Origin of the sequence: Alkalicoccus saliphilus, from assembly GCF_003044065.1 — a bacterium.
In the GTDB taxonomy this organism is placed as follows: Bacteria; Bacillota; Bacilli; order Bacillales; family Salisediminibacteriaceae; genus Alkalicoccus; species Alkalicoccus saliphilus.
In genome coordinates this window covers 1-57,671 of sequence record NZ_PZJJ01000008.1, presented here as the reverse complement: position 1 = coordinate 57,671, position 57,671 = coordinate 1, and the positions used below count along the sequence as shown (strand labels likewise).

The following is a 57,671-nucleotide window of genomic DNA, read 5'->3' as shown; positions in this document are numbered from 1 at the left end:
AGCTTCGGAAGAAACAAACAGCAGGGGAGCCTCATGAAGCTGTTTCCGTGGGCGCTGATGGTAGGGCTCATTTATTCTGTATCCGCCTTTGTCTATGCTGTGCTGTTCGGCCCTGAATTTGTAGCGATTCTCGCCTCTCTGACCGGACTGGCAGCAGCGGCGGTAACGGCAAAGAAAAATATTCTTCTTCCAAAAACTATTTGGAAAGAAGCACTTGCAGAAGGTTTTCAGGATGAAGAGAAAAAGTCGGAAATGTCCCTGGTTGCTGCCTGGAGTCCCTATTTTATTGTAATAGCTCTGCTTCTTCTGACAAGAATTGTGGAGCCGGTGCAGGAATTTACGCAGGCTGCCCTGGATTTATCCTGGAACAATATACTGGGGGTGGAAGGAATTACTTCCGGCTGGCAGGTTTTATATTCCCCGGGAGCCGTCCTTCTGCTTGCAGCGCTCCTTTCTGTCTTTACCCAGCGTAAAAAATTAAAAGACTTCGGAACAGCAGTAAAGAATGCGCAGGGAACAGTCGTTGGGGCAGCTCTTGCTTTGTTTCCGACATTGGCTCTTGTGAACGTGTTTATTAACTCCGGGATGAATACGGCCGACCTTGTTTCTATGCCGGAATATATTGCCCTCGTACTCTCAGCAGGTTTAGGCAGTGTGTGGCACATTGCTGCACCGTTTCTTGGTCTGCTCGGCTCCTTCGTAACGGGAAGTGCGATGGTCTCTGCACTGACATTTTCACCTATTCAGGTGAATGTGGCTCTTGGAACCGGACTCGATCCCAACATCGTTCTTGCTCAGCAGGTGGCAGGTTCAGCTGCAGGTAATATGATATGTGTGCATAATGTCGTTGCAGCAGCAGCAGTAGTTGGTATGGTAGGCAGGGAAGGGGACATTATCCGAAAAACAGTGCTGCCCGCTCTGGCCTATGCTCTTCTGATTGGACTGGTGGGAGCAGGAATGGCACTCATGTTTTAAACTTCGTGAAACTCTGCGCTTTTCATTTTGCCGTAGTGTTACTACCCGCTGATGCTGAAGAAAAAAGCGCTTTTATTTATAAGCTATGTTAAAGCATTCGCTGTTAATGGCTGGAGAAAAACTTCGCTAACGGGCTGCTTTCCGGGCGGGCCGGGCTCAGCTAATTTCTTCCTGAACGGATCTTCGCCTCGCCCTGGATCGTCCAGGACGAGGCGGTGGGATTTCAGCGCAGTCAGACCACGGCGCAGGTCAAACAGCGGAAGACCCCCGCGGCAGGGCAAGAGAAGGAGTCTATACACTGACTGGAATGAAATATTCTAAATCGATCATTTAATCAACAAGCTGGAAAAACAAACAGTCTATAAGCTGTTTGTTTTTTAAAGAACTCCCTCCTCCGCAAACAGAGATTTTAATGCCAGTTCAGCCTGGGTGACGACTGATTTTTTCCACGATGTGGAGGCGGGGTTGAAAAGGCGTATAAAATCATTGTTTATCTGTTCATCTGCCTCTTTGCTGCCTCCTTTAAAATGAAAATAATTTTCGTTGAGCATCGCTTTAGTACAGAACAGGCATCCTTCAAAAGATTCTTTAATGGTTCCGAATTCAAACAAACTGGAAACAATATTTTTATCCGGGAACTTCTGTTGAGCGAGACGCTGCAGGTAGTCGACAGAATCTCCAAGCATATCCGCGGAAGTGTTTTTCATGACGTTCTGCCAGGAAAGGGAAGACTGCAGTTCTTCCGCTGCCCTTGTTTCACCATTCATAAATATTAACGTCAATTCATTCTCCGGACCTCCTCCCGTATGGAGATCAATGTGAATAACCTTTTTGTATCCAGCCGCTCTGGAAATGAAATAGTCCGTCCACTTTTCAGCCGGCTCATCCAGCCGTTGTCCGCCATAATACAGAGCATCGCTGTATTTGTACTGGCCCGGCGGAGTGTTTTTCAGCATTTGGAGATCCTCATAGGAGAAAATATGTTTCAGGCCGGCTTCCAGTTCATTATTATGGATATTAATATCATTCAATGGGGCGGAAGGCCGGAACAGCGGCAGGTGATTTTCAAAAATTGAGTGGGTTACAGGAGTATTTTTTGACGAATGATCCAGGTAATTCCGGTTTAAATCAATGTTACTTTCTGTTACTCTTCGTTTATGACGCATCCCCCATGGATTAAGGCCGTGTACAAGAGATAAACCGGTAGTTCTTTTATCCAGATAAGGAAGAAAAGTTTCCACAAACATTTCGAAAACAGCACTGCCGGCAAACCCTTCAATTCCGTGCTCTCCGGATGAAATGATTATAAGCGTTTCGAATTTTTCTGAGGCATCTGCTTCGATTATATCCGTTGTATTATCATCGGCTTCGGGACCTGTATACCAGTAGTCCAGCAGAGCCTCCGGATAGTATGTGCGTATTCTGCTGTCCAGCTTTCGGAAACTGCTGCGGGAATATTCATAATCATTGTTGAAAAAAGGCGATTCGATCATGCTGTCTGCTCCTTTCGTTTACGGGATAAAGGCATCATTCCACTGCCGGAGGGATTCTAAACAGGCAGACTGGTTCAAAATAGGTAAATTCTCTGCTTGCAGAACCTATAAATCCAGTGTACAATTCTATATATTGATTAATTGAAATGAAATCAACTAAATATGGTATGCAAGGAAGAACAGGTGCCGCCCGGCGGCTTAAAAGGGAATCCGGTGAAAATCCGGAACTGTCCCCGCAACTGTAAGTGCAGACGACATGAAAAATACCACTGTATAAAAGTGCTTAACGGCGTTTATACGGGAAGGGATTCATGAAGGCTGAAGCACGAGTCAGGAGACCTGCCGTTTTTCCGTAAAGTTTCTTTTCTCCGGGGAGTGGGAGTAAGGGGCGGCGCAGGTTGTTATTGTTTTTATATACTGCTGTGCTGAACTCTTATTCCAAAGCTCTTCCGGAAATACGGAAGAGCTTTTTTGTTTGGAGATATGCAGTATGGGGCTGTGCAAAAGAGGTATTTATAATTTAATCCCGGAAGGATGAGCAGTATGCAGACAATACAATCTGATCTTTACGAACAGTTGGCACGATTGGAAAAAGAATGGGGAGCAGATCTCGATACAGTGAAAAAAGGTCTGGACAATAACCAGGAAGATCTGCAGAAGCCGCTTAATGACGCGCTGGACCGCATCGGTGCTGGAGCTCCGGTTTATACGTATGCAGCAGCGGCTGTGTATTTGGAACAGCTGTACAGAAAAGCTGAAGAAAACAGAGGAACTCCTTCCTACACCCAGTTTTATCATCTTATTGACCGCCTGACTGAAAAAAATATTTACAGCAGAAGCCTTCTCGATACATATACGCGGGAAGAGATAGACAAACTGGAGAAGGAACTGCAGCCGGATCGTGATTATTATTTTACGTTTATCGGACTGTTCCTGCTTGCCGACAGATACTTGGCGAAAGATCACGAAAAGAACGTTTATGAGCTGCCTCAGGAGCGCTGGATGATTATTGCAATGACACTTATGCAGGAAGAACCGGTAGAAAAGCGGCTGGAATACGTAAAGGAAGCCTACTGGGCTCTTTCCAATCTTTATATGACTACAGCCACTCCGACACTCTCGAATGCGGGAAAAAGCCACGGCCAGCTTTCCTCATGCTTTATTGATACAGTGGATGATTCGCTGGATGGCATCTACTTAAACAACTGGGAGGCTGCAAGGTTAAGTAAGGATGGAGGAGGACTAGGCATTTATTTTGGCAAAGTGCGGGCCCTCGGGTCAGATATAAAAGGATTCAAAAATACGTCCTCCGGTGTTATTCCGTGGATACGACTGCTTAACGACACCGCAGTAAGTGTTGATCAGCTTGGCCAGCGGCAGGGGGCCGCTGCTGTATACCTGGATATTTTTCATAAAGATATAATGAACGGCTTCCTGGAATTGAAAACAAACAATGGGGACGAAAGAAGAAAAGCCCACGATATATTTACGGGGGTAAGCATCCCGGATTATTTTATGACGAAGCTGGAGGAAAAAGATGAGGCCGGAAGAAGTACCGGGGAATGGTCTGTTTTCTGCCCTCATCAAGTAAAGCAGTTTATGGGCTGGCGGGATGAGAACGGAAATCTTCTCGGTCTTGAAGATTATTATGATGAAACGGATCATCACTTTTTCCGGGAAAAGTATGAAGAAGCGTGCCGTCATCCACTCCTTCCGCGAGAAACTTACCGGGCGATGGAAATAATGAAACGAATTATGGTAGCCCAGCTTGAAACAGGTACCCCGTACATGTTCTACAGAGATGAAGTGAACCGGCAGAATGCCAATAAAAAAATCAAAGGGCGGACGGCTGTATTCTGCAGTAATTTATGTACGGAAATTACCCAGAATATGAGTCCTTCCACTATTCAGGAAGAATACGTTGATGAGCACGGGAACATGGTCATGGTGAGAAAGCCGGGAGATTTTGTTGTGTGCAACCTTTCTTCCCTCCATCTGGCAAACGTTGTGAAGGATGATGTTCTCGAGCGTGTAACGGCGATCCAGATGAGAATGCTTGATAACGTTATTGATATAAATACACTGCCTGTGAAGCAGGCTGAAATAACGAATAAATCGTACCGTGCTGTAGGACTCGGTACATTCGGATGGCATCATGTTCTGGCAGAAAAACAGATTCACTGGGAATCGGAGGAGGCAGTGGCTTTTGCTGACAGCCTATATGAAAAAATAGCTTATGAAGCGGTGAAAGCATCTGCCGCTCTGGCAGAGGAAAAAGGAGCATACCCGCAGTTTTCGGGGTCAGAATGGGAAAACGGTCTTTATTTCGAAAGAAAAAATTACAATGATGAAAAGTGGACTGCCCTGAAAGAAAAAGTAGAAAAGACCGGCATACGAAACGGCTGGCTGATGGCTGTGGCTCCAAATTCTTCTACGGCAAAGATCGCCGGTTCTACGGACGGAATTGATCCGGTGTACGCAGTAGAATATGCAGAAGAAAAAAAGAACTTCCGATTTAAAGTAACTCCTCCTGATCTCACTCATCATAATTATCCCTACTACAAAAAGGTGCGCCACGAACTTGATCAGCAGTGGAGCATCCGCCAGAATGCTGCGAGGCAGCGGCACGTGGACCAGGGAATAAGCTTTAATTTTTATGTGCGCCACAATATTAGTGCAAAGGAGCTGCTCGACCTTCATATGGAGGCATGGAGACAAGGGCTGAAAACAACCTATTACGTGCGCAGTACATCCCAGCAGGAGATAGCAGAATGTGAAAGCTGCCATGCATAATAAACTGCCATTCCCAGCTGGAAACGGCAATTAATTTACAGGAGGCATATATAAATGAATCTGACAAAAATGAAACTGCTGGAACCGGACTACGAAAACAAGTCGAGCGGCATTATTAATGGGAAAACTTCCGGGATTCTTAATTGGAACGACATTGCCTACCCGGAAATGTACGATATGTACCAGGCTCTTCTGTCTAATTTCTGGAAAGCGCAGGAAATTAACATGCAGGATGACATTAAACAGTGGCCTCAGCTGACAGCAGAGGAAAAGGACGTTTTTCTTCGGATAAATACTCAGCTTGCCTCTCTGGACAGCCTGCAGACACCTGTTATGACAAGAGTGATGGATTATGTAACCGACTCAAGCATGCAGGCTGTCTTTGCAGTGATCGCCCAGCAGGAAGCCGTCCATAATGAGTCGTACTCCTATGTTCTGAGTTCTCTCGTTTCTTCTGACGAACAAATGGAGCGTTTTAATCAGGCAAAAAACGATCCAGTCGTGCGAAAGCGTAATGACCTCGTTCTTAAAGCCTACGAAGATTTCCGGGAAGAGCCATCCGCCCGGAACCTCTTCCGGCTCTGTGTCAATTCCATTAATCTGGAAGGGGTATATTTTTATGCCGGGTTCGCTTTCTTTTATCATCTGGCCCGTCAGCAGAAAATGGTAAAAACGAGCACAATGATCAGTTATATTCAGCGGGACGAAATGCAGCATGCTTACTTTGTTTCACGGTTTCTTCGTCTCCTAATGGAGGAAAACGAAGAGCTGCAGTCAGATGAAAACATTTCCTACATTTATGAAACGATCGGCGAAGCGGTCAGGCTGGAGCAGGAATGGGCAGCCTATATTTTGAAAGATATACCGGAGATCGACCTTAAGGAGTTTGAAGGATATGTGGAATATCTGGCTAATAAACGGCTCCGTCAGCTGCATCTGGATAATCTGTATTCTGACCGTGAAAATCCAATGCCCTGGATTCACGTTTTCAGCGATGAAATGATGAATGAAACAAAATCGGACTTCTTTGAACAGAAATCCCGTGCTTATACAAAAGTTACCGAAAAAAATGGATTTGATGAACTTTGATCGCTGTCATTTATCTTTCGCGAACAGGAAATACTGAAAAACTGGCCCGCTGGATTGCTGAAGAAATAAAGCGGACCGGACTGTCAGTGGAACTTTTCAGACTGGAGGAATTTGATCAGGAAAACATAGATAAACTGGAAGGTCTGGCTGCAGGAACTTTTACGTGGGGGAGCGGCGATGTTCCGGAAAGTTTTCTCTCCTTCCTGAACAGGATAAGTGAAAAAGAAAGAGATCTTGTCACCGGAGTATTCGGTACCGGAGACAGTTTTTATCCTCACTTCTGCGGGGCGGTAACGCAAATGCAGAAAGTTTTTTTTAGAAGCACTGATCTGGCTGCCTCCTTGAAAGTAGAACTTGCACCCCAACAGCAGGATCGAGAGCGCTGCCGGAAATTCGCTGAAGTTTTCAAGCAGAGGATAATAAGAAAGTCTTCCAGACAATAGTTTAAAAATAAACCGGCAGTAATTGCCGGTTTATTATTAAACTATTTTTAAAGCGCTTTCAATTCATGCTGGACTTTTCCTGCGTGAATTGTCAGAATATAACCAGTACGTTATTTGAAGGAGGCAGAAACATGACAAAAACATTCCGCGCGTTTATAACGGATGGAGACAAAAGCGGGAGAATTACCGAAAGGACAATAGATGAACTTCCAAAGGGAGAAGTAACAGTAAAAGTTCACTATTCCGGAGTGAATTATAAAGACGGACTTGCTCTTGATGCTTCCACGAAAGTCGCTAAAGATTATCCGATAGTCCCGGGGATCGACCTTTCCGGTGAAGTAGCAGCATCAGATACAGAGGAATTTAAGCCGGGTGACAAAGTTATTGTAACCAGTTTTGAGCTCGGGGTTGGTCATGACGGCGGATACAGTGAATACGCCAGAGTTCCTGCAGCGTGGGTAGTGCCGCTTCCGGAAGGTTTGACACTCCGGGAAGCGATGATTATCGGTACGGCTGGATTTACAGCTGCTTTGTCTGTACATAGGCTTGAGGAGCGGGGGACCACTCCGGAAGATGGGCCGGTGCTCGTCACTGGAGCGACCGGTGGAGTCGGAAGTATGGCAGTCGCCATGCTTGCTAAAAGAGGCTATCACGTTACAGCCAGTACCGGTAAACAGTCAGAGCATTACTACCTGAAAAAACTTGGTGCAGCAGAAATTATCAGCAGGGAGGAAGTAACCCCGGATAAACTTCGTCCTCTGCAGAAACAGCGCTGGGCTGCAGCTGTCGATCCTACCGGCGGAAAACCACTGGCTTCTATCCTCAGTTCATTAAAGCAGGGAGGAGCCGTTGCAGCCAGTGGACTGACAGCAGGCGTGGAAATCCCCGCTACGGTAATGCCGTTCATTCTGCGCGGGGTTGATCTGCTCGGTATAGATTCCGGCTTCTGCCGGATGACTCTCCGACAGGAAGTATGGAAAAGAGCTGCGGGGGATTTAAAGCCGGAAAGTCTGGAAGATATGACTGAAGAGATTTCTTTTGAGGAACTCGCACAGTCATTAAAAGACATTCTCAACAATAAAGTAAAAGGAAGAAAATTGTTGAAAATACAGGAATAATATAGGAGAAAAACGCACATTAAGCTGGTGTTACAAAAAGATTACAAGGCATATTTTAAGTGAAAAATCAACGCCTCAACAAAAAAAGTTGAGGTTTTTTTTCGTAAAAAAACCGCGCTTATGGCGCGGTTTTTGTCGAAAATAGGTCGAAAATCCAAAAAAAAAGTCGTAGACTCTGTTGACAATAAATATTACGTGTGGCAGACTGCGTAATGGATTGAGGGGAAGGCGGAACGCAATTTCCGCTGCCCCTTTTAAAAATGTATTCAAGGAGTGTTCAAATATGAAAAAATTAGTAACAGGAATTACAGCAGCAACTGTCGGAGCGTCTATGCTTTTTGCTGGGAGCGTGTCAGCCCATACGGTAGAAAGCGGCGACACTATGTACAATATTGCACAGGAAAACAACATGTCTCTTGATGAACTGGCAGACCTTAACCCGGAAATTAGTGACCTTAACGTTATCAGCATCGGTCAGAACATTAACACAGGTGACGGCGACGGATCTTCTGAAGAAGTAGCATCTACGCAGGATTCAGAATCTACAAGCTCTTCTTCCGAATCTTCCTCTTCTTCTGATGCGAACCTTACAAGCTCAGAGCGTGATCAGCTGGAGCGTCTTGTAACAGCTGAAGCACAAGGAGAGCCGTATGAAGGTAAAGTAGCCGTAGCAGAAGTTGTTCTTAACCGTGTCGAGTCCGGAAGCTTTCCTAACTCTGTCAGCGGAGTAATCAACGAGCCTGGACAGTTTACACCAGTAAGCAATGGTTCCATTAACACATCAGCTACTTCCCAGGCTGCGCAGGCTGTCGATGAAGCTGTAGGTGGAAGCCAGTACGCTTCTGATGCTGTATTTTTCTACAACCCGGCAACAGCTACTAACAGATGGCTCGATTCCCAGCCGACTGTAACTGTAATCGGCCAGCACCACTTCAAAAACTAATTTCAGCTTAAATTAATTTATCTATATGTGCGGAAGCAGCCGCACTATGAACAGAATAATGTGAAAAGAGAGGAGCCTTGGGGGGCTTCTCTCTTTTTTTGAAATTGTCTTTTCTATTAGTAACAATAGCCGTTATTTATTAGTATTAAACAGGGAATTCGTAAATAATTAAAATTTTATTGGAGAAAAGCCCGATTAGGTATCCTTATTAATCGTTTAAAATACGTCGAATTTATCTGCTGTCATCCGGAGTATTTACAGGCTTTACAAAAAAACGAGCCCCAGTCCAATAATAGTGCCGCTCAGAAAAAGCACCCATATGCAAAAACCCATAATGTCTCTCGCATTCAGCCCGGCAATCGCGAGGGCAGGAAGCGCCCAGAAAGGCTGAATCATATTTGTCCAGGCATCTCCCCAGGCTACAGCCATTGCAGTTCTTGCAGCACTGACTCCAAGCTCCTGTCCGGCAGAGAGCATAATAGGGGCCTGTACAGCCCACTGTCCGCCCCCGGAAGGTACGAAGAAATTGACGATACCGGCACTTAAAAAAGCAAACAGAGGATAAGTCATTTCAGTCGACATCGACACAAACCATTGTGAAAGCAGCACAGCGAGTCCGGATGCAGTCATCATGCCCATAATACCGGCGTAAAAAGGAAACTGAATAATAATACCTCCTGCGTTTTTAACAGCTCCTGAAACGCTGGCCAGGTAGTTTTTCGGAGTCGCATGAAAAATAATACCTAAAAATAAAAAGAGAAAATTAACGATATTCAAATTCAGGTTAAAACCTGCAGTTATTAAGTAGTAAATAATAAAGCCGAGACCCATGAAACCTATAATCATGGAAAGCAGAACACTGTTTTCCATTTTTTCCGCGGGAGTCTGCTCTGATTTAGGTTTTGAAGGCGGGGATTCTTCTTTATCTTCAAGCAGAGCCGGATCTACACGTACTGCTTTTTCGGGATTCATCATCAGGCGGTTCAGGATGGGAACGGTTAAAAATAAAGCTGCTGTTATCATTAAATTAAACGAGGAAAAAATAGTTTCACTTGTTGGAATGATACCTATCAGGTCTTCTGAGAAATGACCATCAGTAGCAACTGTCAAAGGAATAGAAGCAGCGAGTCCGCCGTGCCAAACGATAAAGCCGCTGTAGGCGCTGGCAATCAGCAGCCTGTAATCAACGCTTGGAATTCTTCTTGCAAGCGCTTTGGCAAACAAAGCTCCTATAACGAGACCGAACCCCCAGTTAATCCAGCTTGCGAGAAGAGCTGTGAGTGTGACTATAATGATCGCCTGCCCCGGAGATCGTGCTGTTTTAGCAAGGTTGTCCAGCGCGGATTTAAAAATTTTGCTGCTTGCCAGGACATAACCAGTAACAAGTACAAGTACCATCTGCATAGCGAATTCAAGCAGGTCCCAGAAACCTTCTCCCCAGTAAACAACCATCTCTACAGGCGAACTGGGAGTAAGAAGGAGTCCGAAGGCGAAAACAACAAGAGTTAATATGACTACAAAAAGAAATGGATCCGGCAGGTAACGCTGCATAAGTCTCGTAGATAAATCGGTCAGAAATTTCATTAATCCCACATCCCTGCTATGTATTGTAAGCGATTTCAAAAATGTTCGAAGAAGCTGTCCCGAAGGATACAGGACAGCCACTCAGATCCAGCCAGTGTAAATGTACTTTTTCGATACGTCCTCCGATACAAAATTAACGAGTCCGTCAATAACTGGCTTTACCTGACCTGATTCTGCGAAGTGTAAAGAGCTTCAATAACCTTCATATTATTATGAGTACTTTCCGGAGTGTAAACAGGTTTTGTCCCATCGAGCAGACATTGAGAAAAATGGGTGATCTGTCTTGTGAACTGGTTACCTTCAAATGTCCGGTGTTCCTTAACAGCCCCTTTTTCGTCTTTTAGGATAACTTCTCCCATTCCTCCATTGGGATTTTGATCAGGGCGGAAGGCGAATGGAACTTCAATACGTCCTTTTGTGCCTGCAATTTCATAGCGGTTCAAGGCCGCTTCATCGAAGCTGCAGTCGATAATACAGTCTACTTCTTCAAAGCTGAGAATTGCTGTTGTAGAAATATCTACATCGATATTTTTAATCTTTCGTGCATCGGAAAAGGCGGATGCCGGTTCCTGATCAAGTAGATAACGGCAGGCATGAACACAGTAACAGCCAACGTCAAACAGGCTTCCGCCACCCAGAGCGCTGCTCAACCTGATATTTTTGCTGCCAAGATCCAGTGGAAAAGAGAAGGAACTGCGTATGCGTTTTACTTTTCCTACAGCATTATCTTTCAAAAGCTCCTTTACATAATCATGCTGTGGATGAAACTGATACATAAATCCTTCCATCCATGTCACTCCGGAGTCTTTTCCTGCTTCTCTGATTTCTCTTATCTCGTCGGATGTTACCGCAGCCGGCTTTTCCACAAGTACGTGCTTTCCATGATTCATCGATTTAATTACCCATTCTTTATGAAGAGCGTTTGGAAGTGGAATGTAAACTGCCTCCACATTGGGATCTTTGAGCAGATCTTCATAAGAATCGTAGGCTTTTTCTGCACCCCATTCCGAAGCGGTTTCTTCAGCTCGTCCACTACTGCTTGCCACGGCGTACAATACCGCATTTCCTGCTTCTTTAATGGCAGGAACCATCTGCTTTCGGGCAATAGCTGCGGAACTAAGAATACCCCATTTGATTTGCTGCATTTTGCATTCCCCGCTTTCTAGAATAATAATTAACTTCTTTATCTCCTTTCTATAGAGGTCTCCTTGATTCCTTCTATTAATACAGCTGTGTAAAGTTCGTTGTCTATTGTTAGAGGAAATTTCGCTTCCGCTCTGCGCTTTTGTAACAGTCAGCTGAAGCTTTCCACTCTGAAAATACTCTAATCAAAAAGGGAAATAATGAATTGAATACCAATAATTAAAGAAACAGGTCTTTTCACTCATTTTATTTAACCTCTATTTAATATAATATAAGACATAATAAGTAATCAGAAAATTTTGTATATCTGCAGAGAAGGGTAAAACTGCTGAAAGGCAGTGGCACAAAATGACGGGCCTAAGGAAGCTTTTTCTAAGGCGGCCGCATTGCCTGTCAGGTAATACTGATAGGGAGGTTTCCTCATGAAGAAAAACACTGTACAGGAAGTGACGTGGGAGGAACTGCTGTTAGAAGCGAGAAATGCCGGGTTGAATTGTGATGAAGTCAGGGACTTTTTAAAAAAGGAGAAGCCGACTGGAGGAAAAAAGAAAGAAGTAGAGGCAGTATAGAATATAGAAACAAGGCCGGGAATTGTCCCGGCCTTGTTTCTTAGGCTGCTTATAAAGTTTTTTTTATACAGACGTAGACATTTCCCTGCTTTCGCCTCCGCAGGACGCTTTCCGGGCGGGCCGGCTTCAGCTAATTTCTTCCTCACAACGCTCGGAAGAAATGGATCTTCTGCTCGCCCTATCTCGCCTCGGAGTCGCCTGCTGCAGCTCCAGCAGGAAAATAAAAAGAAGGTTTCTCTTCTAAAAAACGTGTTGATTCCGTCCTTTCTTCCATTCAGGAGAGGCTTTTTCCTCCGAAACGTCCGGCGGGGACGCCGGTGGGAGAAAGCGAAGTCGGAAGATCCTTTTCAACGCCGGCAGGCATTGAAAATAGCTGACGACGAGCCCCACGGCAAGCTTCCGCCGGGGAGTGGAGGAGAAAGCTATACGTTTAGAAGAATAATTATTCTTAAATCAAGACTTAATCAACACACTGAAACAAGGCCGGGAATTGTCCCGGCCTTGTTTCTATGTTATTGATTAACAAGAATGCATCTATAGAAGAGATACGTTTATGCTGCCTTCGGCGGTGGAGGGGAAACTGGTACGGGTTTATTAAAACGTTTTTTATGATAGTGACGAGCAGTTCATTACGCAATATGTACTACAGAGGAGTTTTTGGCTTTACTACTGAATTCAAAAAACAGTCTGAGGAATTAAAAAAAGAACTGGCACCGAAAAGAATACAGAAAAGCCGGGCGACAGTTCTCAAAATCGTTATAAGGTTAAAATAAGTTCAAATAAAATAAATTATTTCACAAGCATTTTAACTGAAAAATCTTTGTACGCCTGCTTCAGCTCATCATAATAACTGCGTGCAACTTCCTGGTCGGGAAGCATGACTTCTTCTAAAGACTGACCATTACTTGGGTCAAGAATATTCTGCATTTCACCTTTGGCGTCGAGTACAATAACGGAATATTGTTTTTCCATCAGCAGGAAAACACTCCTTTCTTTGGTTTAAACTATCAAATATTTCATTTATATTACAATTATATTACCTTTTGACAGAAAATTAAACGTTAAATTATATTACACGTTTAATTTTCTTTAATTTCGGCTATGTTTAACGTCTGTTACTGATTCCTTCTCAACGAATTGGAGTTAATAAACGGCTGTTAACATATCAAAAGCAGCTGTGATTTTTTGAAATACCCCACTGGATGCCCAGCCTACTGAAAAGTTTGAGTAGAGGCTGGAAGTTAAAGACAGGGACCCAGTTAAAAACTTTTATTTTGCCGGCAGAACTTTTTCATATAAAACAAAGGAATATATTCGGTAAAAGCCGGTTATAAGAAATAATAAGGCGATTACTCCAAACTGTATAGTATCAAGAACAGGATATAAAAACACCATCAGCAGGAATGATAAAATAACGCTCAAGGTACCGGAGAGCCCATTTATAGGATAATTGTCGAGAAGAAAGGATTTTTTCCCTTTCAGATCTTTTTCATAGCACTCATCATGATAAGGGTAAACTTTAAAAATACTTTTCGTTGTTACAAGCTCACGACGTGAAGTCACCGGCTTCTTGCACGAATTACAGAGTACAGGTTTATTCATTTTCATTGTCCTTTCTACTTAATCGTTATTTCCCGATTCGTAAACGCTCAAAACTTGAAAGGAGGAATATGATGATCTTTGGCGGCGATCCTTCAGAAGTACCTTTCGTAATGTTCGATATTCAGCATTTAATTATTATAGGGATTTTTTTCGGTGGACTCGTATTCATTTATTTCAGCAGAAAACATAATGTGTCGAGAAAGGTAGAGATAGGTGCAGGCTTATCTCTTGTCATGTTTGAAGTGGCACATCACTTCTGGCTTCTGTACCACGGCCGTTGGGAGATCGATTACGCTCTGCCGCTTCATCTGAGCAGCATAAGTGTCATATTAATTATTATACTCCTGTTTACCAGAAGCAGATGGTTGTTTGAAATAGCCTTTCTCGTCGGTATTGGAGGAGCTGTACAGGCTGTAATGACCCCGGTACTCGTATATGGCTGGCCTCATTTTCGTTTTATACATTTTTTTTATACACATGTTGGAGTAATATGGGTAGTGTTTTATTTTTTATGGCATAAAAAATTTCCTTTGAGAGCCTGGAGCATCGTAAAAGCAATGGTCTTTCTGAACGTACTGCTTCCATTGATCTGGTTGGTAAATCTGCGTACAGGAGGCAACTACTGGTTCATTATGGAAAAACCGTCCGGAGCAAGCCTGCTTGATGTTCTTGGTCCGCACCCATGGTATATTTTGGGGATGGAGGCAGCCGCGCTCGTTTTATTCACCCTGTTATGGGCTGTTTTCGGCAGAAAAAGAACCTGACTTTTCTCCGAGGACGTAACGTGATAAAGTAGGGTGGCTGAGAAAAAAGGAGTTTTATGCATGCTTATAAAAAATAAAAAACTTTATTTAATACTTGCAGGGATGTGGGGAGCACTTTCGCTTCTGCTCATTATTTTTGTTCACATGCTTAATATTTATCCGGGCACGTCCTCGGTTTCTGAGGAGAACGGAGAATGGACTGTCGAGCAGGGAATGATTAATTCGGAAGTTATAACATTTATGTCCGATGCACAAGATGCCGAGGTTACAGTCCGGCTTGCAGAGCAGCGCTTCGATCAACTCGAGCAGACTGCCGGCTTTACTTCACTCCTTCTTATATTTACAACGGGACTTTCTCTGTATGTATCGAGAATGGATATTCAAACATCTGTACATAAAATTGCCGTATCAGGGACATTTCTTTTGAGCGCTGCTGTACTGACCGCTTCTATTCTGCGGTATACAGAAGCCCGCCAGGCGGCAGAAGTGTCGTTTAACGCACTGAAAAACTTTATGTAGCCTGATTCATGTCAGAATTCCGGTAAAGTAAATCAGCAGAAGGAAGATAACGAAGTATTTTATTTTTGCCTGTTTCAGATGATGAACTTTTTATGTGCACGTGCAAGGTAGATGGCTAGAAACAATGTCCCGTTAAAACAAATGAACCAGCAGGCTGAAAAGGGTTTTCCACACATTTGGTGGAAAACCCTTTTTTCATTCGGACGGCTGCCTTCCACTGCTTTCGACAGGACTTTCACCTTCCGCAGTTTCTTCATCCATTAAGTAACGGTATTCATATTCCGGTTCGTCTTCAAAAGTAACGAGCAGAAGGAATACGGGGTCTTCCGCGGAGGTGTTCTTTTCAATTTCCCATTCCCGCTCCGGATATTCTTCCTGAAGATGTTCATCAAGGATGGCCATTCTTTCCGGAATTTCTGTATAAATAATCTGATAGGGACGTACAAGCCAGAATACAATACAGACGAGTGCGACAGCGAGAAATAATGTAAAGGCAATTCCCTTCGCCACCAGAATGCGTTTAGGAATAAAAACTGCCGTGAAAAACAATAAAGCTGCTAAACCAGCAGTCCCTAAAGCCATCGCCGTTTCCACATTGTTGGAGTATTCAGCGATGTAGGATTGATAAAAATATACGGAGACAGCTGCAATAGTAAAAAATACGAATATACTTATTAACTTTGTTTTCATTGCTGTGTCAAGCCCCTTTTATTTATTTTCCGCTATTAAGCGTACCATATGAAAAGCTCTAATTAAATAAAGCTTTTGCAAAAAGGGCTCCTCTTAAAAAAGATTACAGGCAGCTGAAGTCCGATTCTAATGTTTCTATAACAGTTATTACAGCTTTGAAGAATAAGTTGGCGAAAACTCCGGCTGTAAGCTGCCGAAAGCGAGAAAAATACCGATGCACTTTAGAAATCCTGTTATATTTTCAGCGGACTATAAAAAAAGCCGTGGACAGTTCTTGAATCCCTGTTCCACGGATGCTCAGTTAAAATAAATCAAGTACTCCGTACAGCAGTACAGCTGTTAAAGTAAGCACAGTGCCAATGGCTGTTTCGTATGGAAACAGCTTTAACCGTTCTTTAATCGCCATGCCGACGCTTGCAGCGGAAGCATGAAAAAAGCTTCCGTGGGGGAGGTGATCGATCATAGTGGCCCCGGCATGAATCATTGCCGCACCTGCAAGGGCTGAAACTCCGAGCTCAAGGAGCATACCGCTGAATACTTCCCCTGCTACGACAGACCCCGCTGTCGTGGAAGCAGTGGCTCCTCCCATCAGAATACCGGAAAGAGGGGCAATTAAAAAGGCCGGCATTCCGGCTGTATCAACCCCGCCGGTAACAAGAGCCGGAAGAGCTGAGTTGGAAATGATTCCTGCGATCGTTCCCGTCCCTAAAAGAAGGACAGCTACTGCAGAAACTTTACCGAGGCCGAGAGTGACATATTCGTTCAAATGAGAAGCTTTTCTCATGGCAAGTGCTCCTGCTACGGCGCCGGTCGGAAGAGCAATCAGCGGGTCGATATCGATACCCGCGGCAGGGTTCAAAAGCAGCAGAAAAATGGCGAGAGCCGGAGCGATAACTGACGTTCCTATATGAGGAAGCTGAACGGATTCGGCGGGTGTTTCTTTGTTATCAACGAAAGCCCCACGGTCTCCAAGCTTTTTAGCAATCAAATAAGTTGTGACCACTCCTGCAGAAGCAGAAGGAAGGCCCGCTGCCATTACAGTAGTGAGAGGGAGGTCAAAAGCATCTGCCAGTGCAATCGTATTTGGGTTGGGGGAGATGAGATTCCCAGCTTTGCCGCCGCCCACCATGGCGAGTAGAACGGCTGCTTTCGACAGATGAGCCTTATAGGCAATGGCCAGAGCTATAGAAGCGACTGTCATAACCGCTACGACGATAAAAACCCCGACAGCAGTAAGGATCATTGTCGCCAGCACGAGAGCGAGCAGCGCTCTTTTCTCGCCGAGAGCTTTAACAACAGCCGAAGCAATCGAGGAAGCTGCTCCTGATTCGATCATCACTCCAGCAAGTACTCCTGCTGCAAGCACTCTCAAAACAGCAGGAATCATGCCTTCCGCCCCTTCCATCATGAAGGAAATAGTCATGGGGAGGTCGGCTCCTCCAATAATACCTCCAAGAACGGCCCCGAGAAGAAGGGCATAGACCGGAGGAAGTTTAATCAATATAAGAACGATAGCCGAGAGGAGTCCGGCTACCGCTCCGAATGCAGTAATCGTCATAGTAGAACAATTCTCCTTTAAAGCTTAATAAGGAGTTAATCCTACCATGGAACCGGCTGTATGAAAATAAGGGAAAAAGAAGGCAGAATTATTTTAACCTGTAAATACTTTTCTCTTCTGCGGAGTAATACATGCCATTAAAAAAAGCTGTTTCTGCTTTAAAAGCAGGAAACAGCTTTTTTATTCACCCGTACCGGGCTAGTCGAGACTGATCCGTTTACCATGCTGTTGATGTTCGTCTTCCTTTGACTTTGGCACTTCAAGAGTAAGGAGACCGTTCTTAAACTTTCCTTTAATGTCGTTGTCGTCGATTTCTCCTACGTAAAAGCTTCGCTGGAAAGACCCGTATGTTCTTTCTTTACGTACAAAATGTTCGTTTTCGTCCTTCGTTTCGCTGGAGTGCTCCTGTTCCCCTTTGATCGTCAAGTAACCGTCTTCATATTCAACAATCACCTGGTCTTTATCAAAACCGGGAAGGTCGGCCTTAATCTCGTAATGGTTGTTTTTTTCTTTTACATCGACTTTGGGAAACGTGTTTTTAAAACTGAAGTCAAATAAGTCATCGAGCTGGCTTCCTTCAAACAGGGTAGGAAAACTCATTTTGTCAGTGCTGCGCTTTTTCGGAAATAGATTTGCCATCAGTCATAACCTCCTTTTTAGATTTAGTACTTATATAAATACCACATATTTGAAAAAGTAAACAGAGGGATCAACAGCAATCTAAAAGGAAACTTTAATTTTCTCTGGTATAATATGCGGAGAAACAAAGTGGCAGGGGGGATGCATCTGGAAACTTTCGGTTTAATTATAGGTGGAATCGGACTTTTTCTCCTCGGGATGAATTTAATGACAGAAGGTTTGAAAGCGATGGCCGGAGAAAAGCTCAAAGATATACTGCGCCGTTTTACCGGGGGAGTATACAGTGCCATACTTTCCGGAGCAGTAATAACTGGAGTCATTCAGTCTTCCAGTGCTGCAACTTTTATGACGATTGGCTTTGTTAGTGCCGGTCTGCTTTCTTTCAGTCAGTCACTCGGAGTAATTATTGGTGCAAATATCGGCAGTACGAGTACGGGATGGATTGTTTCCGTCATTGGCTTTCAAATAAATATGAGCATGCTGGCTCTCCCATTGATCGGTGGAGGGGTACTATTGAGGCTTATTTCGAAAAATAAGTGGGGGCCGCAGGGGTCGGCTGTCACGGGATTTGGCCTTTTGTTTCTCGGAATTGACGTACTGCAGAACGGAATGTCAGGTTTTACGGCCTTCTTTGATTTGTCCCGTCTTCAGGGAGAGTCCTGGTGGTGGCTCCCGCTGCTTATAGGCATTGGTTTTTTGATGACAGTCGTCATGCAGTCTTCCAGTGCCGCGGTAGTAACGACACTGACCGCTCTTCACACCGGCGCGGTTGATTTTAACCAGGCGGCTCTTCTCGTTATAGGGCAGAATGTAGGTACAACAGTAAAAGCTTTTCTCGCATCGATAGGCGGGACAACAGCTGCACGCCGGACGGCAGCAGGACACATTCTGTTTAATTTAATAACCGGGCTCCTGGCAGTAGTGCTTCTGCCGGTTTTAGTTTCCTTTGTAATGCTTGTGAGTGAAGTATTTTCTCTTACAGATGAAGCAGTACAGCTGGCTGTTTTTCACACTGTCTTTAATTTGCTTGGTGTAGTATTTATTTTAATGATTTATCCTTACTTTAAAATAATGGTGAAACGGCTCATCCCGGAACGTAAAACAGAAACGTATCTCGGCTATCTTGATGAAAGTGTGGCGGAGCTTGGCCCTGTAGCTGTAGAAGCTCTCCGGCGGACACTTCGGCGGATGATGAGGGACTGCGCGGCCGTTACGTCCTCAGCGTTAAATACTTCTCCTGTAACGTTTGAAGGAAACCGGGTGTTGAACCAGGTGGAAACAGAGCTTGTGGAAATGCAGAAATTCCTGACTAAAGTGAGTCTTAATGAACCCTCTGCTTCCAGTGAGGCGTATGAAGCCCGGGTATCTCTCGTTCATGCTATGGACCATACGGATCGCTGGGTAAAAGCACTGCGTGAGGGAGAAACCTATCAAAAGGCACTCAAAGAAGGTCAGACAGAAAAATTTGTTTACGAACTTCAGAAAATCTGCAGCCGCTGGATTAAAGCTTCCGAAACTGCATATACAGAAGAAGAAAAAGAAGAATATGGAAGGAAGGATCCGTTTGGCGGGGATCACCAATTAGTCAGTTATACAGAAGCGCAGGCTTCAAAAATAGCAGGAATGCGAAAAGAAACCCGCCGGGAAGTTCTCGCCGGCTCCGTGAAAGACGAGTTGACAGTGGATGACGGCATCCGAGCTGTACAGACAGTTCAATGGATCGACAGGCTTGCTTATCATATGTGGCGTGCTGCGTTTCATACGCAGAATACAGTCGACTCAAAAGAAAAAAAAGACCAGTCCCTGTAATGTGGGTTTTTAGTAATGGAGGTGTAACTCATGAAGAAACCGGCTGTCTGTCCCGGGTGCGGACGTAAATTTAAATATCGTGAGCTGTTAACGGTGAACCGTAGCAAAAAATGCCCAGGATGCAGTAAAGCACTGTACCAGACTCCCGCAGCAAGAAAGAAGCAGAGCGCTGTCCTCCTTCTTGTAATCGCAGTGCTTCTAATTGTCAGAACGCTGTTTGATCTTGGAGACGGGCTGTATCTTCTTACAAGCACGTTATCACTTATCATTTTGTTTTTCGGAGTCCCTTTTTTAGTCGAATTCGATCAAAAAGACAGACCAATGTTCGGCTCGTAAGCGGTCCCGGGAAATTCTGCTCCAGGACATAAAACCTTACAGAATAGGGTAACCCTTCTGTAAGGTTTTGTATGTTTCGTCCAGCTTTACTGACATGTATATACAAGTTATACTGAAGACAGAGACTTAAAGGAGGATGAAAAACATGGCAGAAATGCAGGAGTGGTGGCGCAGAGCCGCTGTTTATCAGATTTATCCAAAGAGTTTTAATGACACAATGGGAAATGGTACCGGAGATCTGCAGGGGATCATCGAAAAGCTGGATTATTTAAAAGATCTGGGCATCGATGTGATCTGGCTGACCCCGCCGTATACTTCCCCGCAGAAGGACAACGGGTATGATATAAGCGATTATTATAATATTCACGAAGAATACGGCACGATGGAGGACTTTGATAACCTTTTACAGGAAGCGCACAGCCGGGATATTAAAGTGATAATGGACATTGTCGTAAACCATACTTCAACAGAACATCATTGGTTTAAAGAATCTGCTTCCTCCGTAAATAATCCGTACAGAAATTATTATATTTGGAAAGATCCTGTCGATGGAAAAGAACCGACAAACTGGCAGTCAAAATTCGGTGGGAACGCCTGGAAATACGACGAAAAAACCGGTCAGTACTATCTTCACCTGTTTGACGTTACGCAGGCTGATCTGAACTGGGAGAATGAACAGGTGCGCCGGGACGTATACGACATGATGCATTTCTGGTTTGAAAAAGGTGTAGACGGTTTCCGGCTGGATGTTATTAACCTGATATCCAAAGACCAGGATTTCCCGAACGACGACGGCTCAACAGCTCCCGGTGATGGAAGGAAATTCTATACAGATGGACCGAGGGTTCATGAATTCATGAATGAAATGTATCAGGAAGTTTTTTCGAATTATGATGCCATGACTGTCGGTGAGATGAGCTCCACGACGATCGATCACTGCATAAAATACACGCGTCCGGACCGGAACGAACTCAGCATGACGTTTAATTTCCACCACTTGAAAGTGGATTATCCAGGAGGAGAAAAATGGGCAGTCGCTGATTTTGATTTCCAGGCATTGAAGGATATTCTGACCAAATGGCAGGTGCAGATGCATGAAGGTGGGGGCTGGAACGCCCTGTTCTGGTGCAACCATGATCAGCCCCGTGTTGTAAGCCGCTATGGTCATGACGGAGAATATCACCGGGAGTCAGCGAAAATGCTTGCTACGACTATTCACATGATGCAGGGGACTCCTTATATCTACCAGGGGGAAGAATTCGGAATGACCAATCCGAATTTCGATGATATTGAACAGTACCGTGACGTGGAAACATTGAATTTCTACGAGTCCAAAAAAGCGGAAGGCTGGAAGGATGAAGAAATTATGCCGGTTATTAAGGCGAAGTCCCGGGATAATTCACGGACTCCTGTGCAGTGGACCGGAGAAAAACACGGAGGTTTCACTACTGGCACACCATGGATTCCCGCTGCGGACAATTACACTTCCATTAATGCAAAGCAGGCAGTGGAAGACCCGGATTCTATTTACTATCACTACCAGGCATTGATTCACGCAAGAAAAAATCTGGATATCATTACCTATGGGGACTACAGACTCCTTTTGGAAGAAGATCCGCGTCTATTTGTTTATACTCGAAACTATAACAATGAAACACTGCTCGTCGTCAGTCATTTTTATGAAGGAGAAACAAGTTTCCAAGTTCCATCGGAGTTACAGGATATGAAAGCTGAGCTGGTGCTGTCGAATTATCATGATTCAGAGTGGAAAAAAGAAATGCCGATACGTCCTTATGAGTCAGTTGTTTATCATTTGAAAAAAGGGTAACTCAAAAATGGAGACAGAGCATGCAGAATAAATATTTAGTTATATACAGACAGATTGCTGAAAAAATACAGGATGGTGAATTTCCTCCGGGAGAAAAACTGCCTTCAGAGCACGAACTGATGGAAGCTTTTCACGCCTCGCGGGAAACAATCCGAAAAGCATTAAATCAGCTCGCTCAAAATGGTTTCATCCAAAAAGTCCAGGGAAAAGGATCTATTGTATTGGATGCTGCCAAATTTGATTTTCCAGTTTCCGGACTGGTTAGTTTTAAAGAACTGGCTTCAAGTCTCGGAAACCGGCACGTAACTTATGTAGAAAAGCTGGAACTGATTGAACCGGATAAAAATGTCCAGAAGCAGCTGCAGGCACTTCCGGGGTCAAAAGTGTGGAAAGTCTACCGCGTAAGAGAAATCGATGGAGAAAAAATTATTTTCGACAAAGATTATCTGAAGCAGATGTATATTGATAATCTAACCGAAAAGATTTGTGCGAGTTCGATCTACGAATACATTGAAAATGAACTTCAAATGAAGATCAGCTTTGCCAAAAAAGAAATCATTGTAGAAGAACCAACGGAGGAAGACAGAGAGTATATGGATCTGGACGGCTACAGCAATGTAGTAGTGGTGAAAAACTATGTTTATTTTGACGATGCGAGTCTGTTTCAGTATACAGAATCAAGACACCGTCCGGATAAGTTTAAATTTGTGGATTTTGCCAGACGGACACATACTTGAAGTGAATGACCGTCTGCAAAAAATCTGAGAAAGAACCCCAGCCAGAAGATTCTTTTCCACAGCCTGCGCCGAACAGCAGAAGCCGAGCCCCGTGACAGGCTCGGTAAGAGAAGGAGCTTATACAACCCCTGGAATAAATTTTGGGCACCGATCCTTTATTCAACAAGCTAAAATCGTCATCCCCTTAAGGAGATGACGATTTTAGCTGTTTTTATAGCATTCCGGTTCTTAAGCTTTTTTCAGAGCCTGAACAACAGATTTTTTCAGCGTTCTGTCTGCTGTTACATCACTGAGCCATTCTTTCATGGATATACCCTGCTCTTTTTTCAGGCGGCGGGAAAAGGTAGTAAGAGCTTTTTTCAACACGTTATTTCCATACACGTTGTCCAGCTTCTCGATATACTGAAGAATTGATTCAATCAGTTTTTTGTCGTCAAGAGGTGCTTCATGAGCAGCTGTAAGCAGAAAATCCTCAAGTACGGATCCATGATCAACGTGAAAGTAATCATAGGAAACCTTTTCTACGAGTTCCGGGTGTTTTGCTGTAAATGGTCCGATAGGAGGGATAAAGCCATCCATTCGGTGAAAACGGAGGAACAAGTAAGCTTTTTTCGGATTGGCTGTTCCGAGAGCTTCGGCGAGGGTCTCCATAATCAGCGAGTCTTCCGCGCCGTCTTCCTCTCTTTGAAGTGTCAGAAGACGTGAAGGCCACTGGTGCTTAATATCTTCAAGATGCTCGTCATGAAGAAGTTTTTTTATCTTCTTATTTTTCTTTTTAGCTTTGGATTCTGGTTTTAACGCATCCTTTAAATCGTCCTGGGTCACGCGGTACTGCTTTTTCCGGGAATCTATCTCCTTCCAGCGTTCCAGAGCTTCACCGGAAGCTTTCGTGGATTTATCGGTCAGAAAAAAAGAATCCAGGAAATTCCCCTGAAAGTCCATTATACCGAATATAACAGGCTGTTCGTGGTCGAACAAAAGTACATCTACCGTCTGTTTCCCGGCTTTTTCTTCGTATTTCACTACGTAATATTTCGTTTTCTCTCCGTCCGCGTATACTTTTCTGCCTAAAAAGCAGGGTGCTAAATATGTCATTGTAGCGTCTCCCCTTTCTATGGGTGCTGCCGCTGTTAGTAAAGACGGCCGTTTCTATATCTATCTTAACGTTTATAACTGCGTTTGTGTAGGGGAAGGCAGGTAATAGTCAAAAAGCAGGTTCGAACGTAATCAGAAAAAAATTATTAAAACAGGATAGCAGCTGCTTTACTGATGAGTTTCCTATGATGGAAAAACAAGTTAAAACCGCAAGAATTAAAAGGCTGTCCCGATGACGGGCAGCCTTCCAGCTTTCAGTTTATTCAGCGTTTCAGCAGGTCATACAATGCTTCATGGAGATGAGGGAATTCGAATTTAAACCCGCTGTCGAGCAGTTTCTGCGGTACTGCCTGCTGCCCTTCGAGTATTAATACACTCATCTCTCCTAAAGCAATTTTAAGAACATTACTCGGCACGGGAGCCCAGTAGGGACGATCGAGTATTTCTGCCAGTGTACGACCGAAGGAGTTCATTTTTTCCGGAGTCGGGGAAGTAATATTAACCGGTCCGCTCATATTTTCATTTTCCAGGCAGTAGACAAGGGCACGTGCTACATCTTCTACGTGTATCCACGACATCCACTGCTCACCGGTTCCAATCCGGCCGCCTATCCCCATTTTAAAGGGAGGGAGCATTTTTTTTAGAGCGCCGTCTTCTGCAGACAGGACGATTCCAAAACGGCTGAATACGAGGCGTGTTTCAGCCGGAGCCTGCTTTGCTTCTTCTTCCCAGCGGGCTACGACGTCTGCTAGAAAATCGTTCCCTGGTTCAGTATCATCTTCCGTAAATGTTTCTTCGAATGACGTACCGTAATAACCTACCGCCGATCCGTTAATAAGTACGGAAGGTTTTTTATTTAAAGCATGTAAAATACGGACTGTTTCTTTCGTGACGTCGATCCGGCTGTCCAGAATCTCCTTTTTCTTCTGTTCTGTCCAGCGTCCGCTGTTCAGACTTTCACCGGCAAGATTGATGAATCCATCAATTCCTTCCAGCTTTTTTTCAGGTTCTGCTTCGGAAGTGAGCCATTGAATGTAGCTTATCCCATCAGAATCCTGCTTATTCTGTGGGTTACGTGTTAAAATGTATACCTCGTGTCCTTTATTAAGTAATTGTTTTGTTATATTAGTACCTATTAACCCTGTACCTCCTGCTATCGCCACTTTCATGATGACCCCTCCTGATATAATCGTAAGTGTAGTAACTATTCCTTAAATTGAGGATGTTGAAACGTCCCGTACCGGAAAGAAAGGAGAGCTCATGCCAAAAATAGCAAAAATTCAGGCGGCCAAGAAGACGAAGCACCGCTACCACATATATATCGAAAAAAATAATACGGCAGAATACAGTTTTTCTCTTTCAGAAGATGTTCTTGTAAAAGAAGGTCTTTCGAAAGGCATGGAACTGACAGATAAAGAAATGGATCGATTGAAACAGACGGATGAGTGGGATAAAGCTTACCAGCGAGCATTGAATTTTCTCTCTTTCCGAATGCGCTCGGAAAAAGAACTGGATGATTATTTGAGGGAGCAGGAGGTACCTGCAGAAGAAAGAGAAAATATGATAGAAAAACTCCGGAAACTGGATTTCGTAAACGATGAGAGGTTCGCAGCTTCATTCGTCCGCACAAAAAGAGATCAGTCGAAAAAAGGTCCGCTCGTAATCAGGCAGGAATTAAAACAAAAAGGGGTTGCAGAGGCTATTATGGATAAATCTTTATCGCAGTACACGCCGGAAGAACAGCTCGAACTGGCAATTCAGCTTGCCGAGAAAAAGCAGACATCCTACCGCCGAGAATCGGCCAGACAGAGGGAGCAGAAGCTGGTACAGTTTTTGATGCAGAGAGGCTTCCCATCCAGTATCGCTTTTGAAGCCGTCAAAGAAGCAGATATCGAAGCTGATGAGGAAGAGGAATGGGACGCTGTAAGCAGTTGGGGAGAAAAAGCGTGGAGAAAAAACGAATCGAAAGATCCCTACGCACGCCGTCAAAAAGTAAAACAGGCACTTTACCGAAGGGGTTTTCCAGGGGAACTGATTGATCAGTGGCTGGAGGAAAAAGAAGCAGAAGAACAATAAGTCCCGATGCAGGTTTTTATCAGGCCGGCTGTATTAAAACTGCTCTGATAAGTTAAAGCGCATAAATAATCCGCATAAAAATTATTGAAAAGGAGAGATTCTGCAGATGGATAAACAGTACAGCCGAATGACAAAGGAAGAGCTGGAAGCAGAAATAGCCGAACTCCGTGTTCTCGCACAGAAAGCAGAAGCAAAAGGAATAATAAACGAATATGCCGTGCACGAAAGAAAAATCATAATGGCCGAAGCCTACCTGCTGGATCCGGAGGACTTTAAACCGGGAACCACCTATGCAATGAGGGGATCTGGAGAAGGTTTTAAAATCAGTTACATGAACGGGATTTTTGCCTGGGGGCACCGGGAAAATGTTTCTACTATCGAGGCGGTACCGATCTCAGTACTTGAAGCACCTTTATCATAAAGCTATATTAAAGTTCGCGGACTGCTGGAAAAACACTTCGCTTCCAACCGGCCCGCCTTGGCGAACGGTTCTTCCGCCAGAATTAAAGCCTCGCCAAAAGTGAAGCAGCGTTATGTCCGTCTCCCAAATGATCTGTTTTCAAGGCAGCCTTTCACAAAACAATATTAAACTGAAACAGAGAAAATAAATATGTGAGTCTGCTTAAACCATTCTGCAGAGAAGATAAAAGATGGAAGGAGAATTTAACGTGGAAGATTATATCAGCCGACTGACAGACCGTCTGCTGGAAAAGAACAGCAGCCTTTCCTATGCAGAAGCCAGAACATGGGTGGAGCTTCTCTGGGAAGATTTCGAAGCGACTTATGCAAAAGCGGGCTATGAGTATAAAGGAAAAGAAACGACAGAAAAAATTGTAATACAATGGATTGATAACTACGGACCTGAACTGCACGAAATGATCAGAAATAACCCTAAATATAAAAAATGGTTCAACCAGAAAGGCTTTTATCAGTAAGTTATGGCAGTTAAAAATAGAGCAGGCACCCCTTAGGGCGCCTGCTCTTTCTAAGCATAGCTCAGCTTTCTGCGGAGAGTATCCGTATTGTAAATCCAGCCTGTGTAAGAACTGAGTACGTTCAGATCTTCATCCAGCCGTACGATGGCGACGAATGGATAATATCCTTTTGAACGGTACCTGAGATCCACAAATTTTACAGAATAGCCGTGTTCCTCAAGTGAAACAGCCCAGCGGTAAGCAGGAGAAAAAGATAAGAAAGCTTCCAGATTATCATCCTTCCTTGCCGCATTGATAACCGGATCCTCGGGAATCGGTTCGAAAGGATACGTTTCAAAGTAAGTAAGCTTCCCATTTTTCCACTCGGCCACGTACATAAGCTCTGTTGTACGTACTACAATATGCCAGCGGTTCCATCGGAAAGTAGGGGATGTAAAAATGTGCGTGGCATCGGGATGCTGTTTATGCACCGCCTTATGAACCTGATTCTGTTCAAAAATACGCCAAAAGTAATATACAACGATAATGAGAAACATTAATAAAAAAGTCCATCCCGGATCAGCGCCGAATCTCCATGCAAGAATAGCTGCAATGTGGGCAATAAATATAAAAGGATCGAAAATGTTAATAACCCCTAAAGCGAGCCATTTATTGTAGATTGGAGCAAAGGCTTTAGTCCCGTATGCATTAAATATATCGATAAAAACATGTATAAAAACGGCGAAAAAAGTCCACATCCAAAGGTGGAACAAATTAATAGAAGGCATGATAAAATATAGCAGCAGGGTAATAAGAGTCGGCCATATAAACCAAAAAGGGACCGAGTGAGTAACCCCGCGGTGGTTGCGGATATAAACCGCATTATTTTTCAGTTTTAAAACCGTGTCGAAATCCGGAGCCTGAGAACCTACTACAGCTCCGATCATAACGGCCTGAGTCATGGCCGGATCTCCTGCAACGACAGGATCAAGGGCAGCAAGCCCTCCAATAGCAACGCCCATAACGACGTGAGTAGCTGTGTCCATATGTTTCCCTCCATCAGATACTGGCGATATTTTTATTCTACCCGTTTTTAGTACGTTTAAAAAGAGGAGTTTTGCAGGTGAAAATATTAGATAAAAAAAGTTTTCAGCAGGATCTGCTGGACTGGTACGATAAAGAAAAGAGAGATCTTCCGTGGCGCCGTGAAACGGATCCCTATCGTATCTGGGTATCGGAAATCATGCTTCAGCAGACAAAAGTAGATACAGTTATTCCGTATTATAATAATTTTATGGAAAAGTTTCCGACGCTGCAGGATCTGGCTGATGCCGATGAAGATAAAGTGCTGAAAGCCTGGGAAGGTCTTGGTTATTATTCCCGGGCACGAAATCTTCATACTGCTGTGAAGGAAGTAAGGGATGAGTATAAAGGGAAAGTGCCGGACACAGAAGAAGATATTAAAAAGCTTCAGGGAGTGGGGCCCTACACGGCGGGGGCTGTTCTGTCCATCGCCTACAATGTCCCTGCTCCCGCCGTAGACGGAAATGTCATGCGGGTGCTTTCCCGCCTATTTACGATTTACGACGACATAGGAAAAGCTGCAGCCAAAAACAAGTTTGAGCAGCTTATAAGGGAGATTATAGCCGAGAACAGAGCCTCGGATTTTAATCAGGCCGTTATGGAACTGGGCGCTGTTATATGCACCCCTACAAGCCCCGCCTGCCTCCTCTGTCCGGTCCAGAAGCACTGCTCAGCAAAGGAGGAAGGGGTTCAGGATCTGCTGCCTGTTAAAGCAAAAAAGAAGCCTCCCCGTACCGTCCACCTGAAAGCACTTGTGCTGCAGGACGAAAACGACCGGTTTCTTGTGGAAAAAAGACCCGATACAGGGCTGCTTGCCAAGCTGTGGCAGTTTCCGTACATTGAAGCAGCGGAGGAAACAGACGAAGATATTGCTGCTTTTGCAGCAGAGTTTGGAGCCGCAGTGGAGGAAGAGGTGAACTATTATTACGATGTGAAGCACGTTTTTTCTCATCTGGTGTGGGAAATTAAAGTTTACCGGGCAGAGGGGAAAGTAGATAATATTGGTTCCCATCAGCGGCTTCTTACAAAAGACGAGTTAAAAGAATTCACTTTTCCGGTATCTCATCAAAAAATCATGCAAAGTTTAGAGGAGGAGTAATAATGGATCTGCATTTAAAAGGTAAAAAAGTACTTGTCACGGGAGGCTCCAAAGGAATCGGCCGGGGAATCGCAGAAGCTTTTATCAGGGAAGGGGCAGAAGTCGGCGTCATCGCCCGCGGCACGGAAGGACTTAACAACCTGAAAGAAGAGCTTACCGGCATTTACGCAATTCAGGCGGATGTTTCGAACGAAACAGAAAGAGAAGAAGCCTTTAAAGCCTTCATCAAAAACTTTGGTACGATCGATATACTCGTCAATAATGCCGGTGGTTCCAGCGGAGGAAAAACAATGGAAACACCAGTATCCAGTTTCAGGGAAGCGATGGAACTCAATTATTTTTCCGCGCTGCACTTGTCTCAGCTTGCAGCAGCAGAAATGAAAAAGCATAAAAGCGGAGCAGTTATTAATATTTCTTCTATTTTCGGAAGAGAATCCGGGGGGAAACCATCCTACAATAATGCCAAAGCTGCCATGATCAGCCTGACAAAATCCATGGCGGATGAAGTAATTCAAGACGGGATACGCGTAAATGGAATTGCTCCGGGCTCAATTCTTCACCCTACCGGCAACTGGCAGAAGCGGCTGGAAGAAAATCCGGAGAAAATCAATCGGTTTGTGGAGGAACAAATTCCTGCCGGCCGCTTCGGTACGGTGGAGGAAGTTGCTGATACAGCAGTTTTTCTGGCGTCTGAACGGGCTTCCTGGATTGTTGGGGCCACGCTGAATGTAGATGGCGGGCAGTCCCGGTCCAATTTCTAAACCGTATAAATGAATAGTTATTTCGTTTTTCGAAATATGGTAAAATAAATTAAAAAAGGAGTTGATGTCCTGATTATGAACTGGAAAAATGCAAATACGTACCCTTATTCTTCTCAACGAAATGTAACTTTCGGAAGGAATGGGATGGTAGCGACCTCCCAGCCGCTGGCAGCCCAGGCAGGTCTTGATATTTTAAAAAAGGGGGGCAACGCTGTTGATGCGGCGATTGCTGCCGCCGCTGCACTTACCGTAGTAGAACCAACCTCAAATGGTATCGGAAGCGATGCTTTTGCTCTCGTGTGGGTGAAAAATAAGCTTTACGGCTTGAACGCAAGCGGGCATTCCCCGGAGGGTATTTCCCTTGAGGCATTAAAAGAGCGCGGCATTAAGGAAATTCCAAAGTACGGATTTACTCCTGTCACAGTACCAGGAGCACCTGCTGCCTGGGCTGAACTTGCTGAACGATTTGGAAACCTGCCTTTAAAAGAATCACTGGAACCGGCGGTTACATACGCGCGAGAAGGGTTTCCTCTGAGTCCTACACTGGCCGGCTTCTGGGAAAAGGCAGCCCGGGTGTTTAAAGAACAGCTGACAGGAGAAGAATTCCAGGCATGGTTTGAAACATTCGCTCCCGGCGGGAAGGCACCTGCTGCAGGAGAGATGTGGCAGTCGGAAGACCACGCTGTCTCACTGGAGAAAATTGGTGAAACGAGTGCGGAATCTTTTTACCGTGGGGAAATTGCAGAAAAAATTGATCAATTTTCCAAAGATTTCGGCGGGTTTATCCGCTATAAAGATCTGGCTTCTTTCAAGCCTGAATGGGTGGATCCGATTTCAGTCAACTACAAAGGCTATGATGTATGGGAAATTCCCCCGAATGGACAGGGAATAGTGGCATTAATGGCTTTAAACATGCTTAAAAATGACTCCTTTACTTCCAGGGAAGCTGAAGATACGTATCACAGGCAGATCGAAGCTATGAAGCTTGCTTTTACTGATGGCGAAAAGTATATTACTGAGTCCGGGAAAATGTCGCAGAAAACGGATGATATGCTGAGCGACAGTTATGCCCAAAAAAGAAGAAATGAGATAGGGGAAGAGGCATTGATGCCGGAAGCCGGAGACCCATCCGCTTCAGGAACGGTCTACCTTGCGGCTGCAGATAATGAAGGAAATATGGTTTCTTTTATTCAAAGCAACTACATGGGCTTCGGATCCGGACTTGTCGTACCGGGTACAGGTATTGCTCTGCAGAACAGGGGCCATAATTTCAGTATGGACCCGGAACACGATAATGTTCTTGCTCCGAAAAAGAGACCATACCATACGATTATTCCCGGATTTCTGACTAAGGGGGAAGAAGCTGTAGGACCATTCGGAGTCATGGGTGGGTTTATGCAGCCCCAGGGACATATGCAGGTAGTCATGAATTCTGTAGATTTCGGTCTGAATCCCCAGTCTGCTCTGGACGCACCGCGGTGGCAGTGGATGGGACAGAAAAAAGTGCTTGTGGAACAAAGTGTGCCCAACCACATTGCTCTTTCACTTACCTCGAGAGGGCATGAAATTCAAATGACTCACCAGTCCGGGCATTTTGGACGCGGACAGATCATTTGGAGAAATCCCGAAACCGGGGTCCTCCAGGGTGGAACTGAATCACGGACCGATGGAAGTATTGCAGTTTATTAAAAAGTGTATTTTCCGGCTGAAGGCAGCTCCTTCTGCTTATCATCCGCGGAAGTTTTTAAACCGCGCTAAGCAATGCAGCATGTTAACATAACCTTGTATATATTTTAAGAAAGGGGCCGGGGGAATATTTTCCCAGCACCCTTTCTTTCCGTGTGAAGCAGTAATTGAATTAAGGAATGAAAGGAGGCTCTTTCAGCCGTGGAAAAACAAATTCAGCTTTTTATGGCTTTTCTCCGTGTCGGCCTTCTCGGATATGGAGGGGGACCGGCTTCCATCCCTCTCATTCAAAAAGAAGCTGTAGATACATACAAGTGGATGAATGAAGAAGAATTTTCAAACATACTGGCTATCGGTAATACGCTGCCCGGTCCTATAGCTACAAAAATGGCCGGATATATAGGATACAGAGTCGCCGGCTATACCGGAATGATGAATGCCATTGCAGCATCTGTCGTTCCAACAGTTATTTTAATGATCGCGCTTCTTGTTTCCCTCGCTTCTTTCCGGGAATACGGATGGGTGCAGGGGATGACGAATGGAGTTATGCCTATAGTGGCTGTGATGCTGGGTCTGCTTACGTGGGGGTTCATTAAAAAGTCCGGGCAGGATCTCGGATGGCTCACAGCTGTACTGCTCGCTGTATTTTCAGCGCTGCTTATCGAAATGTTCGGACTGCATCCAGCGGTTCTTATAGGGGCACTGATTCTGGTTGTACTCGTTAAACCTTCGAAAAATAAGGAGGTGTCCGCATGATATACTGGGAAATATTCCTCGCTTTTTTTATACCGGGGATTGTCGGATACGGAGGCGGGCCTGCTACAATCCCGCTGATTGAATACGAGGTGGTTCACCGGTACGAATGGATGGCAGTAGAAGAATTCGGGGAGGTACTTGCTCTTGGAAACGCTCTTCCGGGACCAATTGCGACTAAAATGGCAGGATACATAGGCTTTGTGGAAGGAGGCGTACTTGGAGCTTTCATCGCTCTGTTTGCCACCATTGCTCCTTCTTTAATCTTAATGATTATTCTGCTGAGTCTCCTGCTTAAATTCAAGGATTCTCCCAAAGTGAAAAAACTGTCTGCCATTGTGAGGCCGACAATTGCTGTACTTCTCGGCGTAATGACGCTCCGTTTTGCAGAAACATCCTACGATGACAACGGAATTATTCAAACAGTTTTTTTACTGGGAGCCGGATATTATTTGCTTGAAATAAGAAAAATACATCCTGCATTTGTTATAGCAGGAGCACTTTTATACGGTGCGGTTTTTTTATAGAAGAGAGTGTTGAAGTTTTAGTAATTGGCGGATCAGGTGAATACATTCCAGAGATGTTTTATTGAAATGATAATTTTTTAGAGACATTAGAGTTGAAGGAGAGCTGTATATGACAAACAATAAAGTAGCATTAGTTACAGGCAGCAGTCGCGGCATAGGAAGAAAAATTGCTCTGACACTTGCAGAGGAAGGATACAGCATTGTTGTAAATTATGCCCGGAGTAAATCAAAGGCCGCGGAAACAGTGAAAGAAATCAAGGCTATGGGAGTGGATGCCATTGCTGTTAAAGCTAACATTTCCAAAAAAGAGAAGCTGGAGGCCATGTTTGAAGAGATCGATGAGCATTTCGGCCGTCTGGACGTGCTTATTAATAATGCTGCCTCAGGAGTGCTGCGTCCGCTGATGGAACTGGAGGAAAGTCATTGGGATTGGACGATGGACATTAACAGCAAAGCGATGCTTTTCTGCTCCCAGCAGGCAGCGAAAAGAATGAAAGACGGCGGAGCTATCGTAAGTCTCAGCTCTCTCGGATCCATCCGATATCTGCCAAATTATACGACAGTCGGTGTATCCAAAGCTGCTGTGGAAGCTCTTACCCGTTACATGGCCGTGGAACTCGCTCCTGCAGGTATCCGTGTAAATGCTGTATCGGGTGGTGCAGTAGATACTGATGCATTAACCCACTTTCCAAACAGGGACAAACTGCTTGGTGATGCAGCGGAACGGACGCCGGCCGGCAGAATTACAGAACCGGATGATCTCGCAAAAACAGTGAGATTTTTGGTATCTGATGACTCAGAAATGATCCGGGGACAGACAATTATTGTAGATGGAGGCATATCTCTGCTCGCCTGATAATTGTTTCGGGTACTTTTCCACTGTTATATCTGAAAAATCCTTCCGAGAAGCATCCAGGAAGGATTTTTTTGCGTATGAATGATGAGCAGATAAAAGGCATTCAGGATGACACATGTTAAAGAAACAGGCTTTTTTTTGAAATGAAAAAGTTTAATTTCATCTCATTCATGCATAGAAAAGCAAAGAATAGTATAATGAAAAATGAGAAAGCACAGTTAAAAAATGATTGCTGTCGGCCGTGTGTTGAAAAGTCACTTTCCAAAAGGGGGAACACCTCATGTTCGGCAAGAAACGGAAAGAACGCAAAAAGGATAAATCAATAGAAAAAGAACCGGAAATTGTCGAGGCGTCACTGGAGGAAGTCCGTAAAGCTGTAAATTATTATGCGGAAAAATCCGATAACCGTCTATCTCTTCGTACAATTGTAAAACAAAACAATGAAATTGATGCTGAATTTTTAATTTCCTATCTGGGAGGCGTTCCGGACCGGCCATTTTATATGTCGAAGGAGACGTATGAGATATTTGAAGATCCTGAAATGCCGTATCATATCGACCGGGTGCAGATCGCCTGCGATAAGTATTTGATGGAAACTGGAGAATATCCTTGTATGTCCGGGGAGGACGCAGAAAAAGTGAGCTATTTTAAATTACAGCATCATTTAAGAGAGACACCCCCATTTGATTTATATCTTGATCCGAAAGACAGGATGGTGACACACCGAAAGCCGGCGGAAAAGCAGTAGAAAGGAGAAGGGATGTGGATTTTCCGACGGTAGGAAGTACGATTGAAGTACAGAGCTACAAGCATAACGGCACCCTTCACCGAGTATGGGAAGAAACAGTGGTGCTTAAAGGAACGACGCACGAAGTAATCGGCGGCAATGACCGCATTCTCGTAGAGGAATCTGACGGAAGAAAATGGCGGACAAGAGAGCCTGCTATCTGTTATTTCACTTCCGACAGCTGGTTCAATGTAATAGGGATGATTCGTAATGATGGGATATATTATTACTGCAATCTCGGAACTCCCTTCACGTACGATACGGAGGCGCTGAAATATATAGATTACGATCTTGATATTAAAGTATTTCCGGATATGACCTACAAGCTGCTGGACGAGGATGAATTCGACCTGCATAAAAGACAGATGAATTACCCGGAAGAAGTGGAAATAATTCTTCGTAAAGCAGTCGATGAACTCGTTTCCTGGATCAGTTCCCAAAAAGGGCCGTTTGAGCCCGGGTTTATTGAATACTGGTATGAACGATTTTTGCAGCATCGCTGAGAAAATAACGAAGGAGATGTCCTCTAAGGCAGGAGCCTTTTGGACATCTTTTTTCTTGCTTGAAAGGAGTGTGAACGTTGGACAGCATTAGAAGATACATGCAGTTTGTGAAACCTTACTGGAAGCAGATTCTTATTACGGTCGTCATCGGAATGCTGAAGTTTGGCATTCCGCTCCTTATCCCGCTGATTTTAAAATTTGTTATAGATGACATTATCGGCGGGGAAGGGCTGACGACTGGAGAACAGCTCAATATGCTTTACTGGCTGATGGGAGGCGCGTTTATTCTTTTTGTTCTCTTCCGGCCGCCTATTGAATATTACCGGCAGTATTTTGCCCAGTGGACAGGTAACAAAATACTTTACGATATCCGGGACCAGCTGTTTACGCATCTGCAGAAGCTGAGCCTGAAGTTTTACGCCAACAGAAAATCCGGTGAAGTTATCTCACGGGTTATTAATGATGTTGAGCAGACGAAGAACTTTATTATCACTGGTATGATGAATATATGGATTGATATGTTTACGATTATCGTAGCGATCGTTATTATGCTGACACTTGATCCGTGGCTTACAATAGCAGCTGTAGCGCTTCTTCCTTTATATGCGATGTCTGTTAAATTCTTTTATGCGAGACTGCGTGATCTGACACGAAGAAGATCCCAGGCACTGGCAGACGTGCAGGGGCACCTACACGAGAGGCTGCAGGGCATGAGCGTGATAAAAAGCTTTGCACTGGAACCCCATGAGCAGGAAGAGTTTGGAAAGCACAATCAAAACTTCCTCGGGCGGGCTGTGGATCATACAAAATGGAATGCAAAGACGTTTGCGGTTGTTAATACGATCACAGATGTAGCACCGCTGATCGTGATTTTTGTAGCTGCTATTATGGTGATTCAGGCAGACCTTACGGTAGGAACGATGGTCGCGTTTGCGACTTACATGGACAGATTGTATAATCCGCTCCGCCGTCTCATTAATTCTTCTACAACTCTGGTGCAGTCTATTGCTTCAATGGACCGGATGTTTGAGCTGATAGATGAAAAGTATGATATAACCGACCGAAACAAAGCTGTACCTTATTCTTATGCAAGCGGAGAGGTGGAGTTTGACCGCGTTTCTTTTTCCTATGATGATGAAGAGGTCCTCCATGATCTCAGTTTTCGTGCCTACAGCGGCGAAACGGTTGCCGTTGTTGGAATGAGCGGCGGCGGCAAGAGTACCATTATGAGTCTTATACCAAGGTTTTACGATGTTTCAGAAGGAACTATCCGTGTGGACGGCCGGGACATCAGGGAGTATCAGGTACGCACCCTCCGAGATAAAATCGGGATGGTTCTGCAGGATAATATAATTTTCAGCGATTCCATTATGTTTAACATAAAAATGGGTAATCCGGAAGCAAGTGATGAAGAAGTGTATGAGGCGGCCAGAGCAGCCAATGCCCATGACTTCATATCAGAACTTCCTGAAGGATACGAAACTAAAATTGGGGAACGTGGAGTAAAACTTTCCGGCGGCCAGAAGCAGCGTGTAGCGATCGCCCGTGTATTCCTTAAAAATCCACAGATTCTTATTTTTGATGAAGCTACCAGTGCCCTGGATCTTGAAAGTGAAAAACTGATACAGGATTCCCTCGAACGTCTGGCAAAGGACAGGACAACGTTTATCGTTGCCCACCGCCTCGCTACCGTCACTCATGCTGATAAAATTATCGTCATGGAAAATGGGGAAATCGCCGAAACAGGCAGTCACCAGGAGCTTATGGCTCAAAATGGTAAGTATGCCCAGCTTTTCAATATACAAAAATTTGGATAATACTCAACTCGAGCCCCATCGCATAAGTTTTTAAAAAGTAATACCGGCAGCTTTTAAGTGCCGGCATTGATGCTGTATTTCCGAAAGGGCTGCATTGTGTTTTTTCTGAAAAAACTTAACCCCCCCGGCAGATGGAACTTTGGTGTTCCGATCATCCGGACCAATTATTGTATCCGTTCCGCCTCTTTCTTTACAGGAAAATTCAGCTCCGCTATAGTTAATTTAGAACAGGGGAGAGACCAATGAAGAATAAAGTGGAAAATTATATATTATCAGCCTGGGCTGCAGCTTTTACAGCTGTTCTCGGCTCACTGTTTTTTTCAGAAATACTGAATTATGTCCCCTGCGATCTGTGCTGGGTACAGAGAATTTTTATGTACCCACTTGCAGTTATCCTGGCGGTAGCATTTGTAAAAAAAGATGCCGGAGCGGTTAAATATGCCCTTCCGCTGTCCATTATCGGTGGGGGAGTCTCCTTATATCACTTTTTAATCCAGAAAGTACCGGCAATGTCAGAGCAGGGGACTGCGTGTGGTATCGTGCCCTGCAATGCCGAGTACATTAACTGGGCAGGATTTATAACTATTCCCTTCCTTGCTTTTACCGCATTTACTTTTATCAGCGTACTGCTTCTGCTCACAGCACAGGCAGCGAAAAGGAGTTAGTTAATAATGAAAAAAATAATCATATTCGGTGGAGTTATCATCCTCCTGTTTGCGGCACTGATTTTTGTTACACAGCAGCAGAATCAGCAGCAGGCAGCCGATAACCCGTTCGGCAAGGATACACTGGCTCAGGAAACAATCGATCAGCTGGACGATCCACTGTATGAAAATATCATTCTGCCGGAAGAACTGGATGAGAGGCTGGAAAATGGCGGTGACGCGTTGGTTTACTTCTACAGCGGGCAGTGTGAGTACTGCAACCAGGCGACTCCTCTGGCGGTTCCGGCAGCGGAGGAGGAAGGAGTGGAGCTTGAGCTGTATAATATTTTAGAATTCCCGGACGGATGGGAAGATTACGATATTGAAGGAACTCCTACTTTTATTTACTTTGAAGACGGAACAGAAGTTGACCGTATTTCCGGTCTTCACGGGCAGGATACGTACGAAGATTTTTTTGCACAGGCTTCGGAGTAAAACTGGAAACAGAGGAGACTGTTCTTCCTCTGTATAAAGCAGACCGGGGATGCGTTGAAAATTGATTTAACACTAGACAAAAACCGCTCTTTTTTAGAGCGGTTTTTGTCTATTTTAAAATCAGGCTATTTAAAGCTTGTGTTGGCGCTGAAAGAGATATCGATGGGAACGAAAGCGGCTGGTTACAGAAGCGAAACTTAATTATTAAGTTCAACATATATAGCTTTCAAAAACTATTCTTATAAAAAAGCTGCTCTAAATCAGTGAGCAAAGTTTCTCGTCTCCTGATGTTAGAGCAGCCGGAAATTATTGGACAGCTGTGTCTACAGTTCTCTATCAGTAATCTCTACTTCATTTTGTTCGGTATGGTAAGTGAAAAAACCATCAACGAGTCTGTCCATGTGCTCAAGTTCTTCGGAGTATTCAATAACAAGAGCAATGACCGGGAGAAAGTGTATCCATGCATCATGTTCAAATACTTTATCTTTCTGGTAAGTCATAAAAACTTCTACAAGCTCTTTTTTGCCTTCAGTAACTTCTTCAAAATAATCGGAAGTAGACTGGGGTTTAACTTTCCCCATATACTTCTGCATGATTCGTTCGTGATAGTTCGTCAGGTCATCAAGCTGGTGCCGGACGATCTCCTCAATTTCATTCGGCAGCTGATGAGTGACGTGATCATGTTTGGCCAGGCTTTTTAAAATATCCTCTGCTTTTCGTGTCGTACGGATCATCTGACGGAAGAGCACGATCTTTCTCATACGGGCATATTCCGCTTTTTTAAAGATACTTCTTTCTTCTTTGTACAGGTCAAAAATTGTTTCCAGTTTAACTACGGAAGTTCTTATTCGCTCCTGGTCCTGTTTTAAATTCGCATAATCGATCTCGTGATGCAGAATCAGCCGGATCCACTGGATAACCTCTTCATTAATACCTGATATTTTGTGATACATCTGATTTTCATGCTTTGGCGGAAGAAAAATCATATTGACGGCAAAAGCAGAAAAAACACCACTCATAACGAGAAGAAACCGGTCAGCTGCGAGGCTGTAAAAATTATCAGTAGGGGTCCCCATAATAATAATAGCAGTAACAACAGCGAGAGGTATAATGGCTTCTTTTTTCCACTTAATGTGAATAGCAATGATAAGAAGTACAACAGCACCTACAACAAAAGGCTGTGCTCCAAAAGCGGTGACAAATGCAATAGCAAGTACTGCACTGATTATGTTGGCCTGAACCTGATCCCATATCAGCGTCAGGCTTTTATGAATCGAAGGCTGGACTGCAAAAAAGGCAGCAAGCCCTGCAAATGCAGGATTCTCAAAGTTCAGCCACATGGCGGCATAAAGGGCAAGCGTTACAGCTAACCCTGTTTTAAATATACGGGCTCCTAGCCTCATGGTTATTGATGTTCCTTTCTGTTAATCCCTATTAATGTTTAATGTCATCAATGATGTCTGTCAGCACACGGCTTCCTTTAGTCTTCATGTATAATACACCTAAGGAAAGGTAATTTCAAGGAGGGAAAAGCTTTCCGATGCTGTGGAACAGCTTTTATGCTGAAGCACCTGCATTCTTATTTCAAATCTGCAAATAAATGTTTCTTTTTAAACACATAAGAAAGCAGGTATAAAATAACGGCCTGAAAATTTTTTGTTCCAGCAAAAACCTTCATGACTGTTATGATCATGAAGGTTTTAGAAAAATATTCTTTCCTGCAGATTTGAATAAGTTACCTGGAAAAAACGGAATGATTTACGAAGTTATTCAAGGCCTTCTGCAAATACTTCTTCAACAGCTTGAATGGTTTGTCTAATATCTTCTTCTGTATGAGCTGTCGTTAAAAACCAGGCTTCAAATTTGGAAGGGGCAAGGTTGATGCCCTTCTGGAGCATTTTTTTGAAAAAAACCGCAAACTTGCCGGTGCTGCTGTTTTCTGCGTCCTGAAAATTTGTAACTTTTTCGATGTCGAAATAAACTGTGAGTGCGCCATGGAGTCTATTTACGACGGCAGGAATACTGTATTTTTCAGCTGCTTCCACTATTCCATTTTCGAGAATGCGGCCGAGCCGGTCCATCTCTTCATATACCCCATCTTCTTTTAATACTTCCAGACAGGCAATTCCTGCCCGGATTGATGCAGGGTTTCCTGCCATAGTTCCGGCCTGATAAGCAGGGCCGAGTGGCGAAACCTGTTCCATTATGTCCTTCCGGCCTCCGTATGCCCCGATAGGAAGCCCGCCGCCGATAATTTTTCCGAGTGCTGTTAAATCCGGTTCGACTCCGAGAAGGTTTTGCGCGCCTCCGTACATAAACCGAAATGCCGTAATAACTTCATCATAAATCACAAGGGAACCTGCTGCATGAGCAAGGTCATTTACTGATTCCAGAAACCCCGGCTCCGGCTCTACGATACCGAAATTTCCAACGATAGGCTCTACAAGAACAGCAGCTGTTTCGTCCTGAAAATGATCAAGTGCTTCTTTAAAAGCATCGATGTCATTAAAAGGCACCGTAATAACTTCTTCTGCTATGTTTTTTGTTACCCCGGCAGAGTCGGGATTGCCGGTAGTCGAAGGGCCGGAGCCGGCAGCTACGAGAACAAGGTCTGAATGACCGTGATAGCAGCCCGCAAATTTAATTATTTTATTTCTTCCGGTATAAGCACGTGCGACACGGATCGTCGTCATGACAGCTTCTGTTCCTGAATTGACGAATCGTACCCTCTCGAGTGCGGGCATGGCTTCTGTAAGCATACCGGCAAAAACATTTTCGTGTTCAGTCGGCGTACCGTACAGGACACCGTCTGCGGCTGCTTCCTGAATTGCTTTTGTTATATGCGGATGGGCATGGCCGGTAATTATCGGCCCATAGGCGGCCAGGTAGTCAATAAACTGGTTGCCGTCTACGTCCCAGAAATAAGCGCCTTTCCCCTTTTTCATAAAAACAGGCGTGCCGCCTCCAACTCCTTTATAAGCTCGGGAAGGACTGTTAACTCCTCCGAGAATAACTTTTCCGGCTTCTTCATATAGTTTTTCTGAATTCGAAAAATTCATTACTGTTCCTCCTTCAATCTGGGGATATCTCCTTAAGAATTGTAACATGTTTGAGCCCGTCCCTGAGCCCGGTTCGTAGACCATCCTTCAAAAAAAGCGTGTGAGGTGAGCGCAGCTCAAAAAACGGAAGATCTTCCTTCAGAAAGGGGGGAGGTAATAATGTGCTTATTTATCGCATGGATGACGAGACGTTTCGGATAGACTGGGGCATAAAGATTCTGCTTAAATCTTTAAAGCTTCAGCTGATAAGTATTTTTTGTTTTTATACAATGGCAGAAAGATAAAAGCTTCCATGTATTACAGTTCGGAAATAACTGAATTTTATGGGATAGTCTGCTAATATAAAAGAAAGAAGGGTGGGATGGCGATGAAGCAGATTATTCCGTTTATACTTATAGCTGGAATTGTTGCCGCTGCAGTTTTTTTCCTAAGAGACGATTATGAGGAAACTTTCCAGCCTGACCACCGGAGTGAAGCCTCGGATTCCTATTGGACGGCGATTTTATACGCTAATGAAGATGAAGAGGATTATGAAGTAGGTATAAGGCTCGAACATAATGAAGAAACTATTACACCTGACGAGATCGAGGCTGTCGAAGTTTACGTCGACAGCTCGAACTTCAGCATATATTATGAAGAATCGGATATGGATAATTTTGAAGGAACAATTGACTATTCAGAAGTCTGTACAAGGTGTTCCGGGCTGCCGCAGCTGGATGCCAGAGTTTTCGTAAGCTGGCAGACAGCGGAAGAAAATAGAAGCTCCCAGTATCAGCTGAGCCTGATGCTCAATGAATAAGCTTTTGTGAAATGGAAATATGTGGGGGTCCGGGAAATAAGGGCTTTATTCCAAAAAAACTCACTTCATCAAATGGGAGCAGCTTAGTTAAGTCTGCCAGTTCAGCAAAGATTTATGGTGATATAAGAACTCCGCCCTCTCCTTTTCTTTGCTTCCAGCTGCATCAGAATTTATCTGTAGTAATTAACAGTGGACACCAGCATAGCCGACGAATAAAGAAAGGTGCTGACTGAATTGATTGTATTAACATCTGCGGACATAAAAAAAGATATACAGGAACAATTGATAGATAAATACCCGGAAGTGGAATTTCGATTCCGAAAAGATATTAAAGAAGCAGAAGAGGAGCTTCCGGAAGCCGAGATACTCGTAACGTTAGGAGAAGATCTGACGGAGGAGCACATTTATCAGGCTGAAAAACTGAGCTGGATAATGGTCATTTCAGCCGGGATGGATGAAATGCCTTTTCAGGCCATAGCTGAAAAAAATATTCTCGTCACGAATGCCCGGGGCATTCATGCGGTTCCAATGGCAGAATATACGATTCATATGATGCTTCATTCAGCCAGACAAACTACAGTAGTACAGGAGCAGGAACGCCGAAAGGAATGGGATCGTTCGCCGGTCATGATGGAACTCCACGGCAAAACGATAGTTATTGTAGGGGCAGGAGCTATAGGTTCGGAAATAGCCAGGCTGGCCAATGCTTTTCATATGAAAACAATAGGAATTAACCGTTCCGGAAGGATGGTTGAACCGTTTGATGAAACAGCTTCTATAGATAATTTATATAAGGAACTGCCGAAAGCAGATTTTGTCGTCTCTGTCCTGCCTAAAATGGCTTCGACCGACCGGCTGTTTTCGACGAGAACTTTCAGCGCTATGAAAAAAAGTGCTGTGTTTATTAACATTGGAAGAGGAAATGTAGTTGATGAAGAGGCAGTGCTGCGTTCATTGAACCGTGGAGCCTTTCAGCACGCCATACTTGACGTATTCAATAAAGAACCGCTTCCTTCTGATCATCCTTTCTGGGAGCACGAGAAAGTAACTGTCACTCCGCATCTTTCCGGTATTTCTCCTCAATATCAGCCGCGTGCTATGGGTATTTTTGAGGAAAATCTGCGGACGTACTTATCCGATGAAGGAGAATATATCAATCAGGTGGATCCATCAAAAGGTTATTAAAAGGAGGAAGACAATGAAGCTCGTCATCGTAATAGTGCAGAATCGTTACAGAGAAGCTTTAACGGAAGGACTTAAAAAAGCTGATTACCGGTTGACTGAACTGTCCAGCAGTGGAGGCTTTCTCCGAAAAAGAAGTACAACCTTTCTCGTAGGGATTAATGAAGAAGATGCAGACAAGCTTCAGGAAACAATGAAGCGGATATGTCTCCGCTACGAAGCAACACATGGAAGAAACAGGGATCAGGATCACAGGTACGTATCTTTCATGGTGGATACAGAAGATGCCGTTCCCTTTATCAGCAGGGGAGCCGGTACAAATAATTGACATAGAAAGAAAAGCTTCGTTATACTGATTATAAACATTATTATTTAATAATTTGTTCACCAATAAACCGGCAGTTTTTCCTCCTGCCGGAAGAAGTCTGATAAAAACGAGAGGTGAATACGATGGAGAATACGGAGCTTCGGGAAGCACTTCAATCATTAAAAAGTACAAAGGTTCGTATGACCCCACAGCGTCATGCTATTCTGGAATTTCTTTTTAACTGTGAAAGTCATCCTACTGCGGATGATATCTACAAATCACTTGAAGATCAGTTTCCTAATATGAGTGTAGCCACCGTCTACAATAACCTGCGTGTTTTTAAGGAAGCGGGGCTGGTGAGAGAACTGACATACGGAGATTCCTCGAGCCGATTCGACAGTAACACTACGGATCATTACCACGTAATCTGCGACCAGTGCAGTAAGATCGTGGACTTTCATTACCCGGGACTGGATGAAGTGGAAACACTTGCTGAACATGTGGCCGGCTTTAAGGTACGCAACCACCGAATGGAAGTTTACGGGACATGCCCTGACTGCCGTTCCAGCCAGCAGCATTAAAACTGCATACAAAAAGCAGGAGAGAATTAATTTTCTCTCCTGCTTTTTTTCTTGGAGTTATAAGCCTGATCAAATTCTTTTCCTTCTAATTCAGGATCCAGAGTAAGGGGTTCGTTACAATGCATACATGCATCCACACGACCGAGAACCTTTGTCGGTTTTTCGCATTCCGGACAGACAACCTGCACGGCTTTGGACGAAAGCATCCCAATCCAGAAATAAATTACGGTACTTGCAATGATAGCGAGAAAACCAAGCAGCATAAAAAGAGTCATTAAAATAGGCTGCGCCTGGAAAAAGAGCCCGAGATACATAATAATAATACCGGCAAAAATCAGCACCAGAGCAAAGGTACGAATTTTATTAATTTTACTTGTGAAATTAAGCAACGTTATATCACGCCTTTCTGCAGAATCATTATACCATACGGAAATTCAGAAAATACAGTGAAGAAACGATGAAAAATAAACACCTTATGAATACAGGCTGTTTGCTGCATAAAGGGCAGGAGAAGCAGAAAACGATAATCCTTTATTAAAAACATACTGAGGAAAGAGGAGATAAGTACTGAACGTCGAATCTTTCTTATTAAAGCAGAGAAAAAGCAGATTAAAGGACAGGGAGATGTAACATCTGTTACTGCGGATAACTTGTCACTGCATTGATATAAGGCTGAAGGGCAGAATAATTAAGAAGGAGGATCTTTATGCAGGAGTTTATGCGTGAATTATACCAGGACCGGACTGGAGAGCCGGACACCCTTGCGGTAATTGTTGCAGAAAAAACAAGGCAGGATGACGCAGCTACGGACTATTTTGACAGCATCCTCCTTGTTGTTAAAGAAGCCGGGGAAAAATCATGGGAAATTAAGCACTACGAATACGATAACATGAAGACTGCCATGCACATTGTCAGTACTTCTCAGGTTGAAGAGTGGCTCGCCCACAGCTCCAACCGCCGGGCGATTGACTGGCTGCTGAATGGAAGAATCATTTTTGACCGGAATGAGTACATGAAAAATTTCAAAGAAAAAATGATTGTTTTTCCGGTGGAAGAAAGACAGACGAGAATTGGAATGGAGTTCTCAAAGCTTGTCCGGAGGTTCGCAGATGGAAAATCCCTTTACTATGAAGGACATTATCTGGATGCTTTTAACCAAATTGTTCATGCTCTTCACCATCTCGCAAGACTGGCAGTAATTGAAAGAGGATACTATCCGGAAGTAACCGTCTGGCAACAGGTGCGTCAGATGGAGCCGGAAATTCATAAACTTTATTCAGAGCTCGTTACAGGAAAAGAACCGCTGGAAAAACGTCTGGAACTTCTTCTTCTTGCCAACGAATTTGAACTGGCTACAAAAATGAGAATGGGGAGCGCTCATCTTCTCTCTATTATGGAAGAGAAGGATGAGGCCTGGAGTGTGGATGAATTAAAAGAAAGGGTAGCCTTTCATGATTATTCCCTCGACCTCAGTATACTCTTGGAGTACCTTGTTAAAAGAGGTCTGGTAGATATCAAACTGGAGGAAACGAAAGGGCGCACAATAAATCATAGAAAGTACATTGTTGATACCTATAAGAAGAAAGTAGCCTCTCATTAAAAAATGAAAGGCTTTTTTTCATTTCATTCACCAAAATTAGCAATAGTTACAACTAATTAAAGAAATGTCTGTTGAAGTATTTTAGAGCAATTTTTCGGAATGGACTCGAAGCATGCCCCTTTTTTTAAAAGGTTATGTTAAAGCTGCGTGTTATTATTTAAGGTTGCTGCAGCTCTTTATACCTGCCGCGGAGAAAGCATGCGGCTGTCCCTTCCGTCCGGGAGGATCTGCGCACTTCCGCAGGCGTCTCTGCCTTGGCATCGGTGTTACGGAATAAAGAACAACGTTCATGAAAAGCAGAACTTTTCTTTTTCTCTGAAAAAAACGAAGCGGAAACCGGCGAACTTTAACATAGCTCATTTAAAAAGCTTGAATTATCAAACTATTTCCAGTATATTAAAAACATACCAACCGGTTAGTTAGTAAAAACCTGAAAACCAGCTCGTACGAAAGGCGTGGGAAACATGAACTTCGATTACTCCGACAAAGTAAAAAAACTGCAGGATCAGCTGGAAACGTTCATGGAAACAACAGTTTATAAAAACGAACGAGTATATGATGAGTTTGTTGAATCACAGACAGACCCCTGGAAATCAGTCCCTCCTGTTATGGAAGAAATGAAGAAAAAAGCCAGGGAAGCGGGTCTTTGGAATTTATTTATGCCGGACGGGGAAAAAGGAGCAGGATTGACCAACGTTGAATATGCTCCTCTTTGTGAAATCATGGGAAGATCGATGATTGGACCGGAAACTTTTAATTGCAGCGCACCTGATACGGGAAACATGGAAGTACTGTCACGCTACGGTACAAAGGAGCAGCAGGATAAATGGCTTACGCCTCTGCTGAATGGTGAAATTCGTTCATGTTTCTCAATGACGGAACCTGATACAGCTTCCTCAGATGCAGCTAATATTGGGGCCGGCATTGTTCGTGACGGTGATGAATACGTGATTAATGGAAGAAAATGGTGGTCTTCCGGCGGGGGAGACCCGCGTTGTGAAGTGGCTATATTTATGGGAAAAACTGACCCGGAAGCGAATCGCTACGAGCAGCAGTCGATGATTCTTGTTCCGCTCGATTCACCTGGTGTAACAATTAATCGGAAAACGCCTGTTTTTGGCTATTATCACGCTCCGCATGGGCATGCAGAAATTGACTATAACGATGTCCGAGTCCCTGTTTCAAATATATTATGGGGGGAAGGTAAAGGGTTTGCGATTGCTCAGGGAAGACTGGGTCCAGGAAGAATTCATCACTGCATGAGGCTTATTGGTTCTGCGGAAAGAGCACTGGAGGAAATGTGTAAACGCGTAACAGATCGGGTTGCTTTCGGTAAACCTTTAGCTGACCAGGGAGTGATCCGTGAGTGGATAGCTGAGTCACGAATCGATATTGAACAGGCAAGACTATTAACATTAAAAGCAGCACATATGATGGACACGGTCGGAAACAAGGTTGCAAAAAAAGAAATTGCTATGATCAAAGTGGTCGCACCAAGCATGGCACTCCGTGTTATTGACCGGGCTATTCAGGCATTTGGCGGAGCAGGAGTCAGTAATGACACCCCGCTCGCTCATCACTGGGCTATGGCTCGAACACTGCGAATTGCAGATGGTCCTGATGAAGTGCACCGCCGATCAGTAGCAAAACTGGAATTAAAACAATATTCATAGAGCCGGAGGGATAAGAGATGCATATACAGAAACTGTTTAATTTAAAAGATAAAACGGCAATTATTACAGGTGGCGGCCGGGGGCTTGGCGAACAAATTGCAAAAGCTTATGCGGAAGCAGGAGCTAATATCGTTCTCTGTTCACGCAAAGTAGAAGCTTGTCAAAAAGTAAGTGACGAGCTGCAAAAGGGTGGGACAAAAACACTTGCCTTGTCCTGTGATGTAACAAAAGAAGAAGATGTGAAGGCGGTTGTAAGAAAAACGATGGAAACATTCGGCAGAATCGATATTCTAGTAAACAACAGCGGAGCAACATGGGGAGCGCCTGCCGCTGAAATGCCTTTGGAAGCCTGGGAAAAAGTTATCGATGTGAACGTTACAGGTACATTTTTAATGTCCAAAGCGGCAGGGGAAGTCATGATTGACCAAAAGGCAGGCAAAATTATTAACATAGCTTCAGTGGCAGGTTTTGGCGGGACAGACCCGAAACTGATGGATACGATCGGCTACAACACGAGCAAAGGTGCAGTGGTAACTTTCACAAAGGATTTAGCAGTAAAATGGGGCCGGTATAACATCAATGTGAATGCTATCGCTCCGGGATTTTTCCCGACAAAGCTGTCGAAAGTTATTATCGAACAGGGAGGAGATCAGATTTTGGAGAGAACGCCGTTAAGCAGGTTCGGTTCAGAGGATGATCTTAAAGGTGCAGCTGTTTTTCTCGCATCACAAGCAGCAGATTTTGTTACAGGAGACACGGTAGTGGTAGATGGGGGAATGCATGCACTGACCTAAGCAGAGTGTCTCTCTATGTTATAATGTGTAAAAAACAGCAGATAAAGAGAGGGCTCCGTTGTGAAAGAAAAAATACTTGAAAAAAGCATTATCTTATTCGAAAAAAAAGGATTCAGTGAAACATCAATTCAGGATATCGTAGATGCACTCGGTGTTACTAAGGGAACGTTTTACTATTATTTTAAAAGTAAAGAAGAATTACTGATGGATATTCACCTTGGATATATTAATGATATCGTTCATAAACAAAAGAAAATTGTTGAAGACGCTGACAAAGATAGTAAAGCAAAATTGTTTGAAGTAGTTTTCATGTTATTGAGCAGTATTAAAATGCAGGGAACGAGTGCAAGGGTTTTTTATAGGGAAATGCGCAATTTAAGTGAAGAGCATTTGTCTCAGATTATACCTGCGAGAGACACATTCTTTTTTCAGCTGAACGGGATTATTGACGAGGGCATGAAAAAAGGGGAGTTTCGGAACGATCTTCGTTCAGATATGATTACGTTTGCAGTATTGGGAGCGTGTAACTGGAGTTATCAGTGGTTCAATCCAAACGGGCCCGTTCCTGATTATGAAGTAGCCGAAATATATTTGGAGATCTTTTTAAATGGCATCAGCGCATAGTAACCTGTAAACAGCAATCAGCAGGATCACAGATGATCCTCTGCTTTTAAGATACCAACCGGTTAGTATTTTGAAATTGCAGTGCGATAAAAATAAATTTTATTAAGGGAGAATACAATTATGCAGGAAAATAATATGCAGAACGTGTGTGTAGTTGGAGCGGGGGCCATGGGACATCAAATTGGGATGCTCTGCGCACTGGGGGGATGCGGGACAGTCATCCAGGATGTGAACGAATCATCACTTAAAAAAGCGAAAGAAGCATTAGTATATCAAATTGATAAATGGGTTCAAAAAGGTAAACTGACAGAAACGGAAAAGGAAGCGGCATTTTCCCGCTTAGCGTTTACTACAAATCTGAAAGAGGCAGCTTCGAACGCGGATTTTGTGATTGAAGCAGTCACAGAAAAACTGGACGTTAAAAGAAACGTTTTTGCTGAGCTTGATGAGATCGTACCGGAACATGCAATTTTGGCTACAAACAGTTCCACAATAGTCAGTTCGCTGCTGGCTGACGTAACAAACCGTCCGGAAAAAGTGTGTAACATGCATTTCTTTTTTCCTCCGCTCGTCATGGACTGCGTGGAAGTTGTTAGAAGTGAGCTCACGTCAGATGAGACGGCGCAGGAAGCGATGAATTTATGTGAAAAAATCAATCGCACAGCCGTTCTTTTAAACAAAGAAATTTCAGGATTTGTCGCAAATCGTATTCTCGGAGCGTTATCAAAAGAAGCGGTCAAGTTATACGAAGAAGGATATGCTTCTTTCGAAGATATTGATCTTATATGTACGAAAGCACTTAAACATCCAATTGGTCCGTTTGCTTTGATGGATTTATCAGGAATTGATGTTGCTTATTACGTGAATCAGCAGCGGTTTGCTGAAACAGGAGATCCGGAAGATAAACCGGCTAAATGTATCGAAGAAAAAGTCGAAGCAGGGATGCTCGGACGAAAAACAGGGCAGGGCTGGTATACGTACGAGAAAGTGTAGGAAATTACGCTCAAGAATTGTATGGGAGAAGCAGCATTTCGTGTTTATTGATCGCTGATAAATATAGACTTAAGCATTTTTGCAGTATGGCTGATCAAGGCAGCTGAGGTTTACGAAGCGTTCAGATATATGGACGGATACATTCCAACAGACACTTCAGGCAGGAACGATGCAGGTAAAAATGAAAACGTTTACAAAGTTTGGAGGTTAGTATTTCCATTAGGCTCTGTTAAAGCTCCGGGTTTTTGAAAGTCACCTGTGACTCTTTACACATGCCACGGGGAAAGCATGCGGCTGTCCTGCCGTCCAGGAGGATCTGCGTGCTGCCGCAGGTGTCTCTGCCATGACAACGGTTTTACGAAATAAAAAAGCAGAACTTTTCTCCAGTTATTAACAGCCGACTTAACACAGCTTTCTATTAAACAGGCAGGCTTTGGGCCGTAAAGGAGTGGATAAAATTTATGAAAGATACGATACAGGTAAGAAAAGGTGAAGAGCTGGATACGGCAAAGTTAGAACGATTCATAAGAGAAAATGTGGAAGGGGTTCCTGAAAAAAAGATGAATGTGGAACAATTTTCATCGGGAGCATCCAACCTCACCTATGAATTAACGATTGGCAGCTGGCAGGGAGTGCTTCGAAGACCGCCGCATGGTCCAGTAGCTCCAAAAGCACATGATATGAAACGCGAGTATACGGTTTTACGTGAACTTCACCCTGTTTTTCCAATTGCTCCGAAACCGTTTATCTACAGTGACGATGATTCGATCGTTGGAAGTCCATTTTTCATTATGGAACGTCGGGAAGGGATAGTGCTTGATACAGCGTTTCCAAAAGGAATGGAACCGACGGAAGAAATAGGCCGCAGGATTTCAGAAACGATGGTCGATACGCTGGTCCGCCTCCATGATGTTGATTACAAAAGTACAGCTCTGGCAGACATGACAAACCCGGAGGGATTTATGGAGCGCCAGGTACACGGATGGATTAAACGGTATGAGAGGGCAGAGACAGATGAAATTCCAGAAATAGAAAGCCTGAAAACGTGGATGAAAGCAAACATTCCAGCCTCCCAGAAAGCAACTGTGATTCATTACGATTACAAACTGAACAATGCGATGTTTTCAGAAGATTTTTCTGAAATGGTTGGTTTGTTTGACTGGGAAATGACGACTGTTGGAGATCCGTTAGCGGATCTGGGAGCAGCAATGAGCTACTGGCTGCAGGCTGATGACCCTGATGTACTGAAATACGCCCTGGGTAAACCGCCTGTCACAGTTCTGCCTGGGTTTATGACAAGAGAAGAATTCGTTCAGGGCTACGCAGAAAAAAGCGGGCGGGACGTTTCTCATTTTCATTTCTATTTCACCTTTGCTTTGTTCAAACTTGCTGTAATCTGCCAGCAGATTTATGCCCGATGGAAAAAGGGCCAGACACAGGATGAACGGTTTGCAGAGTTAAACTATTTTGTTCAGCAGTTGATCGAGCGGGCGGTCAAGGAAACAGAAAAGAGCCGGTGAAAGCCGGATAAAGCTGAAACCTTTTACAGAAACAGCAGATCGGAATAGATATAAGGAGATTTTTATGAAAAAAGTTCATCTGCTATTTAAAAAAGAAGACATTGACGAAACAAAGATAGAGGGGAAAGTAGTGGTCGTTTTTGATCTTTTACTAGCTACCTCTGTGATTACTGCAGCTCTTCACACCGGTGCAAAAGAAGTGATTCCTGTATCGACGATGAAAGAAGCAATGGCAGAGGCAGCCGGAAGAGAAAAAAACAGCTGTTTACTCGTCGGGGAACACCGAGGGAAAAAGATGGACCACTTTCATGAGCCTAATCCTATGAAGATTATAGATATAATAGATAAAAAAACGATGATTTTACTAACGACAAATGGAACTGTTGCTATTAATCAAACGTCGTCAGCAGAACAGGTATACATTGCTTCTTTGTTAAATGAGAGGGCGGTTGCACAAGCAATCGTACAAAGAGGAAAAGAGGAGACGATCATTCTCGTCTGCTCCGGATCTTCCGGGGAGTTTTGTATTGAAGATTTTTATGGAGCAGGGTCCTTTATCGCCAGTCTAATGAAAGAAAGCAGTGACCGTTTAATATTTACAGAAGCAGCGTTTGCTGCTCATGAATTTTATAAAAACAGGGAACCGAAACCGGTGCTTACAGAGTCGCGTGTGGGTCAAATGCTTACTGATTCAGGTTATGGTAAAGAAATCAGCTTTGTTTCACAAAGAGACAGTATGTCTGTTGTACCGCAATTGTCTGACAGCAATAGAATCTGCCTGAATAATCAGGAGCAGGTGAGCGAAAATAAAGGAGGTAGTGAAATTGTCGAAAGATCAAACAAAACAGCACGTTAGTGGCGGAAGTTTTCTATTATCTTCAATAGATGAAGAGCAGATATTTACACCCGAAGATTTCACGGATGAACAGAACATGATTTTCAGAATGGCAGGACGATTTGTCGAAAAAGAAGTGGAACCTCACAGGGAAGCGATTGAAAACCAGGATTTTGATAAAGTCGTGAACATACTCAGAAAAGCAGGCGGTGAAGGACTGCTCGGTCACAGTGTACCTGAAGCATATGGCGGACTGGGTCTCGACAAAATAAGTAAAGGGCTTGTAGGAGAAGCCGTTGGAAAATCCGGAAGCTATGGCGTTGCCCACTCGAACCATACATGTATTGCAACACTTCCAATCACTTACTTCGGAACAAATGAACAGAAACAAAAGTATTTACCTAAACTGGCATCCGGTGAATATATTGGTGCTTATTGTTTAACAGAACCCTCGGCGGGATCGGATGCCTTATCGGCAAAAACAAAAGCGGAGTTGTCTGCAGATGGAAACTATTATTTGCTTAACGGAACCAAAATTTACATTACAAATGCCCAATTCTCTGACACGTTTATCGTTTATGCGAAAGTAGATGGAACGGCATTCACTGCGTTTATCGTGGAAAAAGATTTCCCGGGTCTATCCCTCGGTCCTGAAGAAAAGAAAATGGGCATTAAAGGTTCCTCCACCAGGTCCGTCATAATGGAAGACTGTCTCGTTCCAAAAGAAAACGTACTGGGAGAGATCGGGCGTGGGCATGTCATAGCGCTGAATGTATTGAATCTTGGGCGGTTCAACCTTGGTGCTGCCTGTGTCGGTGCGTCAAAGTACGGACTGGAGCTTGCGATTAGTTATACGAACGAAAGAAAGCAGTTTAAACGAACGATAGCGGAATTCGGGGCCTCCAAAGAAAAAATTGCGAAGATGGCCTCGAGAATTTATGCTGCAGAATCACTTCAGCATCGAACGGGAGGCTTACTGGAGGAGGCACTGGGAGATTTATATAATTCCGGTGATCATAAGCTCATAGGTAAACGGATGATGGAGTATGTAATGGAGTGTGCGGTATGCAAAGTATTCAGCTCCGAAACGCTTGATAAAGTCGTAGACGAGTCCTTACAGCTTCATGGCGGCAATGGTTTTATAAGCGAATACCGAATTGAGCAGATGTATCGTGACTCACGAATAAACCGTATTTTTGAAGGGTCAAATGAAATTAACCGTCTGCTGATTCCGGGGCTGTTGTTTAAAAAGGCAGCAAAAGACGAAGTACCAATGCAGGAAATTGTTGAAAATGCAGAAAAAGAACTGGGGAACGATTTGAAAAGTGAAGAGGGGGATCTTGCTGAAGAAAGAGCCGCTGTCACATCCATTCGTCGCATATTCCTTGCCCTGGCGGGTATGGCCTATAATACGTTAGGTGAGAAATTGGAAGATTCCCAGGAAACACTGATGAAACTGTCAGAATTAGCGATTCAGCTTTATGCCACAGAGTCAGTAGTTTACCGTTCATGGAAATCGATTAAAAGAAACGGAATAGAAGAAGAAAGAATGAAAGAAAATTTAGCGGTTTCTTTCGTACATGAGTCGGTGCTTGACGTTGAACTGACTGCAAGAAAGCTTGTTTCAGGAATTTTATCCGGAGACAAATTAAAAGAAACAACGAAATTGATTTCTGCAGAATTAGGTACTTATAGTAGTGGAGATATTATCCTGCGTAACAGGGAAATTGCAGATGTATTAAATGAAAAGCAGCGGTACACCTGCTGATAATCCTATCGTCTGTTCAGCGGACGATACTGAAAAAGATCAACATCATTAAAGGAGGGTTTTGATGAAGGCAGTACAATTTCAGGAATTCGGCGGACCGGATGTTTTACAGTTAACGGACATAGAAAAGCCGGCAGCGAATAGTCATGAAGTAGTCATTGAAATTAAAGCAATCGGAGTGAACTACGCGGATACTGCAAGAAGACAGGGACAGTATGTTGTTCCGACACCTCTGCCGTTCGTTCCAGGTGCTGAAGTAGCAGGTACAGTAGTGGAAGTCGGTGATAAAGTTACCAGCGTAAAGACGGGAACGAACGTTGTGACCTTGTTAGGGGGGAATAACGCAACAGGATATGCCGAATATACTACAGCTGATGAACGGGGACTTATTCCCATACCGGAAGGAATTGATTTTGAGCATGCTGCGGCTCTGCCTCTGCAGGGACTGAGCGCCTATCATATTTTAAAAACGATGGGCCGTCTCGAAAAAGGAGAAACAGTTCTTATCCATGCAGCTGCTGGAGGAGTCGGTACGATTGCCGTACAGCTTGCTAAAATATTTGGAGCGGGAAAAGTAATTGCAACTGCCAGCTCTGCCGAAAAACTACAGTTGGCGGGGCAGTTAGGAGCCGATGAACTCGTCAACTACACAGAATCAGATTGGGAACAAAAAGTATTGGATCTGACAGACGGCGCAGGAGTTGATGTAGCTTTGGAAATGGCAGGAGGGGACATATTCGATAAAACACTATCCTGCCTGGCACCTTTTGGCCGTCTCGTCGTTTACGGTGTGGCAAGTGGAGAACAGCCAAAACTTTTCCCATCGGTACTAATGGAAAAAAACCAATCTGTTATTGGTTTTTTCCTGCCGCAGATCATGAAAAAGCCTGAGCTTTTTGCATCAAGCTTACAGGAACTGCTTATGTATACACAGAAAGGTGAGCTGAAATTAACAATTGGTGGGAGGTATCCCCTGGAAGAAGCGGCTAAAGTACAAATGTTAATGCAGAATAGAAAAACATCGGGAAAACTTATTTTAATTCCGTAAGCTTTTGAAGTGTAGCCGGCTTGGATGTGAACATACTCATCAGAAGGTTGAATCAATTTCATAAGTCAGTCGATATACAATTAACTTTCGAAGGTGGTAGATTCCTATGATGAAAGGTAATTTACTTATATCATCCATGATTGAGAGAGCTGAACGTTTCTTTCCGAAAAAAGAGGTTATTTCAAGAACATCTACAGGCATTCAGCGCTTCACATATGCGGAAATCGGCGAACGAACCCGGAAGCTGGCGAGCAGTCTGAAGGAATTTGGTATTGAAAAAGGCGATAAAATCGCGACGTTAGCATGGAACCATCACCGCCATCTGGAACTTTACTTTGCAATTCCGAGTATCGGTTCTGTGCTTCATACGATCAATATCCGTTTGTCACCAGAGCATATTATTTACATTATTAACCACGCGGAAGATGAATTGATTTTTGTGGATGAAGATGTTTTTCCTCTGATCGAAGCGGTTCACGATAAGCTCAGAACAGTAAAAGCATATATCGTCATGACAGATCATGAGTTACCATCGACGAATGTTCCAAATGTATATTCTTATGAAGAATGGGTTCAAACAGGGGATAAGGCTTTTGAATTTCCTAAGGATATCGACGAAACAGAAGAAGCAGGATTATGTTTTACATCAGCCACCACAGGATACCCAAAAGGTGTTATATATACTCACCGCTCCACTGTTCTTCACAGCATGGGGTTAGCATTTACAGATACCGTTGGTGCTTCAGAATCTGATACGGTCATGCCTGTCGTACCAATGTTTCATGTAAATGCCTGGGGTATGCCTTATGTTGCCACATGGCTCGGAGCAGATCAGGTTATGCCCGGCCCCCGGTTTACACCAAAAATTTTAGCAGAGCTGATTCAGGATGAAAAAGTAACAATGACAGCGGGGGTTCCAACAATTTGGTTAGGACTGCTTAAGGAATTGGAGGAAAACAGCTATCGGACGGACAGCCTGCGGGCAGTAGTCTGCGGTGGATCCGCAGCTCCGTTAAGCATGATCAAGACATTTGAACAAAAGTATAACGTTCCGTTTTTACATGCCTACGGAATGACAGAGACGAGCCCCCTCGCGACCGTTTCCCGTCTGAAAAGTTATCAGGAGGACCTGCCGGAAGAAGATCGTTTCAATATTCGTGCGAAACAGGGAATGTTAGTGCCGGGCCTCGAAATGAAAGTGGCCGGAGGACAGGGAGAAGTAAGATGGGATGAGGAAGAGATGGGAGAGCTGTTGTTAAAAGGTCCATGGATTGCTGACGATTATTTCAAAGATGATCGGGGTAATGAAACGTTCATCGATGGTTGGCTGCATACAGGAGATGTTTGTACAGTCGATGAAGAAGGTGTTATTAAAATAGTAGACCGGACAAAAGATTTGATTAAAAGTGGCGGAGAATGGATCTCGTCTGTGGATTTAGAAAATGCGATTATGTCCCATGAAAAAGTATTCGAAGCTTCTGTGGTAGCAGTTCCTGATGCTGAATGGCAGGAACGCCCCGTCGCATGTGTTGTTCTGAAAGATAAAGCGGGAAACATAACTAAAGAAGAATTGATCGAGTTTTTGAAACCGCAGTTTGCCAAATGGTGGCTTCCGGATGATGTGATTTTTATGGAAGAAATACCGAAAACATCGGTTGGTAAATTTTTAAAACGCGCACTGCGTGATAAGGTGAAAGAACATTACGAATCAGCATACTAGGAGTTATATCCCGGGTAACAAACACTGAATTTATGGCTACTGAGTTTTCAGGCTGACTCTATGACCCTTTAGAGACAGCCTCATTTTTATGTCAATCTAAATACTTTACTCATCCAGTGGAAGACTGCAGAGGCAGCAAGCTTAAAAAATCCAGCATGTCTGCTGAAAGAACAAACAGATAAAATTTATAACGGGGAGTGTAGATTTGCTTCAGTTTTTTTAAACTTTCAGAAGACGGGTGTGTAAAGGTGAGAGGGGACGTCTGTAAAAAAAGGAAGGCATAGTTTGCAGGTAAGGGAACATCAATATTAAAAGATTAAATATAGAGCGATCTTTCTATTGATAGTTTCAATATAAAACAGCACCGTTCATGGCCAAGAAACCCAATTTACTATTGATGTTTTTTGACTTTATTTATTCACACGCTATGTTACAGGCCGCTGATGATGATTGGAGAAAAACTTCGCTTTCAACCGGCGTGCCGGCCACGAAAGAGATATCCTTCTTCCATGGAGCGGTTTCCGTTTCGTTTTTCCTTGATTAAGAAGCGTTTCTGTTTCTCATGATATCTATTTTTCCTTCAATAAAAATGGTGTCCGGGCAGAGACGTCTATGGAAAACGCACATATCCTCCCGGACGTCAGGCAATCCGCATGCATTCTAAAAACAAAAAAGAGCTTAATATAAGAACCTGTTCATATAAATAGATTCCATGGCGGATAGGACTGATCCGAAGATCTGTTTCAACTGGGCAGAGTAAAATAGAAGAAGGCAGAAATTATGCAGAAAAGATGGGGGCAGCTGAAAATATCTTCACCGGTATACTTCAGCTGTGATTTTATGAAAACATAAAAGGGCGCGGTTAGTAAGCTGAGCCGGTGAGAATAAGCAGTATATCAAAATCTAAAAATAATTAATGAAGCAGTATTAAATAACAATTTGACTTTGAAAATACAATGAAGACGATGGTTCTTTACGAAAGAGCTCAAACATTAAGAGAGCTTTTTAAAAAGATTTCGGGAAAATTATTGCCAACCTTATTTTTATTATGATATATTAATAATCGTCGCTGAGAGAAAAACAGTGCGGCCGACATTTCCTGAAAAAAATATTATATAAATATATTGACGCAGGATAATGTAAGATGGTATATTAATTAAGTCGCCAAAAACGGCGGCGCCATGATTTGCCCTTTGAAAACTAAACAAAAGACGATTGTGAAGGAAAAAGAGAATGAATCATTCTCTGTCAATTTTTTTTAAAAAGAATCTTTAGCCAGATTCCGTTTTGCAAGCGAAGCATCCTGCTTCGCCATGTCAGAAGTTCAAACTTCGACGATTTATCGGAGAGTTTGATCCTGGCTCAGGACGAACGCTGGCGGCGTGCCTAATACATGCAAGTCGAGCGCAGGAAACCGGCGGAACCCTTCGGGGGGAAGCC

The 57,671-nt window shown here is 43.8% G+C and carries 57 protein-coding genes, 1 rRNA gene and 2 riboswitches (1 of these 60 running past the window's edge); of the genes, 44 read left to right on the top strand and 14 right to left on the bottom strand.

Features of this window, described 5'->3' with window-relative positions:
• Positions 1-975, top strand: the 3' portion of a protein-coding gene (locus tag C6Y45_RS06735; RefSeq protein ID WP_107584463.1) for an L-lactate permease. It extends 612 nt beyond the left edge of the window; only the last 975 of its 1,587 coding nucleotides appear in the window; its start codon lies off the left edge, out of view; it ends in the stop codon at positions 973-975.
• A 377-nt stretch (positions 976-1,352) separates the two neighbouring features.
• Here C6Y45_RS06735 and C6Y45_RS06730 read toward each other — a convergent pair whose 3' ends face one another.
• Positions 1,353-2,468 carry a M14 family metallopeptidase gene (locus C6Y45_RS06730; protein WP_107584462.1) on the bottom strand — a complete coding sequence of 372 codons (1,116 nt, stop codon included), beginning with the start codon at positions 2,466-2,468 and terminating at the stop codon, positions 1,353-1,355.
• A gap of 163 nt (positions 2,469-2,631) precedes the next feature.
• Positions 2,632-2,829, top strand: a riboswitch (cobalamin riboswitch).
• Between the two features lie 173 nt (positions 2,830-3,002).
• On the opposite strand from C6Y45_RS06730, the gene C6Y45_RS06725 reads away from it, so the two are divergent.
• From C6Y45_RS06725 to C6Y45_RS06705, 5 genes are all read left to right on the top strand, one after another.
• Positions 3,003-5,261 carry a ribonucleoside-diphosphate reductase subunit alpha gene (locus C6Y45_RS06725; RefSeq protein WP_107584461.1) on the top strand — a complete coding sequence of 753 codons (2,259 nt, stop codon included), beginning with the start codon at positions 3,003-3,005 and terminating at the stop codon, positions 5,259-5,261.
• A gap of 54 nt (positions 5,262-5,315) precedes the next feature.
• Positions 5,316-6,350 carry a ribonucleotide-diphosphate reductase subunit beta gene (locus C6Y45_RS06720; RefSeq protein ID WP_107584460.1) on the top strand — a complete coding sequence of 345 codons (1,035 nt, stop codon included), beginning with the start codon at positions 5,316-5,318 and terminating at the stop codon, positions 6,348-6,350.
• Entirely contained in the window at positions 6,347-6,793 is a 447-nt protein-coding gene (locus tag C6Y45_RS06715) for a flavodoxin domain-containing protein (RefSeq protein WP_107584459.1), read from the top strand. Before C6Y45_RS06720 ends, C6Y45_RS06715 begins: the two co-directional genes overlap by 4 nt.
• A gap of 131 nt (positions 6,794-6,924) precedes the next feature.
• Positions 6,925-7,911, top strand: coding sequence for an oxidoreductase (locus tag C6Y45_RS06710; RefSeq protein ID WP_107584458.1), 987 nt, complete (start codon positions 6,925-6,927; stop codon positions 7,909-7,911).
• A gap of 283 nt (positions 7,912-8,194) precedes the next feature.
• Complete coding sequence (locus C6Y45_RS06705; protein WP_107584457.1) at positions 8,195-8,854, top strand: cell wall hydrolase; 660 nt, start codon at positions 8,195-8,197, stop codon at positions 8,852-8,854.
• Positions 8,855-9,118: 264 nt separating this feature from the next.
• Here C6Y45_RS06705 and C6Y45_RS17835 read toward each other — a convergent pair whose 3' ends face one another.
• Positions 9,119-10,438 carry a short-chain fatty acid transporter gene (locus C6Y45_RS17835; protein ID WP_218017798.1) on the bottom strand — a complete coding sequence of 440 codons (1,320 nt, stop codon included), beginning with the start codon at positions 10,436-10,438 and terminating at the stop codon, positions 9,119-9,121.
• Between the two features lie 158 nt (positions 10,439-10,596).
• On the bottom strand, positions 10,597-11,583 hold the full coding sequence (locus tag C6Y45_RS06695; RefSeq protein ID WP_107584455.1) for a Gfo/Idh/MocA family protein: 987 nt from the start codon (positions 11,581-11,583) through the stop codon (positions 10,597-10,599).
• A 306-nt stretch (positions 11,584-11,889) separates the two neighbouring features.
• A riboswitch (cyclic di-GMP riboswitch) is annotated at positions 11,890-11,975 on the top strand.
• A gap of 28 nt (positions 11,976-12,003) precedes the next feature.
• Between C6Y45_RS06695 and C6Y45_RS06690 the strand changes: the two genes are divergently transcribed.
• Together C6Y45_RS06690 and C6Y45_RS17415 are read left to right on the top strand one after the other, a co-directional pair.
• Entirely contained in the window at positions 12,004-12,150 is a 147-nt protein-coding gene (locus tag C6Y45_RS06690) for a DNA-binding anti-repressor SinI (protein WP_107584454.1), read from the top strand.
• A 33-nt stretch (positions 12,151-12,183) separates the two neighbouring features.
• On the top strand, positions 12,184-12,669 hold the full coding sequence (locus C6Y45_RS17415) for a hypothetical protein (RefSeq protein WP_160058185.1): 486 nt from the start codon (positions 12,184-12,186) through the stop codon (positions 12,667-12,669).
• Positions 12,670-12,939: 270 nt separating this feature from the next.
• On the opposite strand, the gene C6Y45_RS06685 is transcribed toward C6Y45_RS17415, so the two are convergent.
• Together C6Y45_RS06685 and C6Y45_RS06680 are read right to left on the bottom strand one after the other, a co-directional pair.
• Entirely contained in the window at positions 12,940-13,122 is a 183-nt protein-coding gene (locus C6Y45_RS06685) for a hypothetical protein (protein WP_107584453.1), read from the bottom strand.
• 297 nt (positions 13,123-13,419) lie between these two features.
• Positions 13,420-13,752, bottom strand: a complete 333-nt coding sequence (locus tag C6Y45_RS06680; protein WP_107584452.1) for an LIM domain-containing protein — start codon at positions 13,750-13,752, stop codon at positions 13,420-13,422.
• Between the two features lie 71 nt (positions 13,753-13,823).
• Here C6Y45_RS06680 and C6Y45_RS06675 point away from each other — a divergent pair, with 71 nt between their 5' ends.
• Complete coding sequence (locus tag C6Y45_RS06675) at positions 13,824-14,516, top strand: YwaF family protein (RefSeq protein WP_160058181.1); 693 nt, start codon at positions 13,824-13,826, stop codon at positions 14,514-14,516.
• A 60-nt stretch (positions 14,517-14,576) separates the two neighbouring features.
• Positions 14,577-15,035, top strand: a complete 459-nt coding sequence (locus C6Y45_RS06670; protein WP_107584450.1) for a hypothetical protein — start codon at positions 14,577-14,579, stop codon at positions 15,033-15,035.
• A 195-nt stretch (positions 15,036-15,230) separates the two neighbouring features.
• On the opposite strand, the gene C6Y45_RS06665 is transcribed toward C6Y45_RS06670, so the two are convergent.
• The 3 genes from C6Y45_RS06665 to C6Y45_RS06655 all read right to left on the bottom strand — a co-directional run bounded on the left by C6Y45_RS06665 (position 15,231) and on the right by C6Y45_RS06655 (position 17,922).
• A complete protein-coding gene (locus tag C6Y45_RS06665) occupies positions 15,231-15,725 on the bottom strand; it encodes a DUF3139 domain-containing protein (protein WP_107584449.1) in 495 nt (164 codons plus the stop codon).
• Between the two features lie 301 nt (positions 15,726-16,026).
• Entirely contained in the window at positions 16,027-17,283 is a 1,257-nt protein-coding gene (locus tag C6Y45_RS06660) for a GntP family permease (protein WP_107584448.1), read from the bottom strand.
• Between the two features lie 198 nt (positions 17,284-17,481).
• Positions 17,482-17,922, bottom strand: a complete 441-nt coding sequence (locus C6Y45_RS06655) for an Hsp20/alpha crystallin family protein (protein WP_218017797.1) — start codon at positions 17,920-17,922, stop codon at positions 17,482-17,484.
• Between the two features lie 129 nt (positions 17,923-18,051).
• Between C6Y45_RS06655 and C6Y45_RS06650 the strand changes: the two genes are divergently transcribed.
• The 4 genes from C6Y45_RS06650 (at position 18,052) to treR (ending at position 22,632) form a co-directional block, all read left to right on the top strand.
• Entirely contained in the window at positions 18,052-19,731 is a 1,680-nt protein-coding gene (locus C6Y45_RS06650) for a Na/Pi cotransporter family protein (RefSeq protein ID WP_160058179.1), read from the top strand.
• A 30-nt stretch (positions 19,732-19,761) separates the two neighbouring features.
• Positions 19,762-20,067 carry a TIGR04104 family putative zinc finger protein gene (locus C6Y45_RS06645; protein ID WP_107584446.1) on the top strand — a complete coding sequence of 102 codons (306 nt, stop codon included), beginning with the start codon at positions 19,762-19,764 and terminating at the stop codon, positions 20,065-20,067.
• 154 nt (positions 20,068-20,221) lie between these two features.
• On the top strand, positions 20,222-21,895 hold the full coding sequence (treC, locus tag C6Y45_RS06640) for an alpha,alpha-phosphotrehalase (protein ID WP_107584523.1): 1,674 nt from the start codon (positions 20,222-20,224) through the stop codon (positions 21,893-21,895).
• Between the two features lie 20 nt (positions 21,896-21,915).
• On the top strand, positions 21,916-22,632 hold the full coding sequence (gene treR / locus C6Y45_RS06635) for a trehalose operon repressor (RefSeq protein ID WP_107584445.1): 717 nt from the start codon (positions 21,916-21,918) through the stop codon (positions 22,630-22,632).
• Between the two features lie 228 nt (positions 22,633-22,860).
• On the opposite strand, the gene C6Y45_RS06630 is transcribed toward treR, so the two are convergent.
• Both C6Y45_RS06630 and C6Y45_RS06625 read right to left on the bottom strand, forming a co-directional pair.
• The gene (locus C6Y45_RS06630; protein WP_107584444.1) at positions 22,861-23,727 is read right to left on the bottom strand and encodes a hypothetical protein; all 867 of its coding nucleotides are present in this window, start codon (positions 23,725-23,727) and stop codon (positions 22,861-22,863) included.
• A 263-nt stretch (positions 23,728-23,990) separates the two neighbouring features.
• Positions 23,991-24,896, bottom strand: a complete 906-nt coding sequence (locus tag C6Y45_RS06625; protein ID WP_107584443.1) for a TIGR01777 family oxidoreductase — start codon at positions 24,894-24,896, stop codon at positions 23,991-23,993.
• Between the two features lie 91 nt (positions 24,897-24,987).
• Here C6Y45_RS06625 and recX point away from each other — a divergent pair, with 91 nt between their 5' ends.
• The 3 genes from recX (at position 24,988) to C6Y45_RS06610 (ending at position 26,738) form a co-directional block, all read left to right on the top strand.
• Entirely contained in the window at positions 24,988-25,803 is an 816-nt protein-coding gene (recX, locus tag C6Y45_RS06620; RefSeq protein WP_107584442.1) for a recombination regulator RecX, read from the top strand.
• A 106-nt stretch (positions 25,804-25,909) separates the two neighbouring features.
• On the top strand, positions 25,910-26,224 hold the full coding sequence (locus C6Y45_RS06615; protein WP_107584441.1) for a YfhH family protein: 315 nt from the start codon (positions 25,910-25,912) through the stop codon (positions 26,222-26,224).
• A 229-nt stretch (positions 26,225-26,453) separates the two neighbouring features.
• Entirely contained in the window at positions 26,454-26,738 is a 285-nt protein-coding gene (locus tag C6Y45_RS06610; RefSeq protein ID WP_107584440.1) for a YfhJ family protein, read from the top strand.
• A gap of 50 nt (positions 26,739-26,788) precedes the next feature.
• Here C6Y45_RS06610 and C6Y45_RS06605 read toward each other — a convergent pair whose 3' ends face one another.
• Entirely contained in the window at positions 26,789-27,763 is a 975-nt protein-coding gene (locus C6Y45_RS06605; RefSeq protein ID WP_107584439.1) for a metal-dependent hydrolase, read from the bottom strand.
• Positions 27,764-27,840: 77 nt separating this feature from the next.
• On the opposite strand from C6Y45_RS06605, the gene mutY reads away from it, so the two are divergent.
• From mutY to C6Y45_RS17410, 12 genes are all read left to right on the top strand, one after another.
• Positions 27,841-28,899 carry an A/G-specific adenine glycosylase gene (gene mutY, locus C6Y45_RS06600; protein WP_245922601.1) on the top strand — a complete coding sequence of 353 codons (1,059 nt, stop codon included), beginning with the start codon at positions 27,841-27,843 and terminating at the stop codon, positions 28,897-28,899.
• A 2-nt stretch (positions 28,900-28,901) separates the two neighbouring features.
• The gene (locus C6Y45_RS06595; protein WP_107584437.1) at positions 28,902-29,660 is read left to right on the top strand and encodes an SDR family NAD(P)-dependent oxidoreductase; all 759 of its coding nucleotides are present in this window, start codon (positions 28,902-28,904) and stop codon (positions 29,658-29,660) included.
• 75 nt (positions 29,661-29,735) lie between these two features.
• Positions 29,736-31,349, top strand: coding sequence for a gamma-glutamyltransferase family protein (locus tag C6Y45_RS06590; RefSeq protein WP_107584436.1), 1,614 nt, complete (start codon positions 29,736-29,738; stop codon positions 31,347-31,349).
• A 198-nt stretch (positions 31,350-31,547) separates the two neighbouring features.
• Positions 31,548-32,102, top strand: a complete 555-nt coding sequence (locus tag C6Y45_RS06585; RefSeq protein WP_425427860.1) for a chromate transporter — start codon at positions 31,548-31,550, stop codon at positions 32,100-32,102.
• Positions 32,099-32,626, top strand: a complete 528-nt coding sequence (locus C6Y45_RS06580; protein WP_107584435.1) for a chromate transporter — start codon at positions 32,099-32,101, stop codon at positions 32,624-32,626. The genes C6Y45_RS06585 and C6Y45_RS06580 overlap by 4 nt, the downstream gene beginning before the upstream one ends.
• Positions 32,627-32,735: 109 nt before the next feature.
• Entirely contained in the window at positions 32,736-33,482 is a 747-nt protein-coding gene (fabL, locus tag C6Y45_RS06575) for an enoyl-[acyl-carrier-protein] reductase FabL (RefSeq protein WP_107584434.1), read from the top strand.
• 280 nt (positions 33,483-33,762) lie between these two features.
• A complete protein-coding gene (locus C6Y45_RS06570; RefSeq protein WP_107584433.1) occupies positions 33,763-34,230 on the top strand; it encodes a DUF3939 domain-containing protein in 468 nt (155 codons plus the stop codon).
• Between the two features lie 14 nt (positions 34,231-34,244).
• The gene (gene ntdP, locus C6Y45_RS06565; protein ID WP_107584432.1) at positions 34,245-34,772 is read left to right on the top strand and encodes a nucleoside tri-diphosphate phosphatase; all 528 of its coding nucleotides are present in this window, start codon (positions 34,245-34,247) and stop codon (positions 34,770-34,772) included.
• 77 nt (positions 34,773-34,849) lie between these two features.
• Entirely contained in the window at positions 34,850-36,589 is a 1,740-nt protein-coding gene (locus tag C6Y45_RS06560; protein WP_281260595.1) for an ABC transporter ATP-binding protein, read from the top strand.
• A gap of 242 nt (positions 36,590-36,831) precedes the next feature.
• Positions 36,832-37,254, top strand: a complete 423-nt coding sequence (locus tag C6Y45_RS06555) for a disulfide oxidoreductase (RefSeq protein ID WP_107584430.1) — start codon at positions 36,832-36,834, stop codon at positions 37,252-37,254.
• 6 nt (positions 37,255-37,260) lie between these two features.
• Positions 37,261-37,728, top strand: a complete 468-nt coding sequence (locus tag C6Y45_RS06550) for a thioredoxin family protein (RefSeq protein ID WP_107584429.1) — start codon at positions 37,261-37,263, stop codon at positions 37,726-37,728.
• 54 nt (positions 37,729-37,782) lie between these two features.
• Positions 37,783-37,929 carry a hypothetical protein gene (locus C6Y45_RS17410; RefSeq protein WP_160058177.1) on the top strand — a complete coding sequence of 49 codons (147 nt, stop codon included), beginning with the start codon at positions 37,783-37,785 and terminating at the stop codon, positions 37,927-37,929.
• A 122-nt stretch (positions 37,930-38,051) separates the two neighbouring features.
• On the opposite strand, the gene C6Y45_RS06545 is transcribed toward C6Y45_RS17410, so the two are convergent.
• Positions 38,052-39,131 carry an FUSC family protein gene (locus C6Y45_RS06545; protein ID WP_107584428.1) on the bottom strand — a complete coding sequence of 360 codons (1,080 nt, stop codon included), beginning with the start codon at positions 39,129-39,131 and terminating at the stop codon, positions 38,052-38,054.
• A 363-nt stretch (positions 39,132-39,494) separates the two neighbouring features.
• Entirely contained in the window at positions 39,495-40,787 is a 1,293-nt protein-coding gene (locus tag C6Y45_RS06540; RefSeq protein ID WP_107584427.1) for a glutamate-1-semialdehyde 2,1-aminomutase, read from the bottom strand.
• 367 nt (positions 40,788-41,154) lie between these two features.
• Here C6Y45_RS06540 and C6Y45_RS06535 point away from each other — a divergent pair, with 367 nt between their 5' ends.
• The 4 genes from C6Y45_RS06535 to perR all read left to right on the top strand — a co-directional run bounded on the left by C6Y45_RS06535 (position 41,155) and on the right by perR (position 43,656).
• Complete coding sequence (locus tag C6Y45_RS06535; protein WP_146159158.1) at positions 41,155-41,586, top strand: hypothetical protein; 432 nt, start codon at positions 41,155-41,157, stop codon at positions 41,584-41,586.
• Positions 41,587-41,820: 234 nt separating this feature from the next.
• The gene (locus tag C6Y45_RS06530) at positions 41,821-42,771 is read left to right on the top strand and encodes a D-2-hydroxyacid dehydrogenase (protein ID WP_107584425.1); all 951 of its coding nucleotides are present in this window, start codon (positions 41,821-41,823) and stop codon (positions 42,769-42,771) included.
• 13 nt (positions 42,772-42,784) lie between these two features.
• The gene (locus C6Y45_RS06525) at positions 42,785-43,096 is read left to right on the top strand and encodes a cyclic-di-AMP receptor (RefSeq protein ID WP_160058175.1); all 312 of its coding nucleotides are present in this window, start codon (positions 42,785-42,787) and stop codon (positions 43,094-43,096) included.
• Positions 43,097-43,218: 122 nt separating this feature from the next.
• Positions 43,219-43,656 carry a peroxide-responsive transcriptional repressor PerR gene (gene perR / locus C6Y45_RS06520; RefSeq protein WP_107584423.1) on the top strand — a complete coding sequence of 146 codons (438 nt, stop codon included), beginning with the start codon at positions 43,219-43,221 and terminating at the stop codon, positions 43,654-43,656.
• Positions 43,657-43,682: 26 nt separating this feature from the next.
• Here perR and C6Y45_RS06515 read toward each other — a convergent pair whose 3' ends face one another.
• Positions 43,683-44,045, bottom strand: a complete 363-nt coding sequence (locus C6Y45_RS06515; RefSeq protein ID WP_107584422.1) for a YgzB family protein — start codon at positions 44,043-44,045, stop codon at positions 43,683-43,685.
• Positions 44,046-44,362: 317 nt separating this feature from the next.
• Between C6Y45_RS06515 and C6Y45_RS06510 the strand changes: the two genes are divergently transcribed.
• From C6Y45_RS06510 to C6Y45_RS06455, 11 genes are all read left to right on the top strand, one after another.
• The gene (locus tag C6Y45_RS06510; protein ID WP_107584421.1) at positions 44,363-45,256 is read left to right on the top strand and encodes a nucleotidyltransferase-like protein; all 894 of its coding nucleotides are present in this window, start codon (positions 44,363-44,365) and stop codon (positions 45,254-45,256) included.
• Positions 45,257-45,720: 464 nt separating this feature from the next.
• Positions 45,721-46,929: an acyl-CoA dehydrogenase family protein gene (locus C6Y45_RS06500; protein WP_107584419.1), complete on the top strand. Its 1,209-nt coding sequence runs from the start codon at positions 45,721-45,723 to the stop codon at positions 46,927-46,929.
• 17 nt (positions 46,930-46,946) lie between these two features.
• On the top strand, positions 46,947-47,723 hold the full coding sequence (locus C6Y45_RS06495) for an SDR family oxidoreductase (protein WP_107584418.1): 777 nt from the start codon (positions 46,947-46,949) through the stop codon (positions 47,721-47,723).
• Positions 47,724-47,783: 60 nt separating this feature from the next.
• Positions 47,784-48,347, top strand: a complete 564-nt coding sequence (locus tag C6Y45_RS06490) for a TetR/AcrR family transcriptional regulator (protein WP_107584417.1) — start codon at positions 47,784-47,786, stop codon at positions 48,345-48,347.
• Positions 48,348-48,467: 120 nt separating this feature from the next.
• Entirely contained in the window at positions 48,468-49,340 is an 873-nt protein-coding gene (locus tag C6Y45_RS06485; RefSeq protein WP_107584416.1) for a 3-hydroxyacyl-CoA dehydrogenase family protein, read from the top strand.
• Between the two features lie 461 nt (positions 49,341-49,801).
• Positions 49,802-50,860 (top strand): phosphotransferase family protein, encoded by a 1,059-nt coding sequence (locus tag C6Y45_RS06480; RefSeq protein ID WP_107584415.1) that lies wholly within the window; start codon positions 49,802-49,804, stop codon positions 50,858-50,860.
• Between the two features lie 64 nt (positions 50,861-50,924).
• Entirely contained in the window at positions 50,925-51,716 is a 792-nt protein-coding gene (locus tag C6Y45_RS06475) for a 2-phosphosulfolactate phosphatase (protein ID WP_107584414.1), read from the top strand.
• The gene (locus tag C6Y45_RS06470; protein ID WP_245922599.1) at positions 51,685-53,463 is read left to right on the top strand and encodes an acyl-CoA dehydrogenase family protein; all 1,779 of its coding nucleotides are present in this window, start codon (positions 51,685-51,687) and stop codon (positions 53,461-53,463) included. The genes C6Y45_RS06475 and C6Y45_RS06470 overlap by 32 nt, the downstream gene beginning before the upstream one ends.
• A gap of 64 nt (positions 53,464-53,527) precedes the next feature.
• Positions 53,528-54,511, top strand: a complete 984-nt coding sequence (locus C6Y45_RS06465) for a quinone oxidoreductase family protein (protein ID WP_107584413.1) — start codon at positions 53,528-53,530, stop codon at positions 54,509-54,511.
• Between the two features lie 106 nt (positions 54,512-54,617).
• Positions 54,618-56,231, top strand: a complete 1,614-nt coding sequence (locus tag C6Y45_RS06460; protein ID WP_107584412.1) for a long-chain fatty acid--CoA ligase — start codon at positions 54,618-54,620, stop codon at positions 56,229-56,231.
• A gap of 1,339 nt (positions 56,232-57,570) precedes the next feature.
• A 16S ribosomal RNA gene (locus C6Y45_RS06455) occupies positions 57,571-57,671 on the top strand; the annotation flags it as partial.

Excerpts from the sequence above, each read along its gene's own strand:
- C6Y45_RS06655 (WP_218017797.1), bottom strand. The coding sequence starts at position 17,922 with ATGGCAAATCTATTTCCGAAAAAGCGCAGCACTGACAAAATGAGTTTT.
- C6Y45_RS06495 (WP_107584418.1), top strand. The coding sequence starts at position 46,947 with ATGCATATACAGAAACTGTTTAATTTAAAAGATAAAACGGCAATTATT.
- C6Y45_RS06480 (WP_107584415.1), top strand. The coding sequence starts at position 49,802 with ATGAAAGATACGATACAGGTAAGAAAAGGTGAAGAGCTGGATACGGCA.
- C6Y45_RS06510 (WP_107584421.1), top strand. The coding sequence starts at position 44,363 with ATGCAGGAGTTTATGCGTGAATTATACCAGGACCGGACTGGAGAGCCG.
- perR (WP_107584423.1), top strand. The coding sequence starts at position 43,219 with ATGGAGAATACGGAGCTTCGGGAAGCACTTCAATCATTAAAAAGTACA.
- C6Y45_RS06605 (WP_107584439.1), bottom strand. The coding sequence starts at position 27,763 with ATGGACACAGCTACTCACGTCGTTATGGGCGTTGCTATTGGAGGGCTT.
- C6Y45_RS06725 (WP_107584461.1), top strand. The coding sequence starts at position 3,003 with ATGAGCAGTATGCAGACAATACAATCTGATCTTTACGAACAGTTGGCA.
- C6Y45_RS06475 (WP_107584414.1), top strand. The coding sequence starts at position 50,925 with ATGAAAAAAGTTCATCTGCTATTTAAAAAAGAAGACATTGACGAAACA.
- C6Y45_RS06705 (WP_107584457.1), top strand. The coding sequence starts at position 8,195 with ATGAAAAAATTAGTAACAGGAATTACAGCAGCAACTGTCGGAGCGTCT.
- C6Y45_RS06570 (WP_107584433.1), top strand. The coding sequence starts at position 33,763 with ATGTTCGGCAAGAAACGGAAAGAACGCAAAAAGGATAAATCAATAGAA.
- C6Y45_RS06595 (WP_107584437.1), top strand. The coding sequence starts at position 28,902 with ATGGATCTGCATTTAAAAGGTAAAAAAGTACTTGTCACGGGAGGCTCC.
- C6Y45_RS06580 (WP_107584435.1), top strand. The coding sequence starts at position 32,099 with ATGATATACTGGGAAATATTCCTCGCTTTTTTTATACCGGGGATTGTC.
- C6Y45_RS06680 (WP_107584452.1), bottom strand. The coding sequence starts at position 13,752 with ATGAATAAACCTGTACTCTGTAATTCGTGCAAGAAGCCGGTGACTTCA.
- recX (WP_107584442.1), top strand. The coding sequence starts at position 24,988 with ATGCCAAAAATAGCAAAAATTCAGGCGGCCAAGAAGACGAAGCACCGC.
- C6Y45_RS06590 (WP_107584436.1), top strand. The coding sequence starts at position 29,736 with ATGAACTGGAAAAATGCAAATACGTACCCTTATTCTTCTCAACGAAAT.
- C6Y45_RS06485 (WP_107584416.1), top strand. The coding sequence starts at position 48,468 with ATGCAGGAAAATAATATGCAGAACGTGTGTGTAGTTGGAGCGGGGGCC.
- treC (WP_107584523.1), top strand. The coding sequence starts at position 20,222 with ATGCAGGAGTGGTGGCGCAGAGCCGCTGTTTATCAGATTTATCCAAAG.
- C6Y45_RS06545 (WP_107584428.1), bottom strand. The coding sequence starts at position 39,131 with ATGAGGCTAGGAGCCCGTATATTTAAAACAGGGTTAGCTGTAACGCTT.
- fabL (WP_107584434.1), top strand. The coding sequence starts at position 32,736 with ATGACAAACAATAAAGTAGCATTAGTTACAGGCAGCAGTCGCGGCATA.
- C6Y45_RS06645 (WP_107584446.1), top strand. The coding sequence starts at position 19,762 with ATGAAGAAACCGGCTGTCTGTCCCGGGTGCGGACGTAAATTTAAATAT.
- C6Y45_RS06675 (WP_160058181.1), top strand. The coding sequence starts at position 13,824 with ATGATCTTTGGCGGCGATCCTTCAGAAGTACCTTTCGTAATGTTCGAT.
- C6Y45_RS06465 (WP_107584413.1), top strand. The coding sequence starts at position 53,528 with ATGAAGGCAGTACAATTTCAGGAATTCGGCGGACCGGATGTTTTACAG.
- C6Y45_RS06690 (WP_107584454.1), top strand. The coding sequence starts at position 12,004 with ATGAAGAAAAACACTGTACAGGAAGTGACGTGGGAGGAACTGCTGTTA.
- C6Y45_RS06660 (WP_107584448.1), bottom strand. The coding sequence starts at position 17,283 with ATGACGATTACTGCATTCGGAGCGGTAGCCGGACTCCTCTCGGCTATC.
- C6Y45_RS06555 (WP_107584430.1), top strand. The coding sequence starts at position 36,832 with ATGAAGAATAAAGTGGAAAATTATATATTATCAGCCTGGGCTGCAGCT.
- C6Y45_RS06630 (WP_107584444.1), bottom strand. The coding sequence starts at position 23,727 with ATGACATATTTAGCACCCTGCTTTTTAGGCAGAAAAGTATACGCGGAC.
- C6Y45_RS06685 (WP_107584453.1), bottom strand. The coding sequence starts at position 13,122 with ATGGAAAAACAATATTCCGTTATTGTACTCGACGCCAAAGGTGAAATG.
- C6Y45_RS06665 (WP_107584449.1), bottom strand. The coding sequence starts at position 15,725 with ATGAAAACAAAGTTAATAAGTATATTCGTATTTTTTACTATTGCAGCT.
- treR (WP_107584445.1), top strand. The coding sequence starts at position 21,916 with ATGCAGAATAAATATTTAGTTATATACAGACAGATTGCTGAAAAAATA.
- C6Y45_RS17835 (WP_218017798.1), bottom strand. The coding sequence starts at position 10,438 with ATGAAATTTCTGACCGATTTATCTACGAGACTTATGCAGCGTTACCTG.
- C6Y45_RS06615 (WP_107584441.1), top strand. The coding sequence starts at position 25,910 with ATGGATAAACAGTACAGCCGAATGACAAAGGAAGAGCTGGAAGCAGAA.
- C6Y45_RS06540 (WP_107584427.1), bottom strand. The coding sequence starts at position 40,787 with ATGAATTTTTCGAATTCAGAAAAACTATATGAAGAAGCCGGAAAAGTT.
- C6Y45_RS06525 (WP_160058175.1), top strand. The coding sequence starts at position 42,785 with ATGAAGCTCGTCATCGTAATAGTGCAGAATCGTTACAGAGAAGCTTTA.
- C6Y45_RS06720 (WP_107584460.1), top strand. The coding sequence starts at position 5,316 with ATGAATCTGACAAAAATGAAACTGCTGGAACCGGACTACGAAAACAAG.
- C6Y45_RS06670 (WP_107584450.1), top strand. The coding sequence starts at position 14,577 with ATGCTTATAAAAAATAAAAAACTTTATTTAATACTTGCAGGGATGTGG.
- C6Y45_RS06500 (WP_107584419.1), top strand. The coding sequence starts at position 45,721 with ATGAACTTCGATTACTCCGACAAAGTAAAAAAACTGCAGGATCAGCTG.
- C6Y45_RS06730 (WP_107584462.1), bottom strand. The coding sequence starts at position 2,468 with ATGATCGAATCGCCTTTTTTCAACAATGATTATGAATATTCCCGCAGC.
- C6Y45_RS06710 (WP_107584458.1), top strand. The coding sequence starts at position 6,925 with ATGACAAAAACATTCCGCGCGTTTATAACGGATGGAGACAAAAGCGGG.
- C6Y45_RS06695 (WP_107584455.1), bottom strand. The coding sequence starts at position 11,583 with ATGCAGCAAATCAAATGGGGTATTCTTAGTTCCGCAGCTATTGCCCGA.
- C6Y45_RS06460 (WP_107584412.1), top strand. The coding sequence starts at position 54,618 with ATGATGAAAGGTAATTTACTTATATCATCCATGATTGAGAGAGCTGAA.
- C6Y45_RS06610 (WP_107584440.1), top strand. The coding sequence starts at position 26,454 with ATGGAAGGAGAATTTAACGTGGAAGATTATATCAGCCGACTGACAGAC.
- C6Y45_RS06550 (WP_107584429.1), top strand. The coding sequence starts at position 37,261 with ATGAAAAAAATAATCATATTCGGTGGAGTTATCATCCTCCTGTTTGCG.
- C6Y45_RS06535 (WP_146159158.1), top strand. The coding sequence starts at position 41,155 with ATGAAGCAGATTATTCCGTTTATACTTATAGCTGGAATTGTTGCCGCT.
- C6Y45_RS06625 (WP_107584443.1), bottom strand. The coding sequence starts at position 24,896 with ATGAAAGTGGCGATAGCAGGAGGTACAGGGTTAATAGGTACTAATATA.